Raw genomic sequence first — 53,805 nt, 5'->3', positions numbered from 1 at the left:
CGTCCACCCGCCGCGCCGTGTCGTAGTGCGGCAGGCCATGCAAAAAGGGCGCGGCCATCGAGCCGCGCCCCTTTCGCTGAACCCGGGAAGCCGGGATTCGCCCATCAGGAATTGATGGAGATCGACCCGATCTGGGTGTTGTCGCTGACGTCGCCGCCGAGCGCGCCCGCGGCGGCCGAGCCGGAGAGGGCGTCGCCGCCGGTGGCCGAGGCGCCGGCCGTGTTGAAGCCCAGGCCCCCGGCCGAGGCGATGCCGCTGGCGCTGCCGCCCAGGCCCGTCGAGGACGAACCCGAGTAACCGAGAGCGTCGCCACCGGCCTTGCCGCTCTGCTCGATACCAACATTGGTGCTCATGTGAATCTCCCGACCTATGAAAGGTTTTGTGGATCGCTGGGCTCAGCGGCTTCTCCGCCGGCACTTCCCAAGGAGCAAGCGGCGTGCCAATTGCGGATTACCCCGTCGGGAGCGCGGACAGCCACGGGAATCCCCACGTGGTGTCAGCCGGTAGGCTCCATGACCGGTCCAGTCGCGTGGACGCCGTCAAGGAAAGCTGGACAGTGACGCGTGGCCGCCGCGGGCGGCCGGGAGTCAGGCCGGGACCAGGGTGCGCAGCCGGCCGGCGAGGACCTTCAGGACATCGGCATCGACCGACTCGTCGAACTTGCGGGCGAAGAACGCCGGCGAGGCCAGCAGGTCCGGCAGGTCGTCCATGGTCAGGACCTTGGGATTGCCGGAGTTGCGCACCCACTTGATCATCCGCTTGTTGTCCCGGTCCACCGTGCCGGCGAAGGGGCTCGACATCATCATGGCCTGGTACCAGGACTCGTGCGGATGCTTGACCCGGCGGAACCAGCGCAGGATGTCCTGGGCGACCGGGGCCGCCGCCGCCCACTCGCAGAACTCGCGCGTCAGGATGTGCCAGCCGTCGCCGTACCAGTCGTTCCGGAAGGTCCTGGGCTTGGGATAGGGGATCGGCAGGCGGCGCAGCTTGCCGCCGATCTCGACGCAGACCCACCGGAAGCGCCGCCGGAAATGGGGCTTGGTATCCGCCAGAAGATGCACGCGCATGTGGTTGACGTGCGGCCTGGCCTCCAGTTCGGCCAGCATTTCGTCCCGGGTCTTGAGCGGGAAGTCCTGGCCCGTGATGTTGATCATGTGGGTCCAGCCCTTCCGGCCGAGCAGCGCGTTCATCGCCTCCCACTCGGCCTGGCACAGGCCGAAGCCGCTCCAGTACACCGGCACGGGCTTCACGAAGACGATGTTGGAGCGCCCTTCGGCGACGCGGGCGAACTCCCGGTGGACCTCGGGAGGGGTCTTGGCGTCGACATGGATCGCGAAGTGATCGTCGGGGTGCCACAGCGCATCGATCAGCCGGGCGAACTGCGACGGCTGCTTGTAGGCGGTGACGACATAGGCGAGTGACATCGATTAGCTCCGCTGCCTCAGCCCGGCCTGGGGGCTGAAGACCCGCCCTTCCGGCGCCGAGAGATCCACCAGGCGTTCGAACCCGTCGGTCATCCTGTCGACCGTGAACAGTTGCGCCCGCGCCCGCGCCCGCTCCGCCATCAGCGCCCGCAGCGCGGGGTCGCGCACCAGCGCTTCGAGCGACCTCGTCCAGGCGCCGTCGTCGTCGAGCGGCAGCAGGTCGCCCACAGCGTCCTCCCCCGGTCCGCCCAGCGTCTCGACCTGGGCCGGAATGTCGCTGGAGACGATGGCGAGGCCGGCATGCATGGCCTCCAGGACGGCGTTGCTCTGCCCCTCGAACAGCGTCGGCATGGCGAAGATGTCGGCGGCGCGCAGCAGGTCGGGGATGGCCGCCCGGGCGACCTCGCCCAGGAAGATGACCCGGGACGTCACGCCCAGGTCGGCGGCCAGCCGCTCCAGCTTGCCCCGGTCGCCGCCGTCGCCGGCCAGCACCAGATTCCCCGCCGACAGGGACGGCAGGACGCGGAGCAGCAGGGACTGGTTCTTCTGCTCGGCCAGCCGGCCGATGTTCAGGATCAGCGGCCCGCCGGCCGGCAATCCGAACCTGGCCCGTGCGGCCGCCGGGTCCAGCTCCGAGGACCGCCAGTCGATGCCGTTGTGGACCACCGTCAGGTGCCGCCGGTAGAGCTGCGGGTAGGCTGCGAAACTGTCCACCACGGACTGGGAATTGCCCACGTTGGCGGTGTAGCACCCGAGCGTTCCCGCCAGCCTGTCGAGCCGCTGCATCCAGGCGGTATAGGTCCAGGAGGGATTGCGCTGGGACGCGACGCGGCGGGGCACCCCGGCGAGCCGGGCCACGGCCTGCCCGAACCCGTTGGCCAGGGGCAGGAAGCTGATCACCGCGTCGGGTCGATGCGCCCTGAGCTGCCGGAACAGCCGGGCCATGAGCTGCAGGTACCCGGCGGCGCCCGGCGAGCGCACGGGCAGGAGCACCCGGATGTTGTCCTCGTTCCGGTAAAGCGGCGACTTCTCATAGAGAAACCAGGTCTCCACGTCATGGCCGCGGCTGCGCAGGCTGCGCCCCAGCCGCAGCAGCGCCTCCTGGGCGCCGCCCTGGTCCATATGGGTGATCAGCAGGACCAGCCGCAGCCTCGGCGTCGTCGCGTTCATCGGCCATGCTCCCAGGATCGCGCCCGCCCGGTTCCGAGCGCCAGGTCGAGATAGGTGTCGACCGCCCGGTCGAGGGTGAATTGCCCGACCTTGTAGGCCATCGCGTTCGCCGGGACGGGATCGTCGAGGGTCCGCGCGATCGAATCGGCGAGCGCCTGGTCGTCGTCGAGGGGAACCAGCGCGCCGAGCTTGCCGTCGTCCAGGATCTCGCGGGTGCCGCCCGGACAATCGGTCGCGACGACCGGCGTGCCGCAGGCCATCGCCTCGACCAGGACGGACGGCAGCCCTTCCCAGCGCGAGGACTGCACGAACACGGCCGCCCGCGACATCAGCGCGTAGGGATTGGGCAGGAAGCCCGGCATCGCCAGATCCGCGGCCACGCCGAGCCGTTCGGCGAGCTGCTCCAGGTCGGCACGCAGCTCCCCCTCCCCCAGGATCATCAGGCGGGCGGGCCGCTGGGCGCGCAGCAGGGCGAAGGCGCGGATCAGCGCCGCGAAGTCCTTGACGTCGACCATCCGCCCGGCCGCCAGGACGACGGGCGGCTCGCCCGGCCGGAACCAGGGATGGCCGCACGGCTCGGCCGCCTTGGCGTAGAGGTCCGGCGTCACGATGCCGTTGTGGACCACGTCGATCCGGCTCCCGGCCATGCCCGAGAACCGGGCGAGATCCTCCGCGACCCCGCCCGAGACGGCGACGACGCGGGACGCCGTGGGATAGAGCCAGGGCACCATCCGGTAGGCGAGCCTGACGGTCGAGGATGGGTTGGAGCGGAAATTGCGGGTGATCTGGCTGTGCTCGGTGACGATCATCCGGGTGCGCGTCCGCGCGAACTTGGCCGCGAGCAGCGCCCCGACATTGACATGGACCAGCGCCGAGAGCATGGCCGCCGGTCGTTCGCGCCGGAGATAGCGGGCGAGCGACGCGACGCTGTTGAGGGTGCGCCGGGTATTCAGCACGACCAGCCGCACGCCCGGGGGGATCGCGTCGAGGTAGGCGCCCTCCCGGCGGATCAGCACCAGGTCGACGGGGTGGGAGCGTTCCGCGATGCCGGCGGCGAGGCGCAGCATCACCCTCTCCGCGCCGCCTCCATGAAGATCCTGGAGAAACAGGGAAACCTTGGGCGCCACAGGCGCGGATGCGGTCATGATGCCAGTCGTCATTACGTGAGGTTTGAACTGCCGCGGAAATGGGCGATCGGGGACGGTCGAGTCCCAATGATGAATGGTGGGATGGTGCCCATTATTCATCAAAGCGCCACGGATATTTAGCCCTACCCGGAGTGGGCACCCATTGATGGCACGCCTTCGGCGACCTTTTGCCATGCTAGAGCCATATATAGAAACAAAAATGCTCGTATAATGACCAGCTGCAGTGGAGCCGAAATCCTTGCTGCACCGCAGAACGAACTGGACACACCGAATGGATGGCAAATATAATACATGCAATCGCATTGCGCATTGGTGCTAACCACTTACCCCTATCGGGTAAAGTCCGCTACCATTTTGCGACGTCTTCCCAACGCAATGGAAGACATCCGGCATTTCACTGAACATTGCCTGACAAGGTGATGTTCTTTCCGCAGTGCTGCACGCGCGTGTAAAACTACCGGATATTACCGATGAACAAGCTTTTGACGCCGGACCGCCAAGAGACCGACCGGCATGATTGGACCACTCACGAGGAAGGGCCGTCGCGAAGCGCCCCGACCCTCGGGCTGGGCGACCTGCTCATGGTCCTGTCACGCCGGAAATACCTGCTGCTGGGCACGATCGCGATCGTGACCCTGCTCGGCATCATCAATGTCTATATGATGACGCCGCTCTATACCGCCAACACCTCGGTCATGGTGGATCCGCGCGAACAGCGGGTGGTCGACGTGGAGGCGCTGGTCACCGGCGCCCCCGCCGACCAGTCGACGATCGAAAGCGAAATCCAGGTCATCAGGTCGGACGAGCTCGCGATGCGGGTGATCCGGCAGCTCGGCCTGGACCAACTGGCGGAGTTCAATCCCCGCGTCGCGGCGGAGCAGAACGCCGACAGCTTCAAGCTGCCGAGCCTGCGCGACCTGCCGCCCGTCCAGTGGGTCAAGAGCCTGCTCGTCACCGAGGAACCGGTAGTGCCGGACCCGGCCGCCGAAGAGGCGCGCCTGCAGACCTCGATGCTCACCACGTTCCTCGGCCGCCTCAGCGTCTCGGCGGTCGGACGGTCGCGCGTGCTGACCATCAGCTTCACGTCCGAGAACCCGACGCTGGCCGCCAACGTGGCCAACACGATCGCGTCGCTCTACATCACCCAGCAGCTCGAACAGAAGTTCGACGCCCGCCAGAAGGCCAACGCCTGGCTGGGCGAGCGCCTGACGCGGCTGCGCGAGGAGGTCGAGACGGCCGAGCGCGCCGTCGAGACGGCGCGGGCGGGCCTGGGCGTCGTGCAGGGCCGGGATGCCGGCCTGGTCAACGAGCAGCTGACCCAGCTCAACACCCAGCTCGTGATGGCCCGGGCGGAGAACAACACCACCCAGGCCCAGCTGCGCAGCGTCGAGAGCGCGGTCAGGGCGCGCGGCGTGCGCGCCGTGTTCGACGTGGTCGACTCGACCCTGGTCAGCGGGCTCCGCGCCCAGGAGGCGACCCTGCGCCAGCGCGAGGCGGAGCTGCTGAACAACCTCGGTCCGCGCCATCCGACGATCGTGGACCTGAAGTCGCAGATCTCCGCGATCGCCGGCGAGATCAACAACGAGGCCGAGAACCGGCTGCGGGCGCTTCGGGCCCAGGCGTCCGTGACCCAGCAGCGGGTCACCTCGCTCGAGCAGTCCATGTCCAGGCTGGAACAGGAAGCGGGCCGCCTGAACCAGTCCGACGTCGAGATCCGGGCGCTCCAGCGCGAGGCGGAAGCCAACCGCGCCCTGTTCGAAAACTTCCTGGCCCGCTCCAAGGAGACCCAGTCGGTCGACCTCGAGCAGCCCAACGCCTGGATCGTCTCGACGGCCAGCGCCCCGCTCGGCCCGTCGTTCCCGTCCAAGCCGCTGTTCGTGGCGGTGGCGCTGGTGCTGGCGATCGGCCTGGGGCTGATCCTGGTGTTCCTGGCCGAGCAGCTCGAGCGCGGCCTACAGACCCAGGAGGACGTCGAGCGGCTGCTGCGCATGCCGTCGCTCGGCATGATCCCGCTGGTCCGCCGCGGGCGCCTGACCCGCAAGGCTCCGCAGGACTACGCCCTGGACAAGCCGGCCTCGGCCTATTCCCAGGCGGTCAAGAGCCTGTTCACCTCGCTGATCATCGCCCACCAGCGCAAGGGCAGCGGCAACATCGTCATGCTGACCTCCGCGGTTCCAGGAGAAGGCAAGTCGTCGCTGGCCGCGACCCTGGCCCGGGTCATCGCCATCGCCGGCCGGCGCGTGCTGATCATCGACTGCGACCTGCGCCGCCCCAACATCCACCGGACCCTGGGCCTGCCCAACCAGCTCGGCCTCGCCGATTTCCTCCACGGGGACGCGACGCTGCCCGACGTGATGCGCACGGACACCCGCACCGGGGCCGACGTGATCACGGCGGGATCGCCGACCGACTATCCCGAGGAGACGATCCGCAACCCGCTGTTCGACCAGATGCTGTTCAACCTGCGCCCGCAGTACGACCTGATCCTGCTCGACGCGCCGCCGGTGCTGCCGGTGTCGGACACCCGCATCCTGGCCGAGAAGGCCAGCCAGACGGTGGTCGTCGCCAAGTGGCGCCGGACCCCGCGAAAGCTGGTCCAGCTCGCGATACGGCAGCTCGGCGACGCCGGGGCCAACATCGCGGGCGTGGCGCTCAACCAGGTCGACACGGCCAAGGCGGCGCGCTACGGCTCGGGCGAGGTCGAGTATTACATGGGCCGGCGCGGCAGCTACTTCAAAAACTGAACCGGCCCGTGATCTCTCTCCGGCAAGTATCTTATTCCATCGGGAAAGCGGTATGACTCTGGGCTTCAAGTCGAGCGACATCTTCGGTGTGAAGGTGACGCCGACCACCATGGACGATCTGTTCACCCTGATGCATCGTTCCATCGCCGCGGAGGACAAGGTTGTCATCGCCAGCCTGAACCTCCACGGCATGTACAAGCTGTTCAAGGACGACGTCTTCCGTGCCCTGCACGAGGACGACAAGACCTGCGTCCATATCGACGGCATGCCGATCGTCTGGCTCGGGCGCGCGGCGGGGCTCGACCTCGACGCGAGCCACAGGACCGGCTGGGTCGATTGGTTCCTTCCCCTGATGGAGCGCGCCCAGCGCTCCGGATGGCGGATCTACTATCTGGGCGGCACCTCCCGCGTGCTGGCCGACGGCCTGGCGCGGTTGCGCCGGGACTATCCGGATCTGGCGATCGACGGGCATGACGGCTATTTCGACGCCCGCCGCGGCAGCGCCGGCAATACCGCCGTCGTCGAGCACATCAACGCCTTCCGGCCCCATCTCCTGATCGTGGGCATGGGGATGGGGCGCCAGGAGCACTGGATCTCGGAGAACCGGGCCGACCTCAAGACCAACTGCATCGGCACCTGCGGCGCCTGCATGGAGTATTTCGCCGGCGCCGTCCCGACCGCGCCGCGCTGGCTCGGTCCGCTGGGGCTGGAGTGGCTGTACCGGCTGATCAGCGATCCGAAGCGGTTCTGGCACCGTTACCTGGTCGAGCCCTGGTTCGTCGCCTGGTTCCTGATCACCGGAGCCGGCCGCCGCCGCGCCCCGGCCAGGACGGACCGGTAAGCGGCACCCGGCCCAGGCGGCCACGGACGGAGGCGAAAGGCGCCGGACCCGCGGGTCCGGCGCCTTTCGCGCGTCTTGACATCTCTCGGGAACGGGTTCCGGGACATCGGGACCGACGCCCGATGCCCCGTGGACCGATATGCCCCGTGGACCGATATGCCCTGTGGCCGAAATGCCGTGGGAGGATTTGGAAAGGCGGCGGATCAGGCCCCGTCGGCCTTCACGACGATCCAGACGGTGCGCATCAGGACGTGAAGGTCCAGCCAGATCGAGTAGTTCTCGACATAATAGACGTCCAGCTCGATGCGTCGCTCGAACGTCGTGCGATGGCGCCCGGACACCTGCCACAGGCCCGTGATCCCCGGGCGCACGCGGGACAGGACCTCCTGCTGGCGCGGATACTTGATCAGCTCGTGCGGCATGTAGGGGCGCGGGCCGATCAGGCTCATGTCGCCGACCAGCACGTTCCACAGCTGCGGCAGTTCGTCGAAGCTGAGCCGCCGCAGGATGCGGCCGAACCGGGTCACCCTCGGGTCACGGGTCAGCTTGTGGTACATCTCGTATTCGCGCCGCAGAACCGGATCGGTGGCCAGGAGCTCCTTCAGGCGCTGCTCGGCGTCGGCATGCATCGTCCGGAACTTCAGCGCCGGGAACGAGCGGGAGCCGCCGGCCCAGCGGGCCTGGCGGAACAGCAGCGGCCCCCTCGAGTCGAGCTTGATGCCGACCGCGATCAGCAGGAGCAGCGGCGTCACCAGGATCAGCAGGAGGGCCGAGGTCACGATGTCGAAGCCGCGCTTGATCAGCGGCGTGATGCTGGCGCCCAGCGGGCGCCTCACCTCCAGCGACAGCAGGCCGGACAGGTCACGCACCCGGGTATTGACCGTCTGGACGCCGGTCCATTCGGGCACCACCAGGATCGTCGAGAACGGCAGGTTGCCGATCATCTCGTTCAGCCGCTCCGGCTGTTCGCGCGGAACCGCCAGGATGCCGACCGACGCGTAGCGCACCAGGCGCTCGTCGGTCGTCTTCCCGCCGGGGGCGACGACCGGCAGTCCTTCCACCGTGGTGCCCCACAGGCTCGGATTATCGTCGATGAAGAGGACCGGATTGTAGCCCAGATGCTCGTTCTGGCCGAGCCGGCGGACGATGTCGATGCCGGCCTGGCCGGTGCCGACCACCACGCAGGGACGGCCCCACAAGCGGAGCCGCATGAGCACGCCGCGGCCAATGGCGTCGGCGATCCAGATCAGCACGCCCAGCACCAGCAGCGCCGCGAGCAGGCCGTTGTTGAACCAGGTCGCCTCGTTGAACTGCAGGTCGACGATGGTGATGCCGACGACGGCCCCGATCAGGATCATGAACTGGCGGCGCAGGCGCTCCACCGGCGACATGCCGTAACCCGGATACAGGCCCACCATGGCCTTCAGGATGGGCACGACGAGCAGGGCGCCCGCCAACTCCTGGGCATGCAGGGTCGGATTGAACAGGAAAGTCGTGGGCGCGGGGCTGATGAGGCCGATGCCGATATGGGCGACGAGTACGGCCAGGAAGACGGTCGTCACGTCCACGAAGAATAGAAACAGGGCGGGTTGCAAGGACCGGAACTGGCCCCGGGTCCGCACGGCAGGACCAGATCTGACGGAAATCTGGAAGTCATTGAGCATTCTGAAATTCCCCGCACCGGTAGCCGAGGGTCAGCAAACCGGCTGATTTACGTCGACCCGACGAACATGAGATCGATAACCTCCGCATAGCGTAGTACTATAATGCACCGCAACAATCACATGATCCCAATAAAGGGTAAACACGAAATGACTCCACCCTTGGGACAATAAGGATGTAAGCCCCTTGGCAGGCTTCATTTTTGACTCGAGAGCCTAAAATTTGTCTTTCTGTTTTTTTGTCCCGCAATGCCGTACGCAACGTCGTACCTTTGCGTTGAACTTAAAACTGACTGCATCTCATACTTATCTAAAAACCGGAAGTCAGCCAGTTCCCTTTCCGGATTACGCTCCATTGCGTTGCTCACCTGTTGCAATCAAGCCGCTATCGAAGGTTTGCATTTTAACTGAACATTTCGGAGAGGCCCTGGGTCCGCAGTAACGGGGCGGCACTCCCAATGCGTTGTACGTCGCCTGGGAGTACCCCCGCGGTCGCGACGCCCAGGATGCCGGCGCTGAATGCCCCGGCGATGCGTACGTCAGGGCGATTCAGGATCAGGGTTTGTGGCCGACCGTGTCGGCGACATAGGCGTCCCGCTGGCCGAGCGGCTTCACCGTGCCGGTCGTCGTGTCCTGGGCGGTCTGGTGCTCCATCTCGGCATTCAACTCGGCTCCGAGCAGGACGGCGTAGGCGGAGAGATTGAACCACAGCAGCAGGATGACGACGGCGCCCATCGTGCCGTATGTCTCGTTGTAGTCGGCGAAGTTGGAGACATAGACCGAGAAGGCGACGGACCCCAGGATCCATATCAGCGTCGCGACGGTCGCCCCCCAGCTCACCCAGCGCCATTGCGGCGTCTCGCGGTCGGGGCCGTAGCGGTAGAGCACCGCGAGCGCCGCCATGACGGCGACCGCCAGGATCGGCCAGCGCGCCAGCCGGACCGCCCATTCCACCGTTTCGCCCAGGTTGAGGTACCCTATGACCGCGGGCAGGCCCACCACGACCGCCAGCGTGACGATCATGAACAGGATCATCGCGACGGTAAGCGACAGCGCGATGGCGTTGAGCTTGATGAAGCTGCGGCCCTCGGTCTCGTCATAGGCGATGTTGAGGGCGGTTATGACCGCGTTGACGCCGCGCGACGCGCTCCACAGGGTCAGCGCGATGCTCACCAGGACGCTCAGGCCGAGCTGGCCGCCGGACGCAGCGGCGACCGCGCTCAACTGGTCCACGATGATCGAGCGGGCCTGCTCCGGGATCACGCCGGAGACGGCCTCGAAGTTCCGCTGCACGTCGGCCGGGTCCGCAACCAAGCCGTATATGGAAACGGTCGCGGCGAGGATGGGGAAGATCGCCAGCATCAGATAGAACGCGACCCCGGCCGCGATCATCGAGATGTTGTCCTTGTCGGTCTCCTCCTTGACCCGCCACAGCACGTCGCGCCAGCCGGTGCGGGGCAGTTCCCCGGGGCTCCTGGCGGTCCGGCCGCGGCCGTCCTCGCGTGCCCGCGCCTGGTCCTCCCCGGCGCCGCGGTTGCGCCCCTGGCTGGGGCCGACATAGCGGTCGGCCATGGCCTCCCGGTGGGCGGTCTTGCTCAATCCCAACATGCTCTGCCCCCGGTCAGGTCGTCGCGCCCTTGAGCGCGCTCATGCGGTTGTGGATCTGCTGGATGGCGTGGAAATGGGCGCCGACGAGCACGCGGGTCTCCTCCGGCAGGTCGGCGTGGAGCGCCATGCGGAAGGCTTCGAGCGCGGAGTCCTCCCCGTTCTCGATGCCGGCGATGATCGCCGAGGTCTCGCCCGTGACCAGGGCCCGGCGCAGTTCGCTCCAGGCCGGATGAAGCCGGCCCGGCGGCGTCGTGCCCGCCTGCGGCATGGCGCCGTGGCGGCGAACCTCCTCCTCCAGGGCGGCGGCGGCCCGGTCGTGCTGCTGCGCGATCTCGCGCACCATGGCCTGGACCTTCGGGTCGGCGATCTTCGTCTCGGCCTGCCGGAGACCGTCGACGCCCTGGAGCGTGACCGCGATCAGCGGCGACAGCACGTCGGAGATGTCGGCCGGGCTCAGCCGGCTGATCCTGCGGCCGGCCGCCTCGTCCATCTGCTGCTGCTGCTGCGACCGCCCCATGGCGACGGCGAGCCACAGGGCGCCGATGCCGATCATGACGACCGGGATCGGGTTGTTGCGGATCGCGTCACCCAGGCGGCTCGGATTGCCGCGCATCACGTCCTTCACCAGATCCACCGCCCCGGAGGTCAGCTGGCCCGGCGACAGCCGGAACTCCAGCTCGTCCAGGGTCTGGTCCATGCGCGCCCGGATGCCAGCGATGTCGCGCTCGATGTCCTCGGGGCTGCGATTGGCCGCGCCCTGGTCGGCCCCGGATTCCGCCTCGGGTCTCCCGGGCGCTCTCGGATCGTGGTTGTCGTCGTTGCGGTTCATCCTGTCGAACTCCATGCCCCGTTTGCGGCAGATCAACACGAGCGAAGGGTCAGTGTTCCGGAAGCGGGGCCGCCGGAGCGGCCGGAGCGTTTGTCCCGCGCGGCCGGTTGGTTTATGGAATGCCGAATCTTCAGCGACATGGACGATCCGAGGCAGCGATGACTTTCGATGTGGAGCGGGCGCGGGCCGAGACGCCCGGAACCCGTCACGTGACCCATTTCAACAATGCCGGGGCTGCCCTGCCGCCGCAGCCGGTGATCGACGCGGTCACCGCCCATCTGGACCTGGAAGCCCGCATCGGCGGCTACGAGGCGGAGGCGAAGGCCCGCGACGGCATCGAGCGCGTCTACGACTCGGTCGCCGCCCTGCTCGGCTGCGGCCGGGAAGAGGTGGCGCTGGTGGAGAACGCCACGGTGGGGTGGGACATGGCCTTCTATTCGCTGCGGTTCGATCCCGGCGACAGGATCCTGACGGCGATGGCGGAGTATTCCAGCAACTTCATCCCCTATCTCCAGGTCGCCCGGAAGACCGGCGCGGTCATCGAGGTGATCCCCAACGACGCCCACGGGCAGCTCGACGTGGCGGCCCTGGCGGCCAGCGTGGACGACCGGGCGCGCGGGCCGGCGAAGCTGATCTCGATCACCCACATCCCGACCAACGGCGGCCTGGTCAATCCCGCCGCGGCGGTCGGGCGGATCGCCCGCGCCAGCGGGATCCCCTATCTGCTCGATGCCTGCCAGACGGCGGGACAGATGCCGATCGACGTGGACGAAATCGGCTGCGACATGCTCTCGGCGACCGGGCGCAAGTTCCTGCGCGGACCGCGCGGCACCGGCTTCCTCTATGTGCGCAAGGGACTGCTGGAGCGCCTGGAGCCGCCGATGATCGACAACCACGCGGCCACCTGGGTCGCGCCCGACCGCTACGAGCTCCGCCCCGACGCCCGGCGGTTCGAGAATTGGGAAAGCAACGTCGCCGCCAGGATGGGCCTGGGCGCCGCCGTCGATTATGCGCTGGACTGGGGCCTGGATGCCATCTGGGAGCGGATCGGGAGCCTTGCCGACCTGCTGCGCGACCGGCTGTCAGCGCTGCCCGGCCATGAGGTGCGCGACCTGGGCGAGACCCGGTGCGGCATCGTCACCTTCACCGCCCCGCGCCCCGCCGCCGAGATCAAGCGCGGCCTGGCGACCCGCGGCATCAACGTGTCGGTGACCGCCGCCCCCTCGACCCGGCTCGACATGGAGGCGCGCGGCCTAGACGAGATGGTCCGCGCCTCGGTCCATTATTACAACACGGAGGAGGAGATCGACCGGCTGGTCGCGGCGCTGCGCTGACGCGGCGTCCGGGGAAGCCCCTCAGCCGACCGGCCGCCACCAGTCGGCGACGGCGCGCCGCCGCGCCTCCTCCAGACGGTCGCCCCGGAGCACCAGGCGAAGATGGATCTCCGGCCGGCCGCGCCGGCCCGACTCGACGACCAGATAGAGATGCGTCCAGGTGCCGATGCCGCGATGGACGGCGGCGAAGACCCACTCGTACCGGTCGGGCTCCCGCGCGGTGGCGCGGCTGCCGCCGGCGATCAGCTCGATGCTGTCGTCCGGGCCGCACAGGGGAATGGTCGCGGGAGCGACCGGCAAGCGTTCAGACATGAATAAACCCTCCTGGCCCATGTGCCGAGGAGGGCTGACGCAGCGGCTCGTTCCCGATTGATTGCCGGTCCAGGCCGCATCGTCCCCCGGAAGGGACCACCACCTTGCCCGGGTCGGCAGGTTGGTGTCGGGCGCCAGCCCAACTCTTGATGCTGGCTTTCCTGTATCCTGCCGATGGCGACATGCGCAACCGTTTTCCCTGCGGCATGAGTGTGCGACCGATTACCCCTTAATAAAGAACTATGGCGAAAACCTGAAAAATCCGATAACTTGGCCGTGTATCGCCGGCCTTGGAGCGACGCCGTGGTTTCCACCTCCCCCATCTCACCCGACCTGATGCGCACCGCGCCCAAGGTGCGGGACCTGACGCCGCAGACGCAGGCGTTCAACCAGGAGATCAACCGGCAGGTCAGCGACACCAACGGCGGCATGAAGGTCAACGCCAAGACGGAGCCGCTGACCGGCATCACCAGTTCGATCGTCGGCGAGGACCGCCGGGCGCTCCAGGAAACCAACGCCTCGACCAAGCCGGGCGCCCGTGTCCCGGCGCTTACCGGCGCCACCAGCGCCTTCGTGACCGAGATGAAATCGGCCGACCAGAGCAACGTCGAGAGCATGGCCGCGGCAGGTGCCCGCGCGCGCGCCCTCGGCCAGGGTCCCGGCGGCGGCCGAATCGACCTGAGCGCCTGAGTCGAACCGCCCGCCAAGCCCGCCGCCGATCCGTTCGACCCTCTTGCGCTGTACCCCGGTGCTCTTGCCGGGGGAGAATCCGTTTACCATGGTCAGTGCCCTGCAACATGGCAGCGCGGAGAGGAACCGACACGATGGCCCAGCATACGGACACGCCGACCGGGAGCACGCTGCCCCGACGCCTGAAGGCGATGGACCTGATTCCCGACCTGATCCCGCTGGCGGGCGCCCGGATCGTCGATGTGGGCTGCGGCGAGGGCGCGCTGGTTCGGGCGCTGGCACGCCGCGGCGCCCATGTCATCGGGATCGAGATCCTGGACGAAGCGCTCACCAAGGCCAGGGCGGCGGAACCCGTCGCGAACGAGCGTTACGTGAAGGGCGTGGGCGAGGACCTGCCGCTGCCCGACAACAGCGCCGACGCCGTCGTCTTCATGAACAGCCTGCACCATGTGCCGGCGGCCCATATGGGCAAGGCGCTGCGGGAGGCCGCGCGGGTCCTGAAGCCGGGCGGCTTGGCCCTGGTGAACGAGCCGGAACCGACCGGCGGATATTTCCAGCTCACCAAGCTCCTGGACGACGAGACGGAGGTCCGGGCGCTGGCCTATGCGGCGGTGAAATCCGTGGACGCGCTGGAACAGGTGGATGAACTGTTCTACCTGAATCCGGTGAAGCACGAGGATTACCAGAGCTTCGCCGACCGCATGGCCGGCATCGATCCGACCCGTTCCAGGCTGATCCGCACCCGCGACGCGGAACTGCGCGAGCTGTTCGAAACCTTGGGGGAGCGGCGGGAGGGTGCCTGGTGGTTCGACCAGCCGGCCCGGATCAACCTGCTGCGAAAGCCGACATAGTGACTGAACCGCGTACCGAGACAGAGCTGCCTTTCGTCGATTACCAGTACCCCGCCAAGGACCCCGCCGGACGCCGGATCGCCATCATCGGCGAAGCGCCCGGCGCCGAGGAGGCCCGCACCGGCAAGCCCTTCGTCGGCGCCAGCGGCCGGCTGCTCGACGAGAACCTGAAGTCCGTCGGGCTGGAGCGCGCCACCTGCCTGATCGGCAATACCTTCCGCTACCAGCCGCCGGGCAACAAGGTGGCCCATTTCTTCTCGTCCCGCACCAAGGCGCGCAAGATGGGCGTCGAGGTCGCGGAGGACCTGGGCCCCCTGGGCGCCTCCGACTACTGCCTCGCCCGGTACGCCGGGGAGGTGGAGCATCTGCGCCGGACCCTCGCCGAGGTGAAGCCCGGCGTGATCATCGCGCTCGGCCGCACGCCCCTGTGGGCCCTGACGGGCCAGAGCGGCATCACGGCGCTGCGCGGCCAGGAACTCCCCTGCCGCCTGTTCGCCGACGCGGTCGTGATCCCGACCTTCCACCCCAGCTACATCCTGCGCGGCAACCGCGTCGAGGAACCCCTCTTCCACGCCGACGTGAAGCTGGCCGCGGAGCGGGCGGGGTGAGAGTGCCGAGGTGTCGCGGCGAAGCCTGCCGCGACACCAATTGACTTTGGAATTACCCAAAAAGTGTTATATGAATGATTATTACTCTTGCCGGTGGTGGAGTTGCAAAAGTCTACGATTAAGCCATAAATCGATTTGTAGCGAAACGATGGCCAAACGCACAATAAATCCTAAACGGTCGATTCGCCCCGTCCCTCGAACGGCCGAAGAAAAAGGTTGGCTGGATAGCATTTCGACCAGGGTCGGATACGGTGGAAATCCAATGCATAAGCGCAATCCAGGCGACTTCCGGCTCGTGCCGCCCAGTGATGGGCGTCAGCACAAGACACTGTGCGACAGGGCGAAGATCTTCTCCAGGGCGGAAGCCATCCGGCTGTTGAAACAAGGCGCCTCGTACGGGCTGGTCAGCGACGCCATGAAAGGCGAATGGCCGAAGAACATCTGGGCGGTCGCCCATAACGGTGAACCCGTCGAAGCGATCCTGGAGAACGAGACCCTGGGCATCTATCATGGCTATTCCATGGGCAAGAACGATCCCATGGCAGCCAGCGTCCGGGAAAGATGGAGCGCGGCGATATGCCGGTAGGTTTCGCTATCGATGCCCAGTGGCATGCGTGCGAGCACGGTCTGGCTGAAGATCGGGCCACGGCCGCCAAGCTTCGCCTCGCCTTCGATGAGATGGTGGCGACCCGGGTTGAAAGCGACTGGTCTCGCGAGGTCCAGGATCGCGTCCATGTGTCGGCATATCCCTTGGCGATGTGGCTGGCGGCGAACTGGTGGCGGCTTCGCTGGGAGCCCTATCCGGCGACCGGCGCCCCTTCCCCGTCCTGGCGCATGGCCCATGAAGTCGCGGCGGCAGGCCACGGCTTCCTGTGGCCGCGACTGGTTTTCGCCAGCGACGGACCGACCGTGGAAGCGGTGTGCCATGCATCGCGGCCGAATTCCGGGGAACCGGTCCGCTATCTGTCGGAATTCCGGTGTGCAGTGCCGGCGACGTCCTTCGAGGCGGCCGTCGATGATTTCGTAGCCGATGTGATCGCCCGCCTGGAGACATGCGGAGGCGTCGGCCAGGACCTGTCCAGGCTTTGGGAAGAGGTCAAGGCCGAGCGCGAGGATCCAACGGAGAGTGTCCGGCGCCGCCTGGAAGCGCGCCTTGGGTACGATCCGGACGAAGCGCCGGAGGAAATACTTGCCCGCTTGCTGAAGCTTTCCAATGAAACCGGTGAGGCTGCATTGGACGAGATCGTGCCCGCCTTGTCCGGGACCGCGACCGGGATCGAGGATGCCATCAGCAAGACGGTAGGAGCAGCCCACGGCCGGGGAATCCGAGTCGCCGTGGATCTTCCTTCGGCTTTGCGCAGGCATCGTTTTCCGGATGGAACGCCGCCGTGGGACCTGGGCAGAAGCCTTGCCGGCGCGGCCCGGGACACTTGGCGGCTATCGGGCTCCGGCATATCCGACGAGGACTTGGCTAAGCTCCTGGATGTTCCGAAGAGGGCACTTCTGCCGGACACGGCCCATGGCCCCGGTATCCCATTCGGCTTGGCTGTGCGAGAAGACGACGGCGCTCACCTCAAGATGGTGTTCAGGGCGAAGAACGCTCCGGGCATCAGGTTCGAGGCTGCCCGCTTTCTGGCCGACCACATGACCGCCCCGGATTCGGACGCCTGGCTTCCGGCGACAAGCACGAAGACGGCGCGCCAGAAGATGCAGCGCGCCTTCGCCGCTGAACTCCTGTGCCCGATCGATGCGCTGAAGTCATTCATGAACGGCGACTTCTCCGACGAACGCATGGAGGAGGCCGCCGAGTATTTCGGCGTCTCGGTCCTGACCGCGAAAAGCCACCTGGCGAACCACGACATCATCCCGCCGGAAATGGTCAGGGTCTGATGCCCCTTCCCGCTCACGCCGGAATCAATTCGAACCGGTCCACGTCCACCAGCCCCCTGTCGGTGATCTTCAGGTGCGGGATCACCGGCAGGGGCAGGAAAGCCAGTTGCAGGAAGGGTTCGGCCAGCGGGCAGCCCATGCCGCGGACGGCGGCGCGCAGCGCGGTCAGAAGGTGCTCGACCTCCTCGAAGGTCCGGTCGCTGATCAGTCCGGCCAGGGGCAGCGCCAGTTCTCCGGCCACCTGCCCGTCCAGCACGGCGACGAAGCCGCCCTGGAGTTCGATCAGCCGGTTGACCGCCACGGCCATGTCGGCATCGTCGGCGCCCACGACGATCACGTTGTGGCTGTCATGGCCTACGCTCGAAGCCAGCGCGCCGCGCTTCAGCCCGAATCCCTTGACGAAGCCCCGGCCGACATTGCGGTTGGTGCCGTGACGGCTCAGCACGCAGACCTTCAGGATGTCGGCCTCCGGGTCCGGGTGCCGCTCGCCGTTGCGGTAGGGCAGGCTCGCGGTCAGGTGCTCCGTCAGGATCTTGCCCGGGATCAGTCCGATCACCGGTCCCGACGGGCCGCCCGAGGGGGTCCTGAAGACCTCGGGCGTCACCGGATCCAGCCGGATCGAGCCCAGCCCGACCGGCGGCACGATGGTTCGGCCCATGAAGGTCTCCGGTCCCACGACCCGGCCGCTGCGGATCACCTGGCCGACCCGGCAGTCCTCCAGGTCGTCCAGCAGCACGATGTCGGCCCGGAACCCCGGCGCAATGAGTCCCCGGTCGGTCAGCCCGAAGCCGCGTGCCGCCGACCAGGTCGCCGCGCGGTAGACCGACTCGATCGGGGCGCCCAGCGCGATCGAGCGCCGGATCAGATGGTCGATGTGGCCTTCCTCGGCGATGTCGAGCGGGTTGCGGTCGTCGGTGCAGAAGCCCAGGAACGGCGAGGTCATGGCGTCGATGATCGGGGCCAGCGTGTTGACGTCCTTCGACACGCTGCCGTCGCGGATCAGCACCTGCATGCCTTTCCGCAGCTTCTCCCGCGCCTCCTCGACCCCGGTCGTCTCGTGGCAGTTCCTGATGCCGCAGGACAGGTAGGCGTTGAGGTCGCGGCCCGTCACCAGCGGGCTGTGACCGTCGATATGGCCGCCCTGGAACGCCGCCAGCTTGTCCAGCACCTTGGGGTCCTTGTGCAGCACGCCGGGGAAGTTCATGAACTCCGCCAGGCCGATCACCTGGGGGTGGCCGCGGTGGCGGACCAGGTCCTCCGCCTCCAGCCGGGCGCCCGAGGTCTCCAGCTCGGTCGCCGGGACGCAGGAGGACAGCTGGACCCGCAGGTCCATCGCCAGCCCGACCGAGCTGTCGAGGAAGTATCCCAGCCCCTCCTCGCCCAGCACGTTGCAGATCTCGTGCGGGTCGCAAACGGCGGTCGTCGTCCCGCGCGGCAGCACGCAACGGTCGAACTCGGCCGGCGTGACCAGGGTGCTCTCGCAATGGACATGGGTGTCGATGAAGCCCGGGACGGCGATGCGGGCCCGCCCGTCGATCACCACCTCCCCGTCATAGCTCTCGTAGGTGCCGACGATCACATCGCCGCAGACGGCGATGTCGCCCGAGGCGATCTCGCCGGTCACCACGTTGAGGAAGCGGGTGTCCTTGATCACCAGGTCGGCCTTCGTCCGGCCCATGGCCTGGTCGATGCGCTTTCCCAGATCGTCCCGCGTCACCCCCATAGGCCGGCCTCCGGCGGAAAGACGGTCTCGCCCTCGTAGCGGAGGCCGGGCTCCCGGTCCCGCGCCAGCCACAGCGGCCCGTCGAGATCGACCAGCTTGGCGCCCTGGGCGATCACCACCCCCGGCGCCATGGCGAGCGAGGTCGCCAGCATGCAGCCGACCATGATGTCGAACCCCGCCTCCTCGGCCGCGCGTTTCAGCCGAAGCGCCTCGGTCAGGCCGCCGGTCTTGTCCAGCTTGATATTGACCACCCCGTACTTGCCGCGCAGTTCGTCCAGGGTCGAGCGGTCGTGGCAGGATTCGTCGGCGCCCAGCGGCACCGGGCAGTCGAAGCCCAGCAGGGCGTCGTCCTGTCCCGCCGGCAGCGGCTGTTCGATCAGTTCGACCCGGAGCCGGGCGAAGGCGTCGCCGAAGCGCTTCAGGTGCTCCAGCGTCCAGCCCTCGTTGGCATCGACGATCAGGCGGGCGTCGGGCGCGTTCTCCCGCACCGCCGTCACCCGCTCCAGGTCGCCGTCCCCCGTCAGCTTCAGCTTGAGCAGGGGCCGGTGAGCCGAGGCGCGCGCCGCGGCGGCCATGTTCTCCACCGTGTCGAGGCTCAGGGTGTACGCCGTGACCACCGGGGCGAGAGGCGCGTCCAGGTCGGCCACCTGCCAGATCGGCTGCCCGGTCAGCTTGCAGGCGAGGTCCCACAGCGCGCAGTCCACCGCGTTGCGGGCGGCGCCCGGAGGCAAGGCCTCCAGCAGCTCCTCCTGCTCCATCCCGGCGGCGATCGCGTCGGCGACGCTCTCGATCTGGGCCGCGACCCCGTCGATGCTCTCGCCGTAACGGGCATAGGGCACGCACTCGCCCCGGCCGACGGTGCCGCCGTCGTCGATCTCGGCGACGACCACGTGGGCCTCGGTCTTGGCCCCGCGGGAGATCCGGAAGGTGCCGCGGATCGGGAAGGTCTCGCGGCGGACGGTCAGGGTGCGCTTCGCGCTCGACGCTGCCATCGCCTCAGCCCAGCAGGTCGACGATCGGGCCGACGCCCATGCGGACCGGATCGACCGCCGGCATGCCGAAGCGGTCGGACAGCTCCTTCAGGTACGTCTCGGCGGCGGACCGGTCCATGGCCGAGGTATTGACGCTGAACCCGATCACCTTCGCATCCGGGTTGGTTACCCGCGCCGCCGCCTCGTGCGCCACGATGCAATCCTGGATATCCGGAACCTTGCGGTTCGGCAGGCCCCGCATATGCGGCCGGGTCGGCTCGTGGCACATCACCATCACGTCGGGCTGGGAGCCGTGGACCAGCGCCAGCGTCACCCCGGCATAGCTGGGATGGAGCAGCGACGCCTGCCCCTCCACCACGTCCCAATGGTCGGGATCGTTGGCCGGGGTGAGGTATTCCACGGCACCCGAGACGAAGTCCGAGACCACCGCGTCGATCGAGACGCCGTCGCCCGCGATCAGGATGCCGGTCTGGCCGGTCGCGCGGAAATCGGCGTTCATGCCGCGCGCGCGCATCTCCTTCTCGAGGGCCAGCGCCGTGAACATCTTGCCGATCGAGCAGTCGGTGCCGACCGCCAGCAGCCGCTTGCCCGGGCGCCGATCGCCGGTTCCGATCTCGAACTCGCGGGTCGGGTGGCGCACGTCGTGGAGCGAGCGGCCCAGTTCCTTGGCCCTGGCCGCGACGGTGGGCAGGTCGGTGATCTTGTTGTGCAGCCCGCTGGCGATGTCCATGCCCAGGTCCAGGGCCTTCAGCATGGTTTCCTGCCAGCTCGCGGCGAAGCGCCCGCCGCGGTTGGCGACGCCGATGATCAGGGTCCTGGCCCCTTCCGCGGCCGCCTCCTCCAGGCTCTTGTCCGGAAGCCCCAAGTCGGCCTTGCAGCCGTCCAGGCGCAACTGCCCGACGCACCAGTCGCGGCGCCAGCGCGCCACGCCGTCGGCGGTCTTGGCGGCCAGTTGGTCCGGCGCATCGCCGAGGAACAGCAGGTAGGGATTGGCTATGGCCAAGGGTCTTCTCCATTACGCGTCTGCGATCGGTTACAGTCTATTCCATTCTCCGGTGCTGACCAGCGTCAACCGGTTCCATGAACCCGCCTCTCACCGGCCGGGATGCTCCACCCGGACCATCCGGTTGGCGTGGGGATGCTCGATCACCCGCACCGCGCCGTCGGGCCAGCGAATCTCCACCCGCTCCACGGAATGGACGGCCCCGAGCCCGAAATGGGCGACCGGCTCCATCTGGCAGAGATAGCCGCTGCCGGCGCAGATCGCCCGCCGCTGAGTCCGGCCGCGCGCCGTGCAGGTCACCAGGGCGCCGCGCGCCGGGGCGCCGGCGGCGGTCAGGGGCATGACCCTGAGCCAGCCGTTGTCGGTCGGATAGGGGCGGTAGAACGTCAGCGGCTGCGGCGCCGACTCGCCGTGGGAGACCAGGAGCTCCAGCCTTCCGTCGCCGTCGATGTCCGCGACCGCGGCGCCGGTGCCGAAGCCCGAAGGCTCCTCCGCGTCGCCGATCTCGGCTTCGGTCCAGCGCTCGTTGGTCCAGGCGAACAGACGGTTCGGCTCGCCGAAATTGTTGAACAGGATCTCCTCGAACCCGTCATTGTCGAAATCGGCCGCGATCACGGTGCGGACGCGCGACGGCTCAGCCATGGCGGCGGGGGCCGACTCGACGAAGCCGCCGCCGCCCCGCTGGAGGAACAGCCGGTGCGGCCCTTCCCGATCGCCGCAGACCAGGTCGAACAGCCCGTCGCCGTCGGCATCCAGCACCGCGACGCCGCGCCCGTTGCCGGTGGGATCGGCCACTCCCCAATCCTCCGCGATCTCCTCGAAGGTCCCGTCGCCCAGGTTGCGGAACAGGAAGTTCGGCCCGTGCTCGTTCGCGGCGAAGATGTCCATGTGCTCCGAAACCAGCGGCAGGCTGACCAGCCCCCGGCCCGCCGCCGCCAGGTCGATGCCGGCCTCCTCCGCCCTGTCGGACGCGCGCCCGCGCCGGTCCAGCTCGTATAGCCTGAACCGCCCGCCATGGCTGGCGACGACGAAGCCGTACCTGCCGGTGCCCGACCGGTCGATGCAGGCGACCGACCGTCCCGCCGTCTGGTTGATCGCGCCGAAATTCTCCGGCTGCCCGAACAGATCCAGCCAGCGCTTGCCGAAGCAGGCGAACAGCCTGTCGCCGAACTGCTTCGGGCCGGAGAAGCTCTCGGAGTTCAGCACGTACAGCTCCTCGCGCCCGTCGCCGTCGGCATCGGCGGCGCACAGGCCGATGGCCTTGCGGGTCGCGTCGGCCAGGACGGGGTCCGCGATATCGACCAGCCGGCGCCCGTCCCATTTCAGCACCAGGTTCGCGCAGCCATGGCCGGCGACGATGAACTCGAAGGCGCCGTCGCCGTCGATGTCGGTCACCGCCACGCCGTAGCCGAGCCTGGGTTCGTTCCGGTCGATCGACTCCGTCTCGTCAAGAAACATCGTCCACTCCCTGGTACCGTTGCTTGCCCCCATGCTGACACAATCCGGCGCGGACGGCACGCGGTGCGTATCCGGATAGGCACCGATCCCACCTGCCCGGCGGAGAATTTGGGAAGATCGCTCAAGCGGGCGGAGCTTGATGATGCTAGCGCTTACCGCTATCATAATCTGCATGAACAACGCGCACCGCAAAACACTGGCCAGCATCTTTGACCGACCGACCAGAGCGGATATCCGCTGGACGGCCATTGAGGCGCCTGTACTGGCTCTGGGCGGCAAAGTGGTTGAGCGGGCTGGCAGCCGGGTGTTGTTCGAAGTGAGCGGCATAACCGCGATCTTTCATCGACCGCACCCGCAACCTACCACGAAGAAGGGTGCGGTGGATGCGGTCAGGCAGTTCTTGAGCAACGCTGGAGTGGAGCCATGATGGAGTACAAGGGGTATGTATCGGGTCCCATCGACTTCGACCCGGAAGACGGCACGTTTTCCGGCACCGTCGCAGGCTTGGCCGATGTGATACATTTCGAGGGAAGCAATTCGGAGGAACTGGTTCAGAGCTTCCGCGGAAGCATCGATGACTATCTCGCCTATTGCGAAGAAGTTGGCAAAACTCCGGACAAGCCGTTCAGCGGTAAGATGCTGATCAGAGCGACCCCGGAAATACATCGTAAAGCGGCCATGCGGGCACAGGCCGAAGGTAAGAGCCTCAGCGCCTGGGTCGCTGATACAATCAAGGCTGCATGACTGCGGTGTCGGAAATGGTTCGAAGTTGCCGTCCAGTCGGGTAGAATCGTCCCCTCCCCGATGCCGTTGCTTGCCCCCATGCTGACACAATCCGGCGCGGACGGCACGCGGTGCGTATCCAGGTACGTTCCTACCTCCCTCCTCCTTCCGCAGGGCGGGAATTCGCCGCCGATTCCAGCCGTCCCCTATCCAATCATCGTGACGCCACGGTCGCGGCATTATATCTAGGCGCATCAGCAGGACCCTGGAACCCGAACCCGACAGAGGGGAAGCCCGCCATGAGTGTCCCCGACCGCCGCCGGCGCATCAGCGTGCCCGAACTGTCCGCCCGGAAGGGCGGCACGCCCATCGTGTCGCTGACGGCCTACACCACTCCCATGGCCCGGCAGCTCGACGCCCACGTGGACATGCTGCTGGTCGGCGACAGCCTGGGCATGGTCCTCTACGGGATGGACAGCACCTTGCCGGTGACGCTCGACATGATGATCGCCCACGGCGCCGCCGTGATGCGCGGCTCGGCCCTGTCCTGCGTCGTCGTGGACCTGCCGTTCGGCTCTTACCAGGAATCTCCCGAAGCCGCCTTCCGAGCCGCCGCGCGCGTCATGGCGGAGACCGGCTGCGCCGCGGTCAAGCTGGAGGGCGGCGTCGAGATGGCGCCCACGGTCGAGTTCCTGACGAAGCGCGGCATCCCGGTGCTGGGCCATGTCGGCCTGACGCCCCAGTCGGTCAACGTGCTGGGCGGCTACCGGGCGCGGGGCCGCACCGGGCAGGAGGGCAACGCGATCGCGGCGGACGCCTTCGCCATCGCCGAGGCCGGCGCCTTCGCCCTGGTGATCGAGGGGACGGTCGAGACCCTGGCCCGCCAGCTGACCGCCGACCTTCCCGTCCCGACCATCGGGATCGGCGCCTCGCCGGCCTGCGACGGGCAGATCCTGGTGACCGAGGATCTGGTCGGCCTGTTCAGCGACTTCACCCCGAAATTCGTCAGGCGCTATGCCGAGCTGGGCCCCCAGGTCTCGGCCGCCGCCCAGGCCTACGCCGACGATGTGCGCGCCCGCCGGTTCCCCGGTCCCGAACACGTCTTCGCCCCAAAACCCAGCGGGAGCACGCCCGATGCCTGAGAAACTGACCACCGTCCGGACCGTGGCCGGCCTGCGCGCCCAGGTCGCGCGGTGGCGCGCCGCCGGGGAGAAGGTCGGCCTCGTCCCGACCATGGGCGCCCTGCACGAGGGGCATCTCAGCCTTGTCCAGGCCGCCCGCCGCAGGGGAGCGGACCATGTGGTGGTCAGCGTCTTCGTCAACCCGACCCAGTTCGGGCCCAACGAGGATTTCTCGAAGTACCCGCGGCAGGAGGACTCCGACGCCGCCAAGCTGGAGACCGTCGGTGCCGACCTGCTCTACGCGCCCGACGTGGGCGAGATGTACCCCGACGGCTTCGCCACCACGGTCCATGTCGCAGGGCTGACCGACGGGCTGTGCGGCCCCTTGCGTCCCGGCCATTTCGACGGGGTGGCGACCGTGGTGTCCAAGCTTCTGCTGCAATGCCTGCCCGACATCGCCGTGTTCGGCGAGAAGGACTACCAGCAGCTGCAGGTGATCCGCCGCATGGTGCGCGACCTCGACGTCCCCGTCCTGATCGAGGGGGCGGCCACCGTCCGGGACGAGAGCGGCCTGGCGCTGTCGTCGCGCAACGCCTACCTGTCCGCCGACCAGCTCGCCATCGCGCGCCAGCTCAACGGCGTGCTGTTCGCCATGGCGGAACGCATCGCGGCCGATCCGGCACGGTGCCGGAGCGAAATGGAATGGGGATTGGAACGGCTGAGGGAGGCCGGGTTCGATCGGATCGACTACCTGGCCGTTTGCGACGCCGCGTCCCTGGAGCCGCTGGAGGTGGCCGACCGGCCGGCGAGGATCCTTGCCGCCGCCTTCATCGGACGCACTCGGCTGATCGACAACATCCCGGTATGACCGTCCGGGGCGGCCCGCCGCTCGACGGGATCGAGCCGTTCGGCAGGCTGGCGGCATCCTGACCACAGCCGGCCGGCATTACCCGGCCAGCATGGCTTCAGGCCTGCTTCGCAGCCGCCGCGGCGGCACCGCCGCGCGCCCGGGCCTTGTCCCCCGTCGGCGGCGGCAGCTCGATATTGACCTCGAGCGTGGAGTAATCGCCTCCACGCTCGAAGCTGACCTCGACCTTCTTCTCGTCGATCTGCACGTACTTGGCGATCACCGCCAGCAGCTCCCGCTGGAGGATCGGCAGATAGTCCGGGCTGGACCCGGCGGCGCGCTCGTGCGCGAGGACGATCTGGAGGCGTTCCTTGGCCTCGTCGGCGACCGACTTGCGCGGAGGTTGCCGGAAGAAGTTGAAGATGCTCATGCGGTCCTCCGAAGGAGGCGATCCAGGAAGCCCTTCTTCTCCGGCTTCATGAAGCGGTGCTCGACCGTCTCGCCCAGGAAGCGGGCGACCGCGTCGGTGTAGGCGTGGTTGGCGTTGCTCTTCTCGTCCAGCGTCACCGGCATGCCGATGTTGGAGGCGCGCAGCACGGCCGGGCTCTCCGGCACGACGCCCAGCAGCGGGATCGCCAGGATCTCCAGCACGTCGTCGACCTTCAGCATGTCGCCGCGCTCGACGCGCTCCGGATCGTAGCGGGTCAGCAGCAGGTGCTCCTGCACCGGCTCCAGGTTCAGTTCCGCCCGGCGGGACTTCGAGGCCAGCACGCCCAGGATGCGGTCGCTGTCGCGCACCGACGAGACTTCCGGGTTGGTCACGATGATCGCGTGGTCGGCGAAGTACAGCGCCATCAGGGCGCCCTTCTCGATGCCGGCCGGGCTGTCGCACAGGATGTAGTCGAAGTCCTTCTTCAGCTCGTCGAGGATCTTCTCCACGCCTTCCTTGGTCAGCGCGTCCTTGTCGCGGGTCTGGCTGGTCGGCAGGATGAACAGGTTCTCGACCCGCTTGTCCTTGATCAGGGCCTGGTTGAGCTTGGCCTCGCCGTTGATGACGTTGACGAAATCGAACACCACCCGGCGCTCGCAGCCCATGATCAGGTCCAGGTTCCGCAGACCGACGTCGAAGTCGATGACAACGGTCTTGAACCCGCGCAGGGCCAGTCCAGTGGCGAAGGCAGCGCTCGACGTGGTCTTGCCCACGCCGCCCTTGCCCGATGTCATAACGATTACCTTGGCCAAGGAAGCCTCTCCACTCTTCGATGTTGATTGCGAACTTGTTTCTTTGCCGCGGCTCATGACAACGGATCCATGCGCAGATATCCGTCGTCCAGATATATGTGAACCTGCTTCTTGAACACCGAGGCGTCCAGATCCTCGCTGACCCGATAGAGCCCGGCGATCGATACCAGTTCCGCCTCCAGGCTGTGGCAGAAGATGCGGGCGGCGGTATCGCCGGAGATGCCCGCCAGCGCGCGTCCGCGCAGCGAGCTGTAGACATGGATGTTGCCGTCGGCCAGCAGCTCGGCCCCGGCGCTGACCGGTCCCAGCACGATCAGGTCGCCGCGCGCGGCGTAGATCTGCCGGCCCGAGCGCACCGGCTCGGTGATGATCAGGGTGGTCTTCTGGAACTCCGGCGCCGCCTCGGCCATCGGCGCGGGGGTGCGCGGCGGAAGCGGGTCGGTCGGCGCCCGCCCGGGTGCCGGCCGCTGGAAGTCGCGCTCCGGCTCGCGGCTCGGGCGGCCGGTCGGCATGACCGTCAGCCCGGCCTCGAACGCGGCGGCCTGCTGGGCCGGCGTGCCGCCCTGGATGCCGACCGGGATCAGGCTGTTCTGGCGCAGGGTGACGACGAAATCGATGAAGTCGGCGGGGCCGGCGCCTTCCTCCAGGTCTTCGAGGTCGAGCACCACCGGGGCGTTCCGGAAAAAATTCGGCGCCTGGCGGATCTTGCTCAGCAGCTGGGGGAAAAACGACGGGTCATCGGGGGCCACCAGCTTCAGCACCATGACGGTGAAGCTGTTGCCCCTGAGTTGGAACGGCGCGTCACGTTCCGAAATCTGACTGGTGCTTCTCACAAACCCCTACCACTTATCATGATGACCGCCGCCCGGCAGGCGTCCGGCACCGCCGTCCCCTGCCCTGGCCCCGCGGGATGAAATCGGCCGCCCCTACGAAAATCGAGAAAATGGCTACTCCTTCTAGCGAGCCATGGCCCCGAAGTGCAAGCGTCTAGTTAACCATAACCCGCGGATATTTCCGCGACCAGCCCCGCGGCCGGGCTCGACTGCGGACCATAGCCCAATTCTTGGGGTCTGTGCCTCAAAAACTACAAGTTATGGTGCCGATATCTTCACTTTTCGGCGAATCTCCGACATGGTCCGGACAGGCCATCATTCGCCGTCGGAAGGCCGTTCCGAGGCTCCCCCCGCCAGGGACGCCCTGCGTCGTTCATATTCCGCCTCGGACATCAACCCGCGGTCGAACATCACCTTGAGAGCCCGAAGGGACCGCGCCGCCGAGTCGTCGCCCTCGTCGCCGCTTTCGCTGTCCGCGGCGCCGCTCGCCACACCGGCACGGCCGCGGACGGGACGGGCGGCGGACCGTGCCGTCCCGGCCACCGGCTTCTTCTCGTTCCAGATCGACGTGAACCTGCTCGCCATGCCTACCCCCGTCACCTCCGAGTGCGAGTTCGTGGCGCCAGCATAGGCAAATCGGCGCGCGGACGCCATGCCGGTGTCGCCAGGGCGGGCAAGGGGTGGGTAACCCGCAACATGTAGATGAATTTTTTATTGGCCCCACGAAATAACGGCGACAAAGCACGAATTTGACGGTTATCCTCGGTGACACCAAGGCTGACACAGACGACAGGAGCCTCTTCCCTTGTCCGACCCGTCGAGAAGCATCGCGGATCCAACATGCGGGGCGCCAGCCCTTCGCCGCCGCCGGACAGCCATCCGCCGCGACGCGTCAGCCGAGTGCACGATCGAACCTCCCGTCCGGGAGGTTTTTTTGTGCCCGCCTTCAAGTCCCCAAAGCCGGTTTCAACGGTCCAGGAGAACGACATGGCCCAACGCCGCTTCGGCAGCAGGAGGTGATCGATGAGAGCCCCGTTTGACACATGCAGCGCCTGGGATCCCCTCAACCAGGATGCCAGCGAAGGGAAAGGACGACGCACCATGGCGAAACGCACCGCATCCTCGGCCCGGGTCGTGGCTCTCACCGAAGCCGACGAGGACGGCTTCCGCGAACAGAGCTACCTGAAGACGGTGAAGCCCCGCACGTCCAACCAGGAAGCGCTGATGGCGGCGATCGACACCCATGCGCTGACGCTGGCGGTCGGGCCCGCGGGGACCGGCAAGACCTATCTGGCCGTCACCAAGGCGGTCGAGGCGATGAGCGCCGGCAGGGTGACGCGCATCGTGATCACCCGGCCGGTCGTCGAGGCGGGCGAGAGCCTGGGCTTCCTGCCCGGCGACATCAACGAGAAGATGGACCCGTGGATGCGCCCGATCTACGACGCGCTGTCCGACCGGCTGGGCGCCCGACAGGTGCGCCAGATGACCAAGGACGGCACGGTCGAGATAGCGCCCCTGGCGTACATGCGCGGACGGACGATCTCGCGCAGCTTCGTCATCGTGGACGAGGCGCAGAACATGACGTTCCAGCAGATCAAGATGCTGCTGACCCGGCTGGGCTGGCACTCCACGATGGTGATCACCGGCGATCCCGACCAGACCGACCTGCTGCCCGGCATGTCCGGCCTGGAGGAGGCCGTGCGCCGGCTCGACCCGCTGGACGACGTCGCCATCGTCCGCCTGACCACCCAGGACATCGTCCGCCACCCGCTGGTGGCCGCGATGATGCCGCTGCTGTCCTGAAGCTCCGGCGGTGCGGTTCGCCGCAGGCCGGCCTTTGACCCAGGTCGGCTTGCGGCGAACCGGCCCAGCGGAACCGGAGGGCAGGACCCCTAGAACCAGAACCGCACGCCGGTGACGAAGGACAGGTCGCTCGGGTCCTCGCCGTGGTCCCGGGCGATGTCGGCGGTCTCGCCCAGCTTCCTCTCCCAGTTCACGCCGACATAGGGGGCGAACTCGCGGACGACCTCGTAGCGCAGGCGCAATCCCAGCTCAACGTCGTTGAAGCCGGGACCGACATGAAGCTCCCGGACCCGCTGGGCCGAGACGTTGACTTCGGCGACCGGCTGGAGGACGAGCTTCTGCGTGATGAGCAGGTCGTACTCGGCTTCCAGGCGGGCGCTCAGGTCGCCGTCCTCGCTGAGGAAGAGCTGGGCGGTCACGTCGAAGAAGTACGGCGCCACCCCCTGGAACCCGACCACCCCATAGGTCGTCTGCGGCCGGGGACGAACGTCGTGCCGGATGCCGGCCTGGAAGTCCCAGAACTCCGACGTCATGCGGCTGTAGAGCAGCTGGAATTCCGCTTCCTCGACCTCCCCGTCCACGGCCTTGCTGCCCTCGGCGTTGAACCAGGCCTTGTTGGTGTCTCCGCCGATCCAGCCCTGAACCTCCCAGTCGATAGAGTTCTCGCCGTCCCGCCAGCGATGCTCCAGCCGGTCGATGAGGAGAGTCGCGAGGATCGGCGGCTCCTCGTGGAACTCTTCGGCCTGGTCCGCGTCCCGGGGTTCGCCGTGTACCTGCGCGGCGACGCGAGGCGGTACCGCCGACAGCGCCAGCAGGACGGATCCCGCCGCGAGCGTCGCCGTCCGGAGGCTTGTCTTCGTCATTCGCATGCTGGTCCCCGCATCAGAGGCTCGCCGTGCGGGGCTCGACGATAAACCGCGTCATCATGCCCGAGGCCATGTGGTAGAGGAGATGGCAATGGAGGGGCCACTCGCCGGGTTCGTCGGCGGTCAGCTGGACCGTGGTGACCTGCCCCGGCGGCACGAGCACGACGTGCTTCCGGGGCATCCGGTCGGTCTGGCCGTTCTCAAGCTCGACGAACATGCCGTGCAGGTGCATCGGGTGGGCCATCATGGTCGTGTTGACGAACCGGATCCGGATCCGATCGCCGTGAGCGACCCGGATCGCGGCACCCTCGTCGAACTTCCGGCCGTCCAAGGTCCAGATATAGCGCGACATCATGCCCGTGAGCCGGATCTCGATCTCGTGGGAGGGATCGCGCCGGTCCCTGGACTTCGAGAACGACTTCAGGTCCGCGTAGGAAAGGGCTTTCGCCCCCGGAGGCGTCCCCGCGTCGGCCCAGCCGACCGCGCGTTCCGGGCGTGCCGCGGCAACGTCGTCCATGCCCTGCAGGGCGCCATGGTTCATGCCGGCCATGGAACCGTGATCCATGCCGGCCATGGCGCCGCGGTTCATCGAACCATGGTCCATGGTACCATGATCCATCGAGCCATGGTCCATCGAGCCATGGTCCATTCCGCCATGGGCCATGGCCATGTCGGCCATGGTCAGGATGGCGCGGGGGCGCCGCTCGGGGATCTCGCCTTCCATGCCTTCCCGGGAGGCGAGGGTCGCCCGGGCGAAGCCGGTGCGGTCGATCGGCTCGGCGAAGAAGGTGAAGGGCTTGTCCCCGGTCGGCATGACGACGACGTCGTAGGTCTCGCCGACGCCGATGCGGAACTCGTCCACCTTGACCGGCACCACGTTCTGTCCGTCGGCCGCGACCACGGTCATGGACAGGCCGGGGATGCGGACGTCGAAGATCGACATGGCCGAGCCGTTGACGACCCTGAGCCGCACCCGCTCGCCCGGGTCGCAGACGGCGGTCCAGTTGTCCTTCGGCCCCCTGCCGTTGACCAGGAAGCGGTATCCGGTCACGTCGGCGAGGTCGGTGGCGTCCATGCGCATTTCGCCCCAGGCGAGGCGGTCGTCCATCGTGGCGCCCAGGCCGTCGCGCCGGGCGTCCCGGAAGAAGTCGACCAGGGTGCGCCTGCCGTCGTTGTAATAGCCTTCGCTGACCTTGAGCTTGCGCAGCACGGACCCGGGCGCTTCGGGCGTATGGTCGGACAGCAGCACGACGTAGTCGCGGTCGGTCCGGACGGGATCGCGCCCGGCGGGCTCGATCACGATGGCGCCGTACATGCCCTCCTGCTCCTGGGAGGCGGAGTGGCTGTGGTACCAGTAGGTGCCGGCCTGGCGCAGCTTGAACCGGTAGGTGTAGGTCTCGCCGGGACCGATCGGCCGGTAGCCGTTGAAGCCCGGCGCGCCGTCCATGACGCCCTGGAGCAGCAGGCCGTGCCAGTGGACGGAGGTCGCCTCGTCCAGCCGGTTGGTCACGTGGACGACCACCTCCTGACCCTCGCGCCAGCGCAGCGTGGGCGCCGGGATCGAGCCGCCGATGGAGATGGCGCCGCTGGTCTCGCCGTCGATCGTGATGCGGGTCCGTTCCACGGCAAGGTCCAGGCTCCGGTCGGCCGCCGCGAAGACGCGGCGCCCCGGATGGACCGTGACGATGCCCGCCAAGCCCGCCGCTCCGGCAAGCTTGAGGGCGGCGCGGCGGGAAAGGCCGCGCGATGGCTCGTGCATGGGTCGCCCCCCCTCAGCGCTGGAACGCGACCTTGCCGACCATCCCGGACTCGTAGTGGCCCGGCATGTTGCACGCGAACTCGATCGTAGCCTGCTTCGAGAACTTCCAGACCAGTTCCCGGGTCAGGCCGGGCTCCACGAGGACGCTGTTGGGGTCGTCGTGCTTCATGGAATGGCCCATGTCCGGCATGCCAGAGTGGTCCATCCTCATCATCTCCTCGTTCACGCCGGTCGCGGTCAGCATGCCGTGGTCCACCATCATGGCCATTTCCTTCTGGTGGGCCGCATGCATCGCGGCGGTGCCGATGTTGAACTCGTGCAGGAACTCGCCCGTGTTCCTGACCACGAACCGGACGGTCTCGCCGGCCTTCACCGCGATGGTCTCGGGCTCGTAGAAGTTGTCGCCCATCTCGACCTGGACGGTGCGCGTCTTGGCGGTCGCCTTCGCGGGCTCGCCGATCGCGGCGGTATCATGCGTGTGGCCGGCCTGACCGGGGGCGGCGACAGCCGTGGCCGAAACGGCCATGAGCCCGGCGCCGGTCACGAGGGCGGCGATGGCTTGCAGGGTGCGGATATGCGGACGCATGTCGGGTATCCTCTGTCCCCGGCCCTTGCGGCGCCGGAGAGGCATGTAAGTTTGGCGGCTTCCGGGCGCGGCGGCCAGGAACCGGAAATCAGGGGGAGGTCGGCGTCAGGCCGCGGATCTGGGGGGCCGGCGCAGGGGGGAGACCGATCGGTCCCGGAGCATGTCGTCGGCCGGAGGTTGGCCACGCGCGGGCGTCCACTCGACGGGTTTCACCCCGGGATCTGTCGGCTCCAGGGCCGACATGCCGCAGGCCATCGCGCAGCAACCCTGGTGGGAGTGCTTGGAATGCTCTCCATGGTCGCTTTTCGTCCGGTGATCATGGCGTCCATGGTGGCCCAGCCGCTCGTCGCAGCCATCCCAGGCGCTCTCGCCGGAAGCCGCGGCATGATCGGACAGGACGGAAGCCGCGGCACCGGACATGACGGCACCTCCCCAGCCGAGGAGGAGACTGAACAGCACAGCCGCCAAGATGCGCGTGAAGCCCATGCCCACTGCCGATCCCATGCCTGCGGACTTTCGCCCGGAGGACGGCATTCTATTGCAGCGGCCGGAAGGGATGCAAGGGTGCCTTGGATTTCGCTACGGCGGAATGGCTCCCGCGCGACGGCCAAGGTCGGAAGCCGGGGCGGACGGCACCTGGTCGGGCACCGCCCGCCTCCGCCAGCCGTCAGGCCGCCATCTGGCGGCAGGATTCGGCGCAGTCGCGGCACATCCGGGCACACCGGGTCATCTGCTGGTCGCCGCCGCCCAGGCTCTCGCATTCCGCAGCGCATGCTTCGCAGACTTCGGCGCAGACTCCGCAGGTCCGTCCATGGAAGTTCGAACCCCGGATCATGAAGTCGGCGCTGGTCAGGCAGATCTGGGCACAATCCGCCAGCAGTCGCTGGTGGTCGGCCGACGCATGGTCGCCGCCCATGCCGAGACAGTGCATCGAAGTCTCCAGGCAGGTCCGATGGCAATCAAGGCAGTTCCTGATACATTGCTGCATGTCCATGGCGCGTTCCCTCGTCTGGCTGATGCTCCGTCAACAGCATCCATGGCCGCGAGGTTACGCCCGCGTCGTCATGGGCAGCGCTTCGCGACACACGAAAAGTTCCGCGGCCGCCGGAGCGCTCCGCCGCGGCGATGCGGACGGGCATGCCCCTACCCGATCCCGAGCTTCGCCACGGCCTCCTTCAGGATGCCGGCGCTCCGCGCCAGCGCCGTCGTCTCCCCCTCGTCCAGGGTTGGCCGCAGCGTCCCGATCACGCCGTCGATGCCAAGGATGCGCGGCAGGGACAGCGCCACGGACTCGACCCCGGCCACCTCCGGGTTGACGGTCGAGCAGGTGACGACCGCGCGCTCGTCGTCGGAGATCGCCTGGGCGATGCGCGCCAGTCCGCCGCCGATGCCGTACCAGGTGGCGCCCTTGCCCTTGATGATCCGGCCGGCGGCGCCGCGTACGCCCTCGTCGATCTCCGCGCGGACGGCATCGGTCAGCGGCCGTCCGATCTGCTCGGCGAACTCCGCGACCGGCATCGCCCCGGCGTCCGCTCCGGACCAGTGAAGCACCTCGCTGTCGCCGTGCTCCCCCAGCACATGGGCATGCACCGATTTCGGCGAGATGCCCAGGTGCCGCCCCAGCAGCGCCCGGAACCGGGCGGTGTCCAGGATGGTGCCGGAGCCGATCACCCGTCCGGCCGGCATATCGGGCCGCGTCCGGCGGGCGATGTCCAGCGAGACCTGGGTCATCACGTCGACCGGATTGGTCGCGATCAGCAGGATCGCGCCGGGCGCGCTCGACAGGACCTGGGGGATGATCTCGCCGAAGACGGCGGCATTGCGCTCCAGAAGTTCCAGGCGGGTCTCGCCGGGCCGCTGGTTGGCGCCGGCCGCCAGGACCACCACGCACGATCCGGCCAGATCGCCGTAGTCGCCGGCGTTGACCGGCATCGGATAGGCGAACGGCGTCGCGTGCAGGATGTCCTCGGCCTGCGCCGCCGCCAAGTCGCGGTTGCGATCGACCAGGACGATTTCCGTTCCGACGCCCCGCATCACCATCGCGTAGGCGGCGGCGCTTCCGACGAAACCGGCTCCGACAATTCCGATCTTCATGGTCCGATCCTCATGGACTGGCACCCGGCGGTGCCTTAAAGGAATGCTGAAGGGCGACAAGGCTGCGGCGATTGGTCCCGCTGTGCCCTACCCTCGGCCGGAACAGATAACCCGGTCAAGGTGTGAATCGCCCGGCCTGTTCGCCCCGCCCCACGCAACCGCAGTCAGGACAATGAACCAACGCCTCATCCGCCTCGCCGTCGGCACCCTGATCGGCCTGCTGATCGCCGCCGGCATCGTCTGGTGGCAGGTCTCCCAGTTGCCCGGCGGCACCCGGGGCGGCACCCAGACCGGCACGGCCCTGATCGGCGGCCCGTTCTCGCTGACCGACCATACCGGCCGGCCGGTCACCCAGGCCGATTACCAGGGCCGCTACATGCTGGTCTATTTCGGCTTCACCTTCTGCCCGGACGTCTGCCCGACCGAACTGCAGGTGATGGCGACCGCCCTGGACCGCCTGGGCGCCAAGGCCGACGAGGTCCAGCCGCTGTTCGTCACGATCGATCCCGAGCGCGACACCGTGACGCAGATGGCCGACTACGTCGCCCAGTTCCATCCCCGGCTGATGGGGCTGACCGGCACGCCGGAGCAGGTCGCCGGGGCGGCGCGGGCCTACCGGGTCTATTTCGCGAAGGCGCCGGACAAGGACGGCGGCGACTACTACACGATGGACCACTCGTCCTTCGTCTACCTGATGGGACCGGACGGGAAGTTCCTCGAAGCCTTCGCCCACGGCACGGCTCCGGACAAGATGGCGGAGACGATCGCCGCCCACCTGGACTCCTGACGAATGGTCCGGAACCGGCGCCGCGCGGCGGTACGCGCCGCGCGTACATAGTGTCGCATCGGCGGTTCAAGGCCCCCGAAAGCCTGTCCGGAGAGCCTTTCGAAGGGGTCAGTTGCGTCGGAAATCCAAGTAATTCAACCACTTGGAAGGAGGGTTTTGCGACTTGACAGGGTACTGCCCTAACCGTATGGTGCCGCCGCTTTCGCGCGGCTTCCCGGCCAACCGGGGGAAGTGGGACCGGACATGAGCGACGACCAGTCTCCCCCGCCCTCGTTGGACGACATCGATGCCCGTTTGCGGAAGGCGCGGGAACGCAGCGCCGGGCCGGCTGCCAAGCCGGACGGGGATGACGACCTGCCGAGGAGATCCCTCGGGCTCGCCTTCCGGATCGGGATCGAGCTGGTGGCCGCCATGATCATCGGCGTCGGCGGCGGCCTGCTGCTGGACCGCTGGCTGGGTACGACGCCCTGGGGCCTGATCGGGATGTTTTTCCTTGGCGCCGGGGCCGGAATTGTGAATGTCTACCGGGCCGTCACAGGCGTCGGCTACGCACCGGGCTACCGGAGCATGCGGAAGCCGGAAGACGGGCCGGACCAATAACAGCGCCAGACGCAAAGTTTGGCTGAACGAGGACGACCGTGGATCCGCTTCACCAATTCCAAATCCAGAGGTACGTGCCGATCAATGTCGGCGGCCTCGACGCATCGTTCAGCAATTCGTCGCTGTACATGGTGATTGCAGTCGCGCTGATCACCGGTTTCATCGTGTTCGGCATGCGCGGCCGGGCCCTCGTCCCGGGACGCATGCAGTCGCTGGCCGAAATGTTCTACGAGTTCGTCGCCAACATGGTGCGCGAGAACGCGGGTCCCGATGCGCGGAAATATTTCCCGTTCGTGTTCTCGCTGTTCATGTTCATCCTGGTCGGCAACCTGCTGGGCATGATCCCGGGGACCTTCACGTTCACCAGCCATATCATCGTCACCTTCGGGCTGGCCTTGACGGTGTTCGTCTTCGTCACCCTGCTGGGATTGATCAAGCACGGCTTCCACTTCTTCTCGCTGTTCATGCCGCACGGCGCGCCGATCGCGCTGGCGCCGATCCTGATCCCGATCGAGGTCCTGTCCTACCTGTCGCGTCCGGTCAGCCTGTCCATCCGGTTGTTCGCCAACATGATGGCCGGCCATACGATGCTGAAGGTGTTCGGCGGCTTCTCGGTCCTGCTCGGCGCCGGTCTCGGGGGTCTCGGCTACACGATCGGCATCCTGCCGCTCGCGATCAACGTTGCACTGGTCGGTTTCGAAATCCTCGTGGCGCTTCTTCAGGCCTACGTGTTCACGATCCTGACCTGCCTCTACATCCGCGACGCCCTGGAACTGCACTGATCGGCCCTTCCGGCCATTGATCGGTGCCGCGCCGCGGGTTACTCCACACCACCCACCTGTTCTAATTTCCAGTCTCAAAAGAAGGGTATCTAATCATGGACGCAGAAGCCGCTAAGTTCATCGGCGCCGGTCTGGCGGTTTTCGCCCTGTTCGGTGTTGGCCTCGGCATCGGCAACATCTTCTCGACCCTGATCAGCTCGATCGCCCGCAACCCGGCATCGCGCGCGGCGGTTTTCCCGATCGGCATCCTGGGCTTCGCGCTGACGGAAGCCGTGGCGCTGTTCGCCCTGCTGATCGCCTTCCTGATCCTGTTCGCCTAAGCTCGAGCCTGAACGAAGCTGGTTTTCGCTCACATGCGGCGCCTGGCTCAACGGGATCACCGTCCCGGCGACCGGCGCCGCAAGCTTAGGGGATCGATCATGCCCAAGTTTTTGGCTCGTCTGCGTGCGGGCGGACTGGCCGGGCGCGTTGGTCTCGCCTGGACGATGCTCGTCGTCACGGCGGGCGGCGCCCTGGCCCAGGCGGATCATGGAGCGGCCGGCGATGCCGCGCACGGGGCCGACTTGGCCCACGGCGCGGAGCATGGCAGCGGCGGCCTGCCCCAGCTCGATCCCACAGTCTTCGCCCCCCAGCTGATCTGGCTGGCGATCTCGTTCATCGCCCTCTACTTCCTCATGGCCAAGGTGGCTTTGCCCAAGGTCGCCGAGGTGCTGGAGGAGCGGCAGGAGCGGATCACCAACGACCTCGACCGGGCCTCCGCGCTCCGGGAGGAGTCGGCCGGTGTCATGGAAGGCTACGAGAAGGCCCTGACCGACGCCCGGGCGCATGCCCAGTCGGTGATGGCCGCCACGACCGCCGACATCGCTTCGGCGTCGTCGGGCCGTCAGGCCCAGTTCAATGCCGATCTGGCCGCCAAGACCCGCGCCGCCGAGGAGCGGATCAACGCGGCCAAGGAAACGGCGCTCACCAGCGTCCGCTCCGTGGCGGCCGAGATCGCCCAGCAGACCGCCGAGAAGCTCGGCGGCATCAAGGTCGATGCCGCCCGGGCCGATACGGCCGTCGGCGCCGTGATGCAGGAGCGTGGCTGATGTTTCAAGCTGCTGAATTCTGGGTCGCCGTCGCCTTCTTCATCTTCCTCTTCTTCGCATTCCGTCCGGGCGCCAAGGCCCTGACGGCGATGCTGGACGATCGGGCGGACAAGATCCGCCAGGAACTGGAGGAGGCGCAGCGGCTCCGCGAGGATGCCCAAGCCACCCTCGCCTCCTATCAGCGCCGTCAGCGCGATGCGCTGAAGGAAGCCGAGGACATCATCGCCCATGCCCGCGAGGAAGCCGAGCGGCTCCGGCTGCACGCCGCGGCCGACCTCGACTCCTCCATGAAACGGCGCGAGGCCCAGGCGATGGACAAGATCGCCCAGGCCGAGGCCCTGGCCCTTCAGGAAGTGAAGAGCCTGACGGTCGATCTCGCGATCGCCGCCAGCGGCCGCCTCATCGCGGAGAACATGGACGCCGCGCAGTCCGCCAAGCTGGTCGACGCCGCAATCGCCGACCTGCCGCGCAACCTGCACTAAGCGCTCCGTTCCGCGCAGAGCCTTCGACGGAAAGCCCCCGATGCTTCGGCATCGGGGGCTTTTCGCGTTTCGGGGCACGGCCTCCCTGCGTTACGCTCGACAGGGGTCCGGCAAACCGGACATGGAATAACGGGGAGAAAAAGCTTCATGTCGATCCTGATCCGCGGCGGAACCGTCGTGACCGCCGAGCAGAGCTTCCGCGCCGACGTCTATTGCGAGAACGGCACGATCGTCGCGATCGGCGACGGTTTCGATGCGCCGGCCGGCTCGCAGGTGGTCGATGCGGGCGGCATGTATGTCATGCCGGGCGGCATCGATCCGCACACCCACATGGAACTGCCCTTCATGGGAACGGTCGCGAGCGAGGACTTCTTCTCCGGGACCTCGGCAGGGGCGGCCGGCGGCACCACCATGATCATCGACTTCGTGATCCCCGCACCCCAGCAGTCGCTGGTCGAGGCCTATCGCCAGTGGCGCGGCTGGGCGGAGAAGGCGGCAACGGACTATTCCTTCCATGTCGCGGTCACCTGGTGGTCCGACCAGGTCCGGGAGGAGATGGGCGTGCTGACGCGCGAGCACGGCGTCAACTCCTTCAAGCATTTCATGGCCTACAAGGGCGCCATCATGGTCGATGACGGCGTCCTGCTGAACAGCTTCGCCCGCGCGCAGGAACTGGGTGCCCTGTGCACCGTCCATGCGGAGAACGGCGACGCCGTCTTCCATCTGCAGAAAACGCTGCTGGAGCAGGGCATCACCGGGCCGGAGGGGCATGCCCTGTCCCGCCCGCCCCAGGTCGAGGGAGAGGCGGCGCAGCGCGCCATCGCCATCGCCAACGTGCTGGGCGCCCCGGTCTATATCGTCCATGTCTCGACCGAGCAGGCGACCCAGGCGATCTCGCGCGCCCGCGCCGCCGGGCACCGCGTCTACGGGGAGGTGCTGGCCCAGCATCTGGTGATCGACGAATCCGTCTACCGCAATCCCGACTGGCAGACGGCCGCCGCCTACGTGATGAGCCCGCCGTTCCGCGCCAAGCACCACCAGGAGGCCCTGTGGGCCGGCCTGTCCTCCGGCGGCCTGCAGACCACGGCGACCGACCATTGCTGCTTCTGCGCGCCGCAGAAGGCGGCGGGGCGCGACAACTTCACCAAGATCCCCAACGGCACCGGCGGGATCGAGGACCGCATGTCGATCCTGTGGCACAACGGCGTCGGCACCGGCCGGCTGACGCCCAACGAGTTCGTCAGGATCACCTCGACCAACTGCGCCCAGATCTTCAACCTGTATCCCCGCAAGGGCGCGGTCCAGGTCGGGGCGGATGCCGATCTGGTGGTATGGGATCCCGAGGGAACCCGGACCATCTCGGCGAAGACCCACCACCAGAACGTCGATTTCAACATCTACGAGGGGATGGAGGTGAAGGGCGTCGCCCGGCACACGTTGTCGCAGGGCAACCTGGTCTGGACCGACGGCGAACTGCGCACCGTCCGGGGTGCCGGGCGCTACATCGACCGCCCGTGCCATCCCCCGGTGTTCAAGGCGATCGAGCGGTACAACGAGTTGCACAGGCCGGTCGGTGTCGACCGGGAGGTCGCGACGGCGGTCACCCCCTGAGACGACACGGGTGCGGGCACTTTTTCTCCGAATGGGGTAGTCTCGACGGGCCATCTCGACCAGCAGGGACCCGCCCCCATCATGATTGCCCGCATCCTTGCCGCCATCCTCCTGTTTTCCTTCGCTTCCCTGACCGGCGGGACGCCGGTGCTGGCGGCGCGGATCAGCGTCTCCGGCGGCGGCCCCGCCGCGGCGGCCACTGTCGATTCGGAAGAGCTCGCCGGGCTGCCCGCGGCGGAGATCGTCACCGCCACCCCCTGGACCGGCAAGGCCAGCTTTTCCGGCCCCTACCTGACCGACGTCCTGGCCCTGGCGAAGGCCGAAGGCGGCAAGGTTTCGCTGTTCGCCAGGGATGACTACAAGGTGGAATTGTCGCTGGCGGATATCCGGCGCTACCGGCCGATCATCGCGACCTCCATGGACGGCAAGCCCATACCCCCGCGCGAGCGCGGGCCGTTCTGGCTGATGTTCCCGTTCGATGACCATCCGGAGTTGCAGAACGACGCCTGGTTCTTCCGGGCGATCTGGCAGATCGACCGGATCAGGGTCGAACCTTGACGCGGGGGCTGCGCGCCGCCCTTGCGGGGCTGGGGTTGGCCGTCGTCGTCTCCTTCTCCATCGTCGGAGCGTTGCAGTACGCGCTGTCGGACAAGACGGTGGGCGTGCTGGCCGGCGGGACCGACAACCAGGCCTGGGCCTTCTTCCAGCTCGGGACCGAGCACCACCGGCTGCACGTGGCGTTGCTGGAAGCCTCGGCGGGCATCAACGACGCCGCCGCGGCGGAGGGGCGGTACGAGGTGTTCGTCAGCCGGCTCAACATCGTGCGCGGCGGCACCTACAGGCAGATCTTCACGGGCCGGGCCTTCTATGACGGGGCGATCGGCGAACTGGGTCGTTTCGTAGACGAAACCGATGCCCTCGTGACAGCGCGCGGCGGGTTCGACGGCGCCGTGGTGGCGGAACTCCTGGTCCGCCTGCCGCGGCTGCGCGAGCCGATTCAGTCCATGATGCTCGGGATCACCAGCGTGAGCGCCGGCGAGGCCGCCCAGCGCTGGACCGAGATCACGGAGATGCAGCGGCTGGCGACCACGGCGACGGTTATACAGGCCGTTCTGTGCGCCGGCTTCGCGGGTCTGGCCGGCTGGTATATCCTGCAAAGCAGCCGCTCCCGGCGGGAGCTGCTGCAACTGACCGGAACGCTCAACCAGGCCAAGCAGGACGCCGAGGCGGCGAGCCGCGCCAAGTCGGAGTTCCTGGCCAACATCAGCCACGAGATCAGGACCCCGCTGAACGGCGTGATGGGGCTGCTGGGCCTGCTGGTCGACAGCCGCCTTCCCCCCGAGCCCCGGGCCCACGCCAGCTCCGCCCTGCGGTCGGCCGAGAACCTGCTGACCATCGTCAACGATATCCTGGACCTGTCCAAGCTGGAAGCCGGGCGGATCGAGGTCGAGGCGGTGGATTTCCTGCTGACCCAACCGGCGGAGGACGTGATTTCGATCCTCCATCCCGCGGCGCAGGAGAAGGGCAACGAGCTGGCCTACGCGATCGAGCCGGACGCGCGGATCTCCCTGCGCGGCGACGTCGGGCGGATCCGGCAGATCCTGTTCAACCTGGTCGGCAACGCAGTCAAGTTCACCCATGGCGGACGGATCCATATCCGCTTCGCCACCCGGCCGGAGGAGGGATCGGGCGGGCTGATCCTGGCCGTGGACGTGCAGGATACCGGCATCGGCATCCCGGAGGAATTCCTGGGCCGCCTGTTCGAGCGGTTCTCCCAGGCCGACGGCTCGACCACCCGGCGCTACGGCGGCACCGGGCTGGGGCTGGCGATCTGCCGGCAGCTCTGCCTGCTCCAGGGCGGCGACATCACCGTGCGGAGCGAGGTCGGCAAGGGTAGCACCTTCAGCTTCACCGTGCGCTGCCAGCCCGGCCCGGACATCGTCGAGGCCCCCCTGCCCGATCCCGCGCCGGAAGCGGTGGACCACGGCCCCCTGCGCCTGCTGGTGGTGGACGATGTCGAGGTGAACCGGACCCTGATGGACAGCCTGCTGACCCGCCGGGGCCATTCCGTCGAGCTGGCGACCAACGGGGCGGAGGCGGTCGCCGCGGTGGCCGGCGCGGACGCGCCGTTCGACCTGGTGCTGATGGACATCCAGATGCCGGTGATGGACGGCTGCTCGGCGGCCGAGGCGATCCGCACCCTGCCCCCGCCCTTCGGACCGACCCCGATCGTCGCCGTCACGGCCCATGCCATGGCCGGCGACCGGGAGCGTTATCTCGCATCCGGAATGAACGACTACGTCTCCAAGCCGGTCCGCCCGGCCGAGCTGTTCGCCGCGATCGAGCGCGTGATGAGCAAGCTTCCCGCGCCGGTACCGCAGGCGCCCGCCCCGGCCGCGCCCGATGATCTGGCGGAGACGCCGCTGCTCGACCAGACCATGATCGAGCAGCTCCAGGACTGTCTCGACGCGGAGGACCTGATGGACATGCTGGGACTGTTCCCGGGCCAAGCCCGGATCCAGGCGGACGAGATCGAGGCGGCCATTGCGACGGGCGACGCCGGGGCGGTCAAGCGGGCGGCCCACGGCATGAAGGGCGCCAACGCCAACCTGGGCGCCCGGCGCCTCTCCGCCATCGCCCGCGCGATCGAGGTGAACGCCGCCGACCCGGCGGAGGCGGCCCGCCTGCTGGCCCTGGCGCGGGAGCAGATCGAGCCGACCCGGCTGGCGCTGGAGGAACGGTTCGCCCCGGCGGCCCATGGCTAGGCCCGCTCCCAATGGCCGTGCCGGCGGACGAAGCGGCCGGCGGCGTCGTGGCGGAACCCGGTGCCGTCCCAAACCCTGACGTCGAAGCCGATGCGGTCGCCGTCCACGTCGATCAGGTTGTAGGCGTTCGGTTCGTTCCGCAGCCGGGTCGATGTCGCGGTGGAGGCCTGGGCCACCAGGATCGAGCGTTTCACCGCCGTATGGTGCGTCCTGACATCCCCGTGGTAGCCGCGGTGCAGGTGTCCGGCGAGCAGCAGGTCCACCCCGCAATGCTCGAAGGTGCGGAGCGCCAGGCCGGCGCGCCCGACCAGGCGCGTGTCCGGCGCGTCGGGGGGCGGCAGGAACGGATGGTGGGTCACAACGACCTTGAAGACATCAGGTCCCACGGAGTCGAAGACGCTCCGCGCATGGGCGATCTGATCGGCGTTGATCCGGCCGTGGGACCAGTTCCAGTGGAGCCCCATCGGGCGCGCGGTGTTGAGGCCCAGCACCGCGATCTCCTCGTCCCGGTGGAGCGGGCGCAGGTCCCGCTCGATGTAGCGGCGGTAGCGCCGCAGGGGTGCGGCGAAGCGGGCCAGCAGGTTTACGCCCGGAATGTCGTGGTTGCCGGGAACCACCAGGTAGGGCGCCTCCAGCCGCTGGAGGAAGGCGCGGGCGGCACGGAACTGGTCGTGGTGACCGCGCTGGGTCAGGTCGCCGCTGACCACGATCAGGTCGGGCCGGACCCCGGCGAGGTCGACCAGAAGCGCTTCGACGACCGCTTCGTCGATCCGGCCGAAATGCAGGTCGGAGATATGGGCGAGCCGCCTCATGGCAGCGCCCCGGCCGGCACCAGGACCTTCAAGGCGCCGGGACGCATGCGGAATCGCAGGGGTGTCGCGACGCGGTGGACCTCGCCGTCGATGGCGACGGCCAGGCTCCGCTTGGGGGTCCGGACGGTTACCTCCCGGACGCGCTCGACGCTGAGGTCCCGGTCGCTCTGCCAGCGGCCGAGCAGCATGCGGGTCGCCATGCGGAACATGCCGAACGAGGTCTTGTGCCGCGCCAGGTAGACCGCCAGTTCCCCGGCCCCCAGGTTGGAGCGGGCGAAGAAGGAGAAGAAGGCGTCGTCATAGGCGTTGTTGGCGACCGCCAGGGCCATGGTCCTACGGCGCTGCGGACCGGAGCCCAGGTCGATCTCCATCTCCAGCCGGGGATAGCGGCGCATGGCCGCCAGGGTCGCCGCCCCAAGATGCAACCATTTGGCGAATCCTGGCTCGTGCCTGTGCCGCTCCCGGTAGCGGGCCAACATGGGGAACAGCCCCAGCACCGCGTTGCACAGGAACACGGTGCCGTTGACCTCCGCCACGTCCACCGCCCGGATCTCCCCCTGGGCGAGCTGACCGACCGCCGCCTCCAGGTCGAGCGCCATGTGCAGGTCCTTGGCCAGCAGGTTGGCCGTGCCGAGCGGCAGGACCCCCATGGCCTTGTCGGTATCGACGAGAAGGGTCGCGGCGGCGGCCACGGTGCCGTCGCCGCCGCCGACCACCACGGCGTCCGCATCGGTCGCCACGGCGGCCCGCAGGGTTTCCATCAGCCCGCCGGGAGGGGCGACCGTCACGGTCGCGGTCGCCCCCCGGTCGCGGAACAGGTTCTCGATGCGAGCGGCGGCGTCCTCCGACGACTGGTCGAGCAAGGCCCCCGCCGATCCGTTGATGACGACGGCCAGCTTCATGCGGACCAATATGGGTTCCGGAACGCCGGTTACAGCCCCGCCTTCTCCCAGACCTCGTGGGTCCAGGCGCCTTCCGGCTTCCTGCTGATGACCGGGTCCGACTTGCCGCCGATCAGCACGTTGACGGTCCGCTCGTAGGCCGCGGGGTCCAGGTAGCCGGGACCCTTGGTGCCGCCCTCGATCAGCTTGGCGATCTCGCCGATCATCTTGGCCTGGTGTTCTTCGGTCTGGGCGCCGGAGGCGTCGTTCTCCAGCACGATCTCCACCGCCTCGGCCTGGTTCTTGATCGCGTAGTCCCAGCCCTTCATGGAAGCCTTCACGAACCGGGCCAGCTTGTCGACCATCTTGGGGTCCTTCAGCTTGGAATCGAGGGTGTAGAGCCCATCCTCCAGCGTGGCGACGCCCTGGTCCTCGTACTTGAAGACGATCAGGTCGCTCTCCGGCACGCCGGCCGCGATTACCTGCCAATATTCGTTATAGGTCATGGTGGAGATGCAGGCCGCCTGCTTCTGGAGCAGCGGATCGACGTTGAAGCCCTGCTTCAGCACCTTGATGTCCGGATTGGTGCCGGAGGTGCTGTAGCCCAGCTTGTCCATCCAGGACAGGAACGGATACTCGTTGCCGGAGAACCAGACGCCGAGCGTCTTGCCCTTGAAGTCGGCGGGAGTGGCGACGCCGCTGTCCTTGCGGCAGGTCAGCATCATGCCCGACTTGTTGAAGGTCTGGGCGATGTTGACCAGCGGAACGCCCTTCTCGCGGGTCGCCAGCGCCGAGGGCATCCAGTCCACGACCACGTCGGCCCCGCCGCCGGCGATCACCTGGGACGGGTTGATGTCCGGCCCGCCCGGCTTGATCGTGACGTCCAGCCCGACCTCGTCGTAGAAGCCCTTCGCCTCCGCCACGTAGTAGCCGGCGAACTGCGCCTGCGTGACCCACTTCAGTTGCAGGGTCAGCGGGTCCGCCGCCCGGGCCTCCCCCGCCATCCCGCCGAAACCCGCCGCGGCAAGCGCCGCCATCGCCAGAGCAAATTTGCGCATCACCCAGTACCCCCAGCCTCGTCTTGTCGTTGAACGGATTATTGTTGGCGAAACGAGGGATGCCAGAAGGTGGCCCCCCGCTCGATCACCGAGATGATTCCGTAGGATGCCGAGCCGACCAGGGCGGCGACGGCGATGGTCGCCCACACCACGTCCACGTTCATCCGCGCCACCTCGGTGGAGATGCGGAAGCCCATGCCGACGATCGGCGTGCCGAAGAACTCCGCCACGATGGCGCCGATCAGCGCCAGGGTGGAGTTGAGCTTGAGGGCGTTGAAGACGAAGGGCAGCGCCGCCGGCAGCCGCAGCTTCATCAGCGTCTGCCCGTAGCCAGCCGCGTAGGAGCGCATCAGGTCCAGCTCCATGGCGCCTGCCGCCCGGAGCCCGGCCAGCGTGTTGACCAGCATGGGGAAGAAGGTCATCACGACGATCACCGCCGCCTTGGACTGCCAGTCGAAGCCGAACCACATGACCATGATCGGCGCGATCCCGACGATCGGCATGGCGCTGACCAGGCTGCCCAGCGGCAGCAGCCCCCTCTGCAGGAAGGGCGAGCGGTCGATCGCCAGCGCCGTCAGGAACCCCGCGCCGCAGCCGATCGCATAGCCGGGAATGACGGAGCGGATCACCGTCTGGTGGAAGTCCGCCGCCAGGGTCGGCAGATGGGAACCGATCGCCGCCGCGATCATGCTGGGCGGCGGCAGCAGGATGCGCGGGACGCCGAACCCGACCGTCACCATCTCCCACAGCCACAGCAGCAGCACGCCGAACAGCAGCGGCACCGCGATGCGGGCCGGCCAGCGGTCGTCCCGCGCCAGCGCCGCCATGGCGGCACCGCAGGCCGCGACCGCCGCCAGTCCCGCGACGAGGGCGGCGACGCCGCTGACGTCCAGCAGCGCCAGCGCCGCCGCCCCGGCCAGGAGGGTCGCGAACACCCGGAGCATCACAGGCGCCCTCCCCTGATCCGCGTCAGCCCGCGTTCGGCCAGTCCGACGGCGCCGACCGCCAGCATCGCCAGGAAGGCGGACATGAACAGCGCCGCCCAGATCTGGATCGTCTGGCCGTAATAGGAGCCCGCCAGCAGCCGCGCGCCGAGCCCCGCCTGGGCGCCGGTCGGCAGTTCCGCCACGATGGCGCCGACCAGGGCCAGCGCTATGGCGACCTTGAGGCTGGGGAACAGGAACGCCATGCTGGACGGCCAGCGCAGCTTGGCGAAGGTCTGGGCCGGCGTGGCGCTGTATGTCCGCATCAGGTCGAGCTGGATCGGGTCGGGCGAGCGCAGCCCCTTGACCATGCCGATCGCGATGGGGAAGAAGCTGAGATAGGCCGAGATGATCGCCTTGGGCAGCAGCCCGGTGAAGCCCAGGTTGCCCAGCACCACGACGATCATGGGCGCTATGGCGAGGATCGGGATGGTCTGGGACGCGATGATCCAGGGCATCAGCGACCGGTCGAGCACCCGGACATGGACGATCCCGACCGCCAGCGCCACGCCCAGGACCAGCCCGAGGGCGAACCCGGCGAGCGTCGCCGACAGGGTCACCCCGGCATGGAAGGCCAGGCTGCGCTTGGACGTGACCGGCCGCCCGACCACGGAGTCGTACAGCTCCACCGCGATCTGGTGGGGTGCCGGCAGCACCGGCCGGTCCATCGCCCAGGTGCCGGCGACGAGGTCGGAGACGGACCAGTCCGGCGAGGCGCGCTCCAGCCTTTCGCGGACCTGCGGCGCGTTCAGCCAGACCGAGGCGGCGTACCAGACCAGCAGCAGGGCCGCCAGCACGGTGAGGACCGGCAGCGCCGCGCCGTCGCGCGCCGGCACGCGGCGGATCGCGGCGGCGGTAGCGGCGGCGTCAGTCATAGCTGTGGCCCGCCCGCAGGGCGACGCGGACGCGGTGGGCGATCTCCAGGAATTCGGGAGTCTCCCGTACGTCCAGGTCGCGGTCGCGGGGGAGGTCGCCGTCGATCACCTCCAGGATGCGGCCGGGCCGCGGCGACATGACGACGATCCGGGAGGACAGGAACACCGCCTCCGGGATCGAGTGGGTCACGAAGATCACGGTGATGCCGGTCTTCTCCCACAGCCGCAGCAGGTGGACATTGAGGTTGTCGCGGGTGATCTCGTCCAAGGCGCCGAACGGCTCGTCCATCAGGAGGAGCGCCGGCTCGAAGCTCAGGGCGCGGGCGATCGACACCCGCTGCTGCATGCCGCCGGAAAGCTGCCAGGGGAACTTCCGCTCGAAACCTTTCAGCCCGACCAGGTCCAGGTAGCGCGCCGCCCGCTCCTTCCGCTCGGCCCGGGGCATGCCCATGATCTCCAGCGGCAGCATGATGTTGCGCTCGATCGAGCGCCACGGATAGAGCGCCGGCGCCTGGAAGACGTAGCCGTAGGCGCGGTCCAGCCTTGCCTGCTCCGCCGTGCCGCCGTTGACCAGCAGGGTGCCGGAGGTCGGCCTGACCAGATCCGCCACGGCCCGCATCAGGGTGGTCTTGCCGCAGCCGGACGGCCCGATCAGGGAGACGAAGTCGCCCCGCCGGATCGTCAGGTCGATCCCGCTCAGCGCGGTGACCGGCGCGTCGGCGGTCTGGAAGACCAGGGACAGGTCCCTGGCCTCCACCACCGGCGCCCGGTCCTTGGCGGGATCCCGAAGCGCTTCGGCTCCGGCCTTCTCGGCCACGACGGTCCCGGAGGCAGGCATCACGCCGCCTTGGTGCCGGGGGTCGGGCCGCCGGCGCCGTCGCGGTTGTCGTATTCCAGCACCGCGCGCAGAAGCACGTTGGCGCCGGCGGCGACATGGTCGAACTCGGCGCTCTCGACCTCGTTGTGGCTGATACCCTTCTCGCACGGGATGAAGATCATGGCGGTCGGCGCCACGCGGGCCATGTAGGCGGCGTCATGGCCGGCGCCGGAGACGATCTCCCGGTGGCTGTAGCCGTTCTCCTTCGCGGCGGTGCTTACGGCCCCGACGCAGGCCGGGTCGAACTTGACGGCCGGCGAGTCCCAGACCTGCTCGATCGCGGCTTCCAGCTTCAGCTCCGCCGCGATCCGGCCGATCGCCTCGCGGACCTCGATCTCCATCGCGGCGACGACCTCGTCCTCGGGGTGGCGCAGGTCGACGGAGAAGAAGACCTCGCCCGGCAGGATGTTGCGGCTGTTGGGCCTGACCTCCATCAGCCCGACGGTGGAGACCGCCAGCGGCGGGTGGGCGAGCGCCACCTTGTTGACGGCCTCGACCATCCGGGCGGCACCGACCAGGGCGTCGCGGCGCAGGTGCATCGGCGTAGTGCCGGCGTGGCTCTCGAACCCGGTGACGGTCACCTCGTACCAGCGCATGCCCTGGACGCCGGTGACGACGCCGATCACCTTATCCTCGTCCTCCAGGATGGGGCCCTGCTCGATATGGATCTCGAAGAAGGCGCCCAACTTGCGGTCGCCGCATTTCTCGGTGCCCCGGTAGCCGATGCGGTCCAGTTCCTCCCCGAAGGTCTTGCCCTCGCGGTCCTTGCGGCCGTCGGCGTAGTCGCGGGTGAAGACCCCGGCGAAGACGCCGGAGGCCAGCATGGCGGGCGCGAAGCGGGAGCCTTCCTCGTTGGTCCAGTTGATCACCTCGACCGGGGCGTTGGTCTCGTACCCCGTGTCCTTCAGCGTGCGCAGGACTTCCAGCCCGGACAGGACGCCCAGGACGCCGTCGAACTTGCCGCCGGTCGGCTGGGTGTCGAGGTGGCTGCCCATGGCGATGGGCGGCAGCGAATTGTCCTTGCCCGGGCGGCGCGCGAAGATGTTGCCCATCTCGTCCACGGTGACGGTGCAGCCGGCCTCCTCGCAGGCGGCGACGAACCAGTCCCGCACCTGGCGGTCCAGGTCGGTCAGCGTCAGCCGGCAGATGCCGCCCTTGGCCGTGCCGCCGATCTTCGCCGTCTCCATGATGCTGTCCCACAGCCGCTGGGCGTTGATCTGAAGGTTGTGCATGATGCTCCCTGTAAGGCGTGCTTATCGTTCTTGGACGCAAGGTTGGTGCCATGCCGGCGGCCCCGTCGCTTCCGTCCCGCGCGCTGTCCCGCCGCCCGCCGCTGCCTTCCGGCCGGGCACCGGCTGCCCGGAGTTTAAGCAGGTTGCCGGAGCGTGGAAAGCATGATAGTGCGCGGGCCGGCACGGGAAGGACGGGATGGCGGGATCGCGGCGACAGGCCCAGGGGCGGGCTTCGGGTTTCTGGGTGGCGCTGGGCGCGGCATACCTGCTTGCCGTCCAGATGCTGCTGTCCGGCATGGCGATCGGCGCCGCGGCGGCCTCCCCCGAGCGGATCTATGGCGACTCGCTGTGTACGGGAGGTGCCGCTTCCGATCCCGACGGTGGACAGGATGGCAGGCCGCATCTGCCGGACTGCTGCCTGGCCGGCTGCGCGATGTTCGGCGGGGGCACCGCTCCGCCGCCGGGAGATGTCGCGGTCGCCGCCCCGGTCCCGGCGCGCGGCGCGGCTTCGGCGGTTCCGGCGGCCGGTCCCGTCCTGCTTCCGCTCGACCAGACTCCACGCAGGACGCGGGCGCCGCCGGCGGTCGGCTGAACGACCGAACGACCGAAACCCGTTCCCTTCCGTCTGGAGTATCCGCATGTCCAAGTCTTTCCGCGCCGCCGCGCTGGCGGTCGCCGTCCTGTTTTCATCCGCCGGCCCTTCCGCGATCCCGGCCTTCGCCCACGGCACCAAGGCGGGCGCCCTGGAGATCGACCATCCGTGGTCCCGCGCCACACCCGGCGGCGCCCGGGTGGCCGGGGGCTACCTTGCCATCGTCAACACCGGCTCCGAACCGGACCGCCTGGTTTCCGCCACCGCGGAGATCGCCGGCCGGACCGAGATCCACGAGATGGCGATGAAGGACAGCATCATGACCATGCGCCACCTGCCCGACGGCGTCGCCGTGCCGGCCGGGGGCAAGGTCGAGTTCAAGCCCGGGAGCTATCACCTGATGTTCATGGACCTGAAACAGCCCCTGAAGCAGGGCGAGAGCTTCGCCGGCACCCTGACCTTCGAGAAGGCCGGCACGGTCGAGGTCGAGTACGTGGTGGAGGCCCTGGGGGCGTCGGGAACGGCGCACCACTGAGGGGGTCGCGAGGGGCCTGGCAAGGGGGCCGGCGCCGGGGGATCAGGCCGCGCGGCCCCCCGGGGCATGGCCGCTTCCGTCAACATTCGTCATCTTCGGCGCGGGCGAAACGGCCGGTACGGATGGCACGGCCGGGGACTTGCCGGCGGGCCAGAGTTCGGGCGGCAGCAGGCGGTATTCCGAGTCGAAGTAGAGCGACACGTCCTGGGCTTCGCGGAGCCTCGCCTTGATGTCGGGATGCCTGGACATGACCAGGTCGTAGCATTTGCTGTAGCGCCGGTTCTGCAGCTTGACGGCCTTGGCGTGCGCCTTTTCCGGGTCCTCGGGCGCGGGTTCGACCGGGGCCGCGACGGCGGGAGGCATCGGCGGCTCGAACAAGGCGTCGGGGTCGGCGATGCTGCTGACGGGGCCGCCGGCCTCTTCCGCGTCGTCGGGATCGTCGTCGAAGGCGGCGCGGCGGGCGTCGGCCTGCGGGCCGTCCAGGCTGCGCAGGCGGGCGATCTGGTCGATCGCGCGGAGCGCCGCGAAATGCTGCTGCTTTTCCATGGCGTCGAGCAGCACCCGCTTGGCCGCCGCGACCAGCTCGTCCAGCTCGGCATGGCGGCGGGTATCCTCGATGGCGGTGAGCTCGACCACGCGGGCGGCGATGCCGGGGTCCCGCATCAGGCGCGAGCCGGTCTGGCGCGCGCTGTTCCACGCATAGCCGGAGAGCCGGGCCGCTTGGCTGAAGCTTCGGCCGGATGCCACATGGCGGGCGAAGGCTTCCTGCCGATGCGGGAGGGGGGAGTATGCGGAGGCCGGGGCGGCGGCGGGAGTGGTCTGGCTCATGGTCGCGGCTTTCGGGGCGGGGTTAGGGTTGGGTATATTATCCTTACGCTCGCCAGGAAATCAATCCTGATGATGGTTGTGGCCGGGTGGGAAGTCGGCGTATCCGAGCTTATATTTTCCACGGATGGACACGGATAAGGTCGGATGGGCACGGATATGGCGACAGCTTTTGCAACGCTCGGGGATTGATATCCACGGTCGTTAAAACCATAAATTGCTTGGCAAGGATAAGACCGTAGGTCGGGTAGAGCGAAGCGGCACCCGACAGCAACCCGCCTGCTTTGCCGGGTGCCGCTTCGCTCCATCCGACCTACGAGGAATGTTTTCTTTTTCCAGGCGCCGGGATACCGGGGGTCAGACCACCATTTCCCACGAGATTTCCAGAATACCAACTTTCAGGGGAAATGGTGGTCTGACCCCCGGTATCCCTCGTCGGAGCCGATCAGCGGCGTGCCGTCGGCATTGAAAACCCGCATATCCCCATCCCGGTGTCGAACCGGGCCTCGTATCTTCCAGACATGGACATGATGCTACCCCCGCGCGGCTGGTCGGCGGGCGGGGGCAACAGTGACCGGAGTGCAAGCACTCCGTTTGTGCTGGGTGGTCGGTTAGCCATGGATGTGTGACCTTCAGCAAATGGCATCCATGGTCAGGCCGGACCTTGGAGTCCTCACCCTTCGGCTCGGCCGCCATGCATGGGATATGATGGCGCGCGAAATCTGATCCGAATTCGCGCGACTGTCGCGGGCGGCATGGCATACCTCGCCATGGGCGCACTCATGCTCGGAAGCATCGCCCATCCATGGTTTTTCAAGCGGCCACTTGTAACGGTATGGCACTTATCGTCATGGGAAGTGCCGGACCGCGCCTGGATCAAATGGAGAAGTTCCGCCGAAGCGGGGCTGATCTGTTGCCGGGTCTATTTTTCGTAAGATCCCGGAATTCCGGCAACCTCTGGACCAACGTCCGCCAAAACACGTTTACGTTGCTCAGTGCTGAGCGTGGACAGCAGGCTCTTATAGCCATGCAGCCGCTGCCGGGCGGTATCGGCATCCAGTCCATCCTGGCGCTCGGCAGACACCGGCTTTTCAATAGGTCTGCCAAAGCCGGTAGGACGCAAATGCTGGGCAACCGACATGGCGACCTCCCTCATAACGAACGAACGCAATATGGCGCGGATCTGTGTTCCTTTACAAGCCTGAAACCCAGATCCTGATACTTACCTACCATACCGCTCAGCGGTTTCACGAGCCTTAACTCCCGGCAGCCCAGAGCAGTTCCATAGGCGCCTGCGGCGTCGATTACGATAGCCAATACTTTGCCCTTGAGAGGGTGATTTTCAACCGGACTGCCCTGCAACAGGTAGACCGAAAGGTTGTTTCTCGCTTGCGAAGGCTTTCCGAGAGCCAATCCACAAAGCTGTCTTCCGCTCCAGATCGCGACTTCGAATCGATCAATATGCCTCTTCCATCCAGCGACATCGTCGCGCCAATTCCAATCCGACCATGATCTCCCTGATGGGATGAAAGGTAGCCACTGCTTCTCCCAGCATTCGAGAGCTTTTGAATTGATATCCGTAATGTCTGTCAGGGACTCACCGATCACCGGCGTCAATTGCGTTAAGATATACTGATGCGCCTCTTCTCGTCTTTCCTCATAATAATGCCTGTATCGGGCTGTTTCCGATCTCAGCAGGCCGAGCATGCTCCCAATCATCAGTGTTCTTTCTTGGCTCTTAATATCTCGGGAGCCTGCAGGGGATCAGGGAACAGTTGCCGATGGGAAGCTTTAAGCGATCGGAGGTCGCGATACTATCAGCCGTTTCGGCGCGCTGCCAGTGGTCGGCGAAGTCCGCCGAATGCCGACTGCCCCATGATGCCCAACCGCTTGGCGACGATGGTGAACAGGGTGCCGTCGGGCTTGCGACGGTGATCCTCGCGCCGTGGGAACGTGGGTCAGGTCCGTGGCCCAGACCCGGCCGGGACGGGTGACCGGCGGATCGCGCAGGAGATACTCGCTGCGGAGCCGACCGGGGCTTGCGCGGATTGGAACTTCCGCGCCGTTCGGTGGTCATCTCTGGTCAGGGCACGAACCTTATACCGGAGAGAAAGATGCACCGAGCCAGACCAGCAACGATCGGGTCCACGATCCGCGGCATCGCCCTCCTCGCATCGGTCGCCCAGGCGGCCTTGGCCGGCGCGGCCCAGGCGCAGACGTCCCCGCGGGCGGCGGAGCCCCATGCGGAGGAAGTGAACTATCTTCTATCGGCGACGTCCACCAGCGCCGGCCAGATCGCGATCGGCACGCTCGCCGCGGAACATGCGCGGGACGAGCGGGTGCGCGACCTTGCCCGCCGGATCCTCGCCCATCATTCGGAGACCGGGGAAGAGCTGGCCGGCCTTGCCGGAAGCAACGGGGTCGAGCCCGTGCGGGAGGTCGATCCGGTCACGCAACGGTCGATCGACTGGCTTCGCAACCTGGACGGCGCCGCTTTCGACGCCGTCTATGTGGGCATTCAGGAACCGGCCCTCTATACCGCGGGCTGGATCTACCGGAGGGAGGCGCGGCACGGCACCGATCCCGCGGTGCGGAACGCGGCCGCCGGGGAGGTCGATGCCAACGAGGCTTTCCGGGAGCAGGCCGGGCGGCTCGCCGAGGAACTGCGGGGCGGCCTGCCGGACGGGCTCGGGCCGGAGGACCGGATGTTCCTGGTCTATGCCATGAACGTCGAACTGTCGCAGGTGCGCCTGGGCGAAATGGCGGCGGATAAAGCCGTGACGGAACCGGTCCGCGCGTTCGCGCGCCGCATGGTCGAGGAACATGGCCGCTCGGGCGAGCAGTTCCGGCAGGCTGCCGG

58 protein-coding genes and 1 riboswitch (2 of these 59 cut by a window edge) are annotated in these 53,805 nt (G+C 67.8%); of the genes, 26 read left to right on the top strand and 32 right to left on the bottom strand.

The genetic code is table 11. The annotated features are described in order from the left end of the window. Nucleotides 1-26, top strand: the end of a protein-coding gene (locus tag IGS68_RS03735) for a hypothetical protein (protein WP_201077417.1). 1,531 nt of this gene lie to the left of the window's left edge; the window shows 26 of its 1,557 coding nt (coding positions 1,532-1,557); the start codon falls outside the window, past its left edge; the stop codon is at nucleotides 24-26. 78 nt (nucleotides 27-104) lie between these two features. Here IGS68_RS03735 and IGS68_RS03730 read toward each other — a convergent pair whose 3' ends face one another. From IGS68_RS03730 to IGS68_RS03715, 4 genes are all read right to left on the bottom strand, one after another. After that, on the bottom strand, nucleotides 105-353 hold the full coding sequence (locus IGS68_RS03730) for a hypothetical protein (protein ID WP_201077416.1): 249 nt from the start codon (nucleotides 351-353) through the stop codon (nucleotides 105-107). Between the two features lie 234 nt (nucleotides 354-587). Further along, complete coding sequence (locus IGS68_RS03725; protein WP_201077415.1) at nucleotides 588-1,424, bottom strand: beta-1,6-N-acetylglucosaminyltransferase; 837 nt, start codon at nucleotides 1,422-1,424, stop codon at nucleotides 588-590. 3 nt (nucleotides 1,425-1,427) lie between these two features. Further along, the gene (locus IGS68_RS03720; RefSeq protein ID WP_201077414.1) at nucleotides 1,428-2,594 is read right to left on the bottom strand and encodes a glycosyltransferase family 4 protein; all 1,167 of its coding nucleotides are present in this window, start codon (nucleotides 2,592-2,594) and stop codon (nucleotides 1,428-1,430) included. Further along, nucleotides 2,591-3,739 (bottom strand): glycosyltransferase, encoded by a 1,149-nt coding sequence (locus IGS68_RS03715; protein ID WP_201077412.1) that lies wholly within the window; start codon nucleotides 3,737-3,739, stop codon nucleotides 2,591-2,593. The genes IGS68_RS03720 and IGS68_RS03715 overlap by 4 nt, the downstream gene beginning before the upstream one ends. 473 nt (nucleotides 3,740-4,212) lie before the next feature. Here IGS68_RS03715 and IGS68_RS03710 point away from each other — a divergent pair, with 473 nt between their 5' ends. Continuing rightward, a complete protein-coding gene (locus IGS68_RS03710) occupies nucleotides 4,213-6,486 on the top strand; it encodes a GumC family protein (protein WP_201077410.1) in 2,274 nt (757 codons plus the stop codon). 52 nt (nucleotides 6,487-6,538) lie between these two features. Continuing rightward, on the top strand, nucleotides 6,539-7,327 hold the full coding sequence (locus tag IGS68_RS03705; protein WP_201077409.1) for a WecB/TagA/CpsF family glycosyltransferase: 789 nt from the start codon (nucleotides 6,539-6,541) through the stop codon (nucleotides 7,325-7,327). Between the two features lie 203 nt (nucleotides 7,328-7,530). Here IGS68_RS03705 and wbaP read toward each other — a convergent pair whose 3' ends face one another. From wbaP to IGS68_RS03690, 3 genes are all read right to left on the bottom strand, one after another. Beyond that, nucleotides 7,531-8,991, bottom strand: a complete 1,461-nt coding sequence (gene wbaP / locus IGS68_RS03700) for an undecaprenyl-phosphate galactose phosphotransferase WbaP (protein ID WP_201077408.1) — start codon at nucleotides 8,989-8,991, stop codon at nucleotides 7,531-7,533. 552 nt (nucleotides 8,992-9,543) lie between these two features. Then, a complete protein-coding gene (locus IGS68_RS03695) occupies nucleotides 9,544-10,596 on the bottom strand; it encodes a YihY/virulence factor BrkB family protein (protein ID WP_371821880.1) in 1,053 nt (350 codons plus the stop codon). Nucleotides 10,597-10,609: 13 nt separating this feature from the next. Next, nucleotides 10,610-11,440: a PA2169 family four-helix-bundle protein gene (locus tag IGS68_RS03690; RefSeq protein WP_206379348.1), complete on the bottom strand. Its 831-nt coding sequence runs from the start codon at nucleotides 11,438-11,440 to the stop codon at nucleotides 10,610-10,612. Between the two features lie 143 nt (nucleotides 11,441-11,583). Here IGS68_RS03690 and IGS68_RS03685 point away from each other — a divergent pair, with 143 nt between their 5' ends. Continuing rightward, nucleotides 11,584-12,759 (top strand): aminotransferase class V-fold PLP-dependent enzyme, encoded by a 1,176-nt coding sequence (locus IGS68_RS03685; protein ID WP_201077406.1) that lies wholly within the window; start codon nucleotides 11,584-11,586, stop codon nucleotides 12,757-12,759. 21 nt (nucleotides 12,760-12,780) lie between these two features. On the opposite strand, the gene IGS68_RS03680 is transcribed toward IGS68_RS03685, so the two are convergent. After that, nucleotides 12,781-13,071, bottom strand: a complete 291-nt coding sequence (locus tag IGS68_RS03680; RefSeq protein WP_201077405.1) for a hypothetical protein — start codon at nucleotides 13,069-13,071, stop codon at nucleotides 12,781-12,783. Between the two features lie 47 nt (nucleotides 13,072-13,118). Next, a riboswitch (SAM-I-IV-variant riboswitch) is annotated at nucleotides 13,119-13,229 on the bottom strand. Between the two features lie 145 nt (nucleotides 13,230-13,374). Between IGS68_RS03680 and IGS68_RS03675 the strand changes: the two genes are divergently transcribed. The 5 genes from IGS68_RS03675 to IGS68_RS03655 all read left to right on the top strand — a co-directional run bounded on the left by IGS68_RS03675 (nucleotide 13,375) and on the right by IGS68_RS03655 (nucleotide 17,110). Continuing rightward, nucleotides 13,375-13,761 carry a hypothetical protein gene (locus IGS68_RS03675; RefSeq protein ID WP_201077404.1) on the top strand — a complete coding sequence of 129 codons (387 nt, stop codon included), beginning with the start codon at nucleotides 13,375-13,377 and terminating at the stop codon, nucleotides 13,759-13,761. 134 nt (nucleotides 13,762-13,895) lie between these two features. Continuing rightward, nucleotides 13,896-14,612 (top strand): class I SAM-dependent methyltransferase, encoded by a 717-nt coding sequence (locus IGS68_RS03670; protein ID WP_305800082.1) that lies wholly within the window; start codon nucleotides 13,896-13,898, stop codon nucleotides 14,610-14,612. Next, on the top strand, nucleotides 14,612-15,220 hold the full coding sequence (locus tag IGS68_RS03665) for a uracil-DNA glycosylase (protein ID WP_201077400.1): 609 nt from the start codon (nucleotides 14,612-14,614) through the stop codon (nucleotides 15,218-15,220). Before IGS68_RS03670 ends, IGS68_RS03665 begins: the two co-directional genes overlap by 1 nt. A gap of 262 nt (nucleotides 15,221-15,482) precedes the next feature. Next, nucleotides 15,483-15,806 (top strand): hypothetical protein, encoded by a 324-nt coding sequence (locus tag IGS68_RS03660; RefSeq protein ID WP_201077398.1) that lies wholly within the window; start codon nucleotides 15,483-15,485, stop codon nucleotides 15,804-15,806. Further along, entirely contained in the window at nucleotides 15,782-17,110 is a 1,329-nt protein-coding gene (locus IGS68_RS03655) for an ImmA/IrrE family metallo-endopeptidase (protein ID WP_201077397.1), read from the top strand. Before IGS68_RS03660 ends, IGS68_RS03655 begins: the two co-directional genes overlap by 25 nt. Nucleotides 17,111-17,123: 13 nt before the next feature. Here IGS68_RS03655 and ade read toward each other — a convergent pair whose 3' ends face one another. The 4 genes from ade to IGS68_RS03635 all read right to left on the bottom strand — a co-directional run bounded on the left by ade (nucleotide 17,124) and on the right by IGS68_RS03635 (nucleotide 22,286). Continuing rightward, nucleotides 17,124-18,833, bottom strand: a complete 1,710-nt coding sequence (ade, locus tag IGS68_RS03650) for an adenine deaminase (RefSeq protein WP_201077396.1) — start codon at nucleotides 18,831-18,833, stop codon at nucleotides 17,124-17,126. After that, nucleotides 18,824-19,825: an N-acetyl-D-Glu racemase DgcA gene (gene dgcA, locus IGS68_RS03645; protein ID WP_201077395.1), complete on the bottom strand. Its 1,002-nt coding sequence runs from the start codon at nucleotides 19,823-19,825 to the stop codon at nucleotides 18,824-18,826. The genes ade and dgcA overlap by 10 nt, the downstream gene beginning before the upstream one ends. Before the next feature lie 4 nt (nucleotides 19,826-19,829). Continuing rightward, nucleotides 19,830-20,828, bottom strand: a complete 999-nt coding sequence (gene dgcN / locus IGS68_RS03640; protein ID WP_201077394.1) for an N-acetyltransferase DgcN — start codon at nucleotides 20,826-20,828, stop codon at nucleotides 19,830-19,832. Nucleotides 20,829-20,918: 90 nt separating this feature from the next. Continuing rightward, nucleotides 20,919-22,286, bottom strand: a complete 1,368-nt coding sequence (locus IGS68_RS03635; protein ID WP_201077392.1) for a CRTAC1 family protein — start codon at nucleotides 22,284-22,286, stop codon at nucleotides 20,919-20,921. A 172-nt stretch (nucleotides 22,287-22,458) separates the two neighbouring features. Here IGS68_RS03635 and IGS68_RS03630 point away from each other — a divergent pair, with 172 nt between their 5' ends. The 4 genes from IGS68_RS03630 (at nucleotide 22,459) to panC (ending at nucleotide 24,998) form a co-directional block, all read left to right on the top strand. Beyond that, complete coding sequence (locus IGS68_RS03630; protein ID WP_201077391.1) at nucleotides 22,459-22,713, top strand: type II toxin-antitoxin system HicA family toxin; 255 nt, start codon at nucleotides 22,459-22,461, stop codon at nucleotides 22,711-22,713. Further along, nucleotides 22,710-23,030, top strand: a complete 321-nt coding sequence (locus IGS68_RS03625; RefSeq protein WP_247881161.1) for a type II toxin-antitoxin system HicB family antitoxin — start codon at nucleotides 22,710-22,712, stop codon at nucleotides 23,028-23,030. Before IGS68_RS03630 ends, IGS68_RS03625 begins: the two co-directional genes overlap by 4 nt. 278 nt (nucleotides 23,031-23,308) lie before the next feature. Continuing rightward, a complete protein-coding gene (panB, locus tag IGS68_RS03620) occupies nucleotides 23,309-24,151 on the top strand; it encodes a 3-methyl-2-oxobutanoate hydroxymethyltransferase (protein WP_201077390.1) in 843 nt (280 codons plus the stop codon). Beyond that, nucleotides 24,144-24,998 (top strand): pantoate--beta-alanine ligase, encoded by an 855-nt coding sequence (gene panC / locus IGS68_RS03615; RefSeq protein WP_201077389.1) that lies wholly within the window; start codon nucleotides 24,144-24,146, stop codon nucleotides 24,996-24,998. The genes panB and panC overlap by 8 nt, the downstream gene beginning before the upstream one ends. A 97-nt stretch (nucleotides 24,999-25,095) precedes the next feature. On the opposite strand, the gene minE is transcribed toward panC, so the two are convergent. From minE to IGS68_RS03595, 4 genes are all read right to left on the bottom strand, one after another. Continuing rightward, on the bottom strand, nucleotides 25,096-25,407 hold the full coding sequence (minE, locus tag IGS68_RS03610) for a cell division topological specificity factor MinE (protein WP_201077388.1): 312 nt from the start codon (nucleotides 25,405-25,407) through the stop codon (nucleotides 25,096-25,098). Beyond that, nucleotides 25,404-26,201, bottom strand: coding sequence for a septum site-determining protein MinD (gene minD, locus IGS68_RS03605; protein ID WP_456115339.1), 798 nt, complete (start codon nucleotides 26,199-26,201; stop codon nucleotides 25,404-25,406). The genes minE and minD overlap by 4 nt, the downstream gene beginning before the upstream one ends. A 71-nt stretch (nucleotides 26,202-26,272) precedes the next feature. Next, complete coding sequence (gene minC / locus IGS68_RS03600) at nucleotides 26,273-27,052, bottom strand: septum site-determining protein MinC (RefSeq protein ID WP_201077385.1); 780 nt, start codon at nucleotides 27,050-27,052, stop codon at nucleotides 26,273-26,275. 315 nt (nucleotides 27,053-27,367) lie between these two features. Beyond that, complete coding sequence (locus IGS68_RS03595; protein WP_201077384.1) at nucleotides 27,368-27,637, bottom strand: SHOCT domain-containing protein; 270 nt, start codon at nucleotides 27,635-27,637, stop codon at nucleotides 27,368-27,370. A gap of 516 nt (nucleotides 27,638-28,153) precedes the next feature. On the opposite strand from IGS68_RS03595, the gene IGS68_RS03590 reads away from it, so the two are divergent. Then, complete coding sequence (locus tag IGS68_RS03590; protein ID WP_201077383.1) at nucleotides 28,154-28,855, top strand: PhoH family protein; 702 nt, start codon at nucleotides 28,154-28,156, stop codon at nucleotides 28,853-28,855. 89 nt (nucleotides 28,856-28,944) lie between these two features. Here IGS68_RS03590 and IGS68_RS03585 read toward each other — a convergent pair whose 3' ends face one another. The 6 genes from IGS68_RS03585 to IGS68_RS03560 form a co-directional block, all read right to left on the bottom strand. Beyond that, nucleotides 28,945-29,718, bottom strand: coding sequence for a copper resistance protein B (locus tag IGS68_RS03585; RefSeq protein WP_201077382.1), 774 nt, complete (start codon nucleotides 29,716-29,718; stop codon nucleotides 28,945-28,947). A gap of 19 nt (nucleotides 29,719-29,737) precedes the next feature. Beyond that, entirely contained in the window at nucleotides 29,738-31,480 is a 1,743-nt protein-coding gene (locus IGS68_RS03580) for a copper resistance system multicopper oxidase (RefSeq protein ID WP_201077381.1), read from the bottom strand. A gap of 13 nt (nucleotides 31,481-31,493) precedes the next feature. Next, complete coding sequence (locus tag IGS68_RS03575) at nucleotides 31,494-32,066, bottom strand: cupredoxin domain-containing protein (RefSeq protein WP_201077380.1); 573 nt, start codon at nucleotides 32,064-32,066, stop codon at nucleotides 31,494-31,496. 105 nt (nucleotides 32,067-32,171) lie between these two features. Then, nucleotides 32,172-32,570, bottom strand: a complete 399-nt coding sequence (locus IGS68_RS03570) for a hypothetical protein (protein ID WP_201077379.1) — start codon at nucleotides 32,568-32,570, stop codon at nucleotides 32,172-32,174. A gap of 163 nt (nucleotides 32,571-32,733) precedes the next feature. After that, complete coding sequence (locus IGS68_RS03565; protein ID WP_247881160.1) at nucleotides 32,734-32,997, bottom strand: four-helix bundle copper-binding protein; 264 nt, start codon at nucleotides 32,995-32,997, stop codon at nucleotides 32,734-32,736. A gap of 212 nt (nucleotides 32,998-33,209) precedes the next feature. Beyond that, complete coding sequence (locus IGS68_RS03560) at nucleotides 33,210-34,160, bottom strand: L-lactate dehydrogenase (RefSeq protein WP_201077376.1); 951 nt, start codon at nucleotides 34,158-34,160, stop codon at nucleotides 33,210-33,212. 172 nt (nucleotides 34,161-34,332) lie between these two features. On the opposite strand from IGS68_RS03560, the gene IGS68_RS03555 reads away from it, so the two are divergent. The 9 genes from IGS68_RS03555 to IGS68_RS03515 all read left to right on the top strand — a co-directional run bounded on the left by IGS68_RS03555 (nucleotide 34,333) and on the right by IGS68_RS03515 (nucleotide 42,275). Next, the gene (locus IGS68_RS03555) at nucleotides 34,333-34,947 is read left to right on the top strand and encodes an SCO family protein (RefSeq protein WP_201077374.1); all 615 of its coding nucleotides are present in this window, start codon (nucleotides 34,333-34,335) and stop codon (nucleotides 34,945-34,947) included. 243 nt (nucleotides 34,948-35,190) lie between these two features. Continuing rightward, nucleotides 35,191-35,547 (top strand): AtpZ/AtpI family protein, encoded by a 357-nt coding sequence (locus IGS68_RS03550; RefSeq protein WP_201077372.1) that lies wholly within the window; start codon nucleotides 35,191-35,193, stop codon nucleotides 35,545-35,547. A 38-nt stretch (nucleotides 35,548-35,585) separates the two neighbouring features. After that, nucleotides 35,586-36,329: a F0F1 ATP synthase subunit A gene (locus IGS68_RS03545; RefSeq protein WP_201077370.1), complete on the top strand. Its 744-nt coding sequence runs from the start codon at nucleotides 35,586-35,588 to the stop codon at nucleotides 36,327-36,329. 95 nt (nucleotides 36,330-36,424) lie between these two features. Beyond that, nucleotides 36,425-36,649, top strand: coding sequence for an ATP synthase subunit C family protein (locus IGS68_RS03540; RefSeq protein WP_037449290.1), 225 nt, complete (start codon nucleotides 36,425-36,427; stop codon nucleotides 36,647-36,649). A gap of 99 nt (nucleotides 36,650-36,748) precedes the next feature. Beyond that, nucleotides 36,749-37,417, top strand: coding sequence for a F0F1 ATP synthase subunit B family protein (locus tag IGS68_RS03535; protein ID WP_201077368.1), 669 nt, complete (start codon nucleotides 36,749-36,751; stop codon nucleotides 37,415-37,417). Beyond that, entirely contained in the window at nucleotides 37,417-37,899 is a 483-nt protein-coding gene (locus IGS68_RS03530) for a F0F1 ATP synthase subunit B family protein (protein WP_201077366.1), read from the top strand. The genes IGS68_RS03535 and IGS68_RS03530 overlap by 1 nt, the downstream gene beginning before the upstream one ends. 147 nt (nucleotides 37,900-38,046) lie before the next feature. After that, on the top strand, nucleotides 38,047-39,510 hold the full coding sequence (gene hydA / locus IGS68_RS03525; protein ID WP_201077364.1) for a dihydropyrimidinase: 1,464 nt from the start codon (nucleotides 38,047-38,049) through the stop codon (nucleotides 39,508-39,510). Nucleotides 39,511-39,591: 81 nt separating this feature from the next. Continuing rightward, nucleotides 39,592-40,068: a putative pterin-binding protein gene (locus tag IGS68_RS03520; RefSeq protein WP_201077362.1), complete on the top strand. Its 477-nt coding sequence runs from the start codon at nucleotides 39,592-39,594 to the stop codon at nucleotides 40,066-40,068. After that, nucleotides 40,065-42,275, top strand: coding sequence for an ATP-binding protein (locus tag IGS68_RS03515; protein WP_201077360.1), 2,211 nt, complete (start codon nucleotides 40,065-40,067; stop codon nucleotides 42,273-42,275). The genes IGS68_RS03520 and IGS68_RS03515 overlap by 4 nt, the downstream gene beginning before the upstream one ends. Here IGS68_RS03515 and IGS68_RS03510 read toward each other — a convergent pair. From IGS68_RS03510 to IGS68_RS03480, 7 genes are read right to left on the bottom strand one after another with little or no spacing between them, the layout of a single operon-like run. After that, nucleotides 42,272-43,087, bottom strand: coding sequence for a metallophosphoesterase family protein (locus tag IGS68_RS03510; protein ID WP_201077358.1), 816 nt, complete (start codon nucleotides 43,085-43,087; stop codon nucleotides 42,272-42,274). The two genes, IGS68_RS03515 and IGS68_RS03510, sit on opposite strands and share 4 nt — an antisense overlap. Next, nucleotides 43,084-43,989 (bottom strand): diacylglycerol/lipid kinase family protein, encoded by a 906-nt coding sequence (locus IGS68_RS03505; protein ID WP_247881344.1) that lies wholly within the window; start codon nucleotides 43,987-43,989, stop codon nucleotides 43,084-43,086. Before IGS68_RS03505 ends, IGS68_RS03510 begins: the two co-directional genes overlap by 4 nt. Nucleotides 43,990-44,018: 29 nt before the next feature. Continuing rightward, entirely contained in the window at nucleotides 44,019-45,026 is a 1,008-nt protein-coding gene (locus IGS68_RS03500) for an ABC transporter substrate-binding protein (RefSeq protein WP_201077354.1), read from the bottom strand. 38 nt (nucleotides 45,027-45,064) lie between these two features. Beyond that, nucleotides 45,065-45,970 carry an ABC transporter permease gene (locus IGS68_RS03495; RefSeq protein ID WP_201077352.1) on the bottom strand — a complete coding sequence of 302 codons (906 nt, stop codon included), beginning with the start codon at nucleotides 45,968-45,970 and terminating at the stop codon, nucleotides 45,065-45,067. Continuing rightward, entirely contained in the window at nucleotides 45,970-46,884 is a 915-nt protein-coding gene (locus IGS68_RS03490) for an ABC transporter permease (RefSeq protein ID WP_201077350.1), read from the bottom strand. The genes IGS68_RS03495 and IGS68_RS03490 overlap by 1 nt, the downstream gene beginning before the upstream one ends. After that, nucleotides 46,877-47,722, bottom strand: coding sequence for an ABC transporter ATP-binding protein (locus IGS68_RS03485; RefSeq protein ID WP_201077348.1), 846 nt, complete (start codon nucleotides 47,720-47,722; stop codon nucleotides 46,877-46,879). Before IGS68_RS03485 ends, IGS68_RS03490 begins: the two co-directional genes overlap by 8 nt. Then, nucleotides 47,722-48,993, bottom strand: coding sequence for a Zn-dependent hydrolase (locus tag IGS68_RS03480; RefSeq protein ID WP_201077347.1), 1,272 nt, complete (start codon nucleotides 48,991-48,993; stop codon nucleotides 47,722-47,724). The genes IGS68_RS03485 and IGS68_RS03480 overlap by 1 nt, the downstream gene beginning before the upstream one ends. A gap of 196 nt (nucleotides 48,994-49,189) precedes the next feature. On the opposite strand from IGS68_RS03480, the gene IGS68_RS03475 reads away from it, so the two are divergent. Both IGS68_RS03475 and IGS68_RS03470 read left to right on the top strand, forming a co-directional pair. Then, nucleotides 49,190-49,585, top strand: a complete 396-nt coding sequence (locus IGS68_RS03475; protein WP_201077346.1) for a DUF2946 family protein — start codon at nucleotides 49,190-49,192, stop codon at nucleotides 49,583-49,585. Between the two features lie 46 nt (nucleotides 49,586-49,631). Further along, the gene (locus IGS68_RS03470) at nucleotides 49,632-50,120 is read left to right on the top strand and encodes a copper chaperone PCu(A)C (RefSeq protein ID WP_201077345.1); all 489 of its coding nucleotides are present in this window, start codon (nucleotides 49,632-49,634) and stop codon (nucleotides 50,118-50,120) included. A 42-nt stretch (nucleotides 50,121-50,162) separates the two neighbouring features. Here IGS68_RS03470 and IGS68_RS03465 read toward each other — a convergent pair whose 3' ends face one another. The 3 genes from IGS68_RS03465 to IGS68_RS03455 form a co-directional block, all read right to left on the bottom strand. Further along, nucleotides 50,163-50,948, bottom strand: a complete 786-nt coding sequence (locus IGS68_RS03465; protein WP_201077344.1) for a terminase small subunit — start codon at nucleotides 50,946-50,948, stop codon at nucleotides 50,163-50,165. Nucleotides 50,949-51,867: 919 nt separating this feature from the next. Next, complete coding sequence (locus IGS68_RS03460) at nucleotides 51,868-52,086, bottom strand: hypothetical protein (protein WP_201077343.1); 219 nt, start codon at nucleotides 52,084-52,086, stop codon at nucleotides 51,868-51,870. Nucleotides 52,087-52,097: 11 nt separating this feature from the next. Continuing rightward, complete coding sequence (locus IGS68_RS03455; protein ID WP_201077342.1) at nucleotides 52,098-52,652, bottom strand: hypothetical protein; 555 nt, start codon at nucleotides 52,650-52,652, stop codon at nucleotides 52,098-52,100. A gap of 407 nt (nucleotides 52,653-53,059) precedes the next feature. On the opposite strand from IGS68_RS03455, the gene IGS68_RS03450 reads away from it, so the two are divergent. Then, nucleotides 53,060-53,805, top strand: partial view of a DUF4142 domain-containing protein gene (locus IGS68_RS03450; protein ID WP_201077341.1) — the 5' portion only. It continues 313 nt past the right edge of the window; the window shows 746 of its 1,059 coding nt (coding positions 1-746); the start codon lies at nucleotides 53,060-53,062; its stop codon lies off the right edge, out of view.

The organism is Skermanella sp. TT6 (assembly GCF_016653635.2).
In the GTDB taxonomy this organism is placed as follows: domain Bacteria; phylum Pseudomonadota; class Alphaproteobacteria; order Azospirillales; family Azospirillaceae; genus Skermanella; species Skermanella cutis.
Note: the sequence above shows the minus strand (reverse complement) of the source record. Positions and strands in the feature narration are given on the sequence as shown.

What these genes read in the sequence shown, in the direction of transcription:
- IGS68_RS03730 (WP_201077416.1), bottom strand. Translation starts at nt 353, where the DNA reads ATGAGCACCAATGTTGGTATCGAGCAGAGCGGCAAGGCCGGTGGCGAC.
- IGS68_RS03725 (WP_201077415.1), bottom strand. Translation starts at nt 1,424, where the DNA reads ATGTCACTCGCCTATGTCGTCACCGCCTACAAGCAGCCGTCGCAGTTC.
- IGS68_RS03720 (WP_201077414.1), bottom strand. Translation starts at nt 2,594, where the DNA reads ATGAACGCGACGACGCCGAGGCTGCGGCTGGTCCTGCTGATCACCCAT.
- IGS68_RS03715 (WP_201077412.1), bottom strand. Translation starts at nt 3,739, where the DNA reads ATGACCGCATCCGCGCCTGTGGCGCCCAAGGTTTCCCTGTTTCTCCAG.
- IGS68_RS03710 (WP_201077410.1), top strand. Translation starts at nt 4,213, where the DNA reads ATGAACAAGCTTTTGACGCCGGACCGCCAAGAGACCGACCGGCATGAT.
- IGS68_RS03705 (WP_201077409.1), top strand. Translation starts at nt 6,539, where the DNA reads ATGACTCTGGGCTTCAAGTCGAGCGACATCTTCGGTGTGAAGGTGACG.
- wbaP (WP_201077408.1), bottom strand. Translation starts at nt 8,991, where the DNA reads ATGCTCAATGACTTCCAGATTTCCGTCAGATCTGGTCCTGCCGTGCGG.
- IGS68_RS03695 (WP_371821880.1), bottom strand. Translation starts at nt 10,596, where the DNA reads ATGTTGGGATTGAGCAAGACCGCCCACCGGGAGGCCATGGCCGACCGC.
- IGS68_RS03690 (WP_206379348.1), bottom strand. Translation starts at nt 11,440, where the DNA reads ATGGAGTTCGACAGGATGAACCGCAACGACGACAACCACGATCCGAGA.
- IGS68_RS03685 (WP_201077406.1), top strand. Translation starts at nt 11,584, where the DNA reads ATGACTTTCGATGTGGAGCGGGCGCGGGCCGAGACGCCCGGAACCCGT.
- IGS68_RS03680 (WP_201077405.1), bottom strand. Translation starts at nt 13,071, where the DNA reads ATGTCTGAACGCTTGCCGGTCGCTCCCGCGACCATTCCCCTGTGCGGC.
- IGS68_RS03670 (WP_305800082.1), top strand. Translation starts at nt 13,896, where the DNA reads ATGGCCCAGCATACGGACACGCCGACCGGGAGCACGCTGCCCCGACGC.
- IGS68_RS03660 (WP_201077398.1), top strand. Translation starts at nt 15,483, where the DNA reads ATGCATAAGCGCAATCCAGGCGACTTCCGGCTCGTGCCGCCCAGTGAT.
- IGS68_RS03655 (WP_201077397.1), top strand. Translation starts at nt 15,782, where the DNA reads ATGGAGCGCGGCGATATGCCGGTAGGTTTCGCTATCGATGCCCAGTGG.
- ade (WP_201077396.1), bottom strand. Translation starts at nt 18,833, where the DNA reads ATGGGGGTGACGCGGGACGATCTGGGAAAGCGCATCGACCAGGCCATG.
- dgcA (WP_201077395.1), bottom strand. Translation starts at nt 19,825, where the DNA reads ATGGCAGCGTCGAGCGCGAAGCGCACCCTGACCGTCCGCCGCGAGACC.
- IGS68_RS03635 (WP_201077392.1), bottom strand. Translation starts at nt 22,286, where the DNA reads ATGTTTCTTGACGAGACGGAGTCGATCGACCGGAACGAACCCAGGCTC.
- IGS68_RS03630 (WP_201077391.1), top strand. Translation starts at nt 22,459, where the DNA reads ATGAACAACGCGCACCGCAAAACACTGGCCAGCATCTTTGACCGACCG.
- IGS68_RS03625 (WP_247881161.1), top strand. Translation starts at nt 22,710, where the DNA reads ATGATGGAGTACAAGGGGTATGTATCGGGTCCCATCGACTTCGACCCG.
- panB (WP_201077390.1), top strand. Translation starts at nt 23,309, where the DNA reads ATGAGTGTCCCCGACCGCCGCCGGCGCATCAGCGTGCCCGAACTGTCC.
- panC (WP_201077389.1), top strand. Translation starts at nt 24,144, where the DNA reads ATGCCTGAGAAACTGACCACCGTCCGGACCGTGGCCGGCCTGCGCGCC.
- minE (WP_201077388.1), bottom strand. Translation starts at nt 25,407, where the DNA reads ATGAGCATCTTCAACTTCTTCCGGCAACCTCCGCGCAAGTCGGTCGCC.
- minD (WP_456115339.1), bottom strand. Translation starts at nt 26,201, where the DNA reads ATGACATCGGGCAAGGGCGGCGTGGGCAAGACCACGTCGAGCGCTGCC.
- IGS68_RS03595 (WP_201077384.1), bottom strand. Translation starts at nt 27,637, where the DNA reads ATGGCGAGCAGGTTCACGTCGATCTGGAACGAGAAGAAGCCGGTGGCC.
- IGS68_RS03590 (WP_201077383.1), top strand. Translation starts at nt 28,154, where the DNA reads ATGGCGAAACGCACCGCATCCTCGGCCCGGGTCGTGGCTCTCACCGAA.
- IGS68_RS03585 (WP_201077382.1), bottom strand. Translation starts at nt 29,718, where the DNA reads ATGACGAAGACAAGCCTCCGGACGGCGACGCTCGCGGCGGGATCCGTC.
- IGS68_RS03580 (WP_201077381.1), bottom strand. Translation starts at nt 31,480, where the DNA reads ATGCACGAGCCATCGCGCGGCCTTTCCCGCCGCGCCGCCCTCAAGCTT.
- IGS68_RS03575 (WP_201077380.1), bottom strand. Translation starts at nt 32,066, where the DNA reads ATGCGTCCGCATATCCGCACCCTGCAAGCCATCGCCGCCCTCGTGACC.
- IGS68_RS03570 (WP_201077379.1), bottom strand. Translation starts at nt 32,570, where the DNA reads ATGGGATCGGCAGTGGGCATGGGCTTCACGCGCATCTTGGCGGCTGTG.
- IGS68_RS03565 (WP_247881160.1), bottom strand. Translation starts at nt 32,997, where the DNA reads ATGCACTGTCTCGGCATGGGCGGCGACCATGCGTCGGCCGACCACCAG.
- IGS68_RS03560 (WP_201077376.1), bottom strand. Translation starts at nt 34,160, where the DNA reads ATGAAGATCGGAATTGTCGGAGCCGGTTTCGTCGGAAGCGCCGCCGCC.
- IGS68_RS03555 (WP_201077374.1), top strand. Translation starts at nt 34,333, where the DNA reads ATGAACCAACGCCTCATCCGCCTCGCCGTCGGCACCCTGATCGGCCTG.
- IGS68_RS03550 (WP_201077372.1), top strand. Translation starts at nt 35,191, where the DNA reads ATGAGCGACGACCAGTCTCCCCCGCCCTCGTTGGACGACATCGATGCC.
- IGS68_RS03540 (WP_037449290.1), top strand. Translation starts at nt 36,425, where the DNA reads ATGGACGCAGAAGCCGCTAAGTTCATCGGCGCCGGTCTGGCGGTTTTC.
- IGS68_RS03535 (WP_201077368.1), top strand. Translation starts at nt 36,749, where the DNA reads ATGCCCAAGTTTTTGGCTCGTCTGCGTGCGGGCGGACTGGCCGGGCGC.
- IGS68_RS03530 (WP_201077366.1), top strand. Translation starts at nt 37,417, where the DNA reads ATGTTTCAAGCTGCTGAATTCTGGGTCGCCGTCGCCTTCTTCATCTTC.
- hydA (WP_201077364.1), top strand. Translation starts at nt 38,047, where the DNA reads ATGTCGATCCTGATCCGCGGCGGAACCGTCGTGACCGCCGAGCAGAGC.
- IGS68_RS03520 (WP_201077362.1), top strand. Translation starts at nt 39,592, where the DNA reads ATGATTGCCCGCATCCTTGCCGCCATCCTCCTGTTTTCCTTCGCTTCC.
- IGS68_RS03510 (WP_201077358.1), bottom strand. Translation starts at nt 43,087, where the DNA reads ATGAGGCGGCTCGCCCATATCTCCGACCTGCATTTCGGCCGGATCGAC.
- IGS68_RS03505 (WP_247881344.1), bottom strand. Translation starts at nt 43,989, where the DNA reads ATGAAGCTGGCCGTCGTCATCAACGGATCGGCGGGGGCCTTGCTCGAC.
- IGS68_RS03500 (WP_201077354.1), bottom strand. Translation starts at nt 45,026, where the DNA reads ATGCGCAAATTTGCTCTGGCGATGGCGGCGCTTGCCGCGGCGGGTTTC.
- IGS68_RS03495 (WP_201077352.1), bottom strand. Translation starts at nt 45,970, where the DNA reads ATGCTCCGGGTGTTCGCGACCCTCCTGGCCGGGGCGGCGGCGCTGGCG.
- IGS68_RS03490 (WP_201077350.1), bottom strand. Translation starts at nt 46,884, where the DNA reads ATGACTGACGCCGCCGCTACCGCCGCCGCGATCCGCCGCGTGCCGGCG.
- IGS68_RS03485 (WP_201077348.1), bottom strand. Translation starts at nt 47,722, where the DNA reads ATGCCTGCCTCCGGGACCGTCGTGGCCGAGAAGGCCGGAGCCGAAGCG.
- IGS68_RS03480 (WP_201077347.1), bottom strand. Translation starts at nt 48,993, where the DNA reads ATGCACAACCTTCAGATCAACGCCCAGCGGCTGTGGGACAGCATCATG.
- IGS68_RS03475 (WP_201077346.1), top strand. Translation starts at nt 49,190, where the DNA reads ATGGCGGGATCGCGGCGACAGGCCCAGGGGCGGGCTTCGGGTTTCTGG.
- IGS68_RS03470 (WP_201077345.1), top strand. Translation starts at nt 49,632, where the DNA reads ATGTCCAAGTCTTTCCGCGCCGCCGCGCTGGCGGTCGCCGTCCTGTTT.
- IGS68_RS03465 (WP_201077344.1), bottom strand. Translation starts at nt 50,948, where the DNA reads ATGAGCCAGACCACTCCCGCCGCCGCCCCGGCCTCCGCATACTCCCCC.
- IGS68_RS03460 (WP_201077343.1), bottom strand. Translation starts at nt 52,086, where the DNA reads ATGTCGGTTGCCCAGCATTTGCGTCCTACCGGCTTTGGCAGACCTATT.
- IGS68_RS03455 (WP_201077342.1), bottom strand. Translation starts at nt 52,652, where the DNA reads ATGCTCGGCCTGCTGAGATCGGAAACAGCCCGATACAGGCATTATTAT.